This is a genomic window from Paenarthrobacter aromaticivorans, from assembly GCF_019038615.1.
GTDB lineage: Bacteria > Actinomycetota > Actinomycetes > Actinomycetales > Micrococcaceae > Arthrobacter > Arthrobacter aromaticivorans.
Genome location: NZ_JAHOPC010000004.1, coordinates 109,900 through 167,570, shown reverse-complemented (window position 1 = coordinate 167,570; position 57,671 = coordinate 109,900). Strand labels below are relative to the sequence as shown.

The following is a 57,671-nucleotide window of genomic DNA, read 5'->3' as shown; positions in this document are numbered from 1 at the left end:
CATTCGGACGTCCATGAGCACCACATCCGGCTGCAGCTCCCCAACCTGCCGGACAGCCTCGTTCCCGTCTGATGCCTCGCCCACCACATGGAAGTCCTCTTCACCTTCAAGGATGAGTCGAAAGCCCATCCGCAGCAGTGGCTGGTCATCCACCAGCAGGATCTTGATGACGCCGTGATCTACCACTATTCCCCCTTGTCGCCGTTCCAGTGCAGCTCGGCGTGGACCGCCCAGCCTCCCCTTTTGCCCGGACCGGCACTAACGATTCCAGCATAGATTCCCGCCCGTTCACGCATTCCCGCAATGCCTTGCCGTGTTCCCAGGCTGTCCATTGAGTCGCCACCCTCCCGGGTTCCCCGGCCGTCGTCGAGCACGTCAATGGTGACCAGGTCGCCGTCGCGGGCTACTTGCACGTCGACGCGGCTAAGAGAGCGCCCATAGCGGAGTACATTGGTCAACGATTCCTGCACAATCCGGTAAACGGTGAGCTCGAAAGCAGGATCGGCCGGAAGCGCGGGCCCTGTGTGCGCATAGTGCAGCGGCAGGCCCGCCGTACGGAATCCATCCAGCAGCTTGGCCAGGTTAAGCCCCGACTCGAGCGGCGTCAGTGGCGCAGGGCGGCCGGAATCGTCGCGCAGGACTCCAAGCACACGGCGCATATCCGCAAGCGCCGCCCTGCCCGTTCGGGACAGCTCACCCAGGACGTCGCCGGCGCGGTCGGGGTCCTTCTTGACCACGACTGCCGCACCGTCCGACAAACTGATCATTACCGTCAGGGAGTGAGCCACGACGTCGTGCATTTCCCGCGCAATCCTGTTGCGCTCAGTGACCTTGCCCAACTGCGTTGTCCGCGCTGCCCATGCGGCGATCTCGGCCTCATGCTCCCGCCGCTGGCGGACCGAGATACCAATGCCCGTAGCCAGGAGGTTGGACAACATGATGGTCACAGCAGTGGCGATGTTGTTGATGAGGTGGAAGTTCTCGGGGACGTCCTGCAGGGTGTTCATACTGCTGGGACTTGTCCACATGAAAAGGTACAGCAGGCTAAGCGGCAGGCTGGCAGCGCCAAACACCACCAGTGAAATTGCCCGCTTCCGGGTAGTCGCTACCGCGTAGAGGGCGAACCACAGACCCGCGGAAACGTTTGAGCCCCACGGGTTCAGCACCGTGGCCAAGACTTCCAGAACCGCGACGGCGGCAACCACCTGAAGCGGGTACCGCCGCCGGAATATCAGAACCGTCGCGATCAGCAGCAAGAGCCCGACCACGAGCCACTTGCCCTCGATGATCGAGGCGATGATGGTGGGCAAGGCCAAAAGGACGTAGCAAAGGACGACCACCGCATCCATCGCACGGGGACGCTCGAAAAAATATCGACGGATACGGCCCCTGCGGCGGTGGGCGATTTCAGCGAAGGACGCGTCAGCTGTTACAGCCGGCGCGTCCTTCGTTTGTGGAGGTTCAGTCATGGATTGAGCCTAGGGGGCCTAGACATCCCGCTTCTTCAACAGGACCATTGCCAAGGCAACGGGTACCACAACCCAAGCGCCGAGAACCAGGGCGGCCTGCCAGACTTCCAGGGTGTCCGGAACATGCTCGACGGCGGTCATCGGGTTGATGGTGTTGCCCGGAAGGTACTTGCGGGCTTCCACGAAGAAATCGCCGGGAATGAGCTGGAACGCAATCGGGGCCACAAAGAACAGACCCACGAGGCTCATGATGCCTCCTGCCGAGTTGCGGACTATAGTCCCCAGTGCCATGCCAATCGCTGCTACGGCTGCCACGTAGATGCTGTTGACAAGCAAAAGCTTGACCGACTGCGAGCTACTGAGATCCAGCTTGAGATCGTAGTTGTCCACGATCGGGAGTGATACGAGGCCAGCTATGAAAGTGGACACCGCCGTCAACAGGAAGGCACTGACCATCACGACTATCAGCTTGGCCAGGAACGGCGAGAGCCTCTTCGGGACCGCGGCGAAAGTGGAGCGCGCCATTCCCGTGGTGAATTCGGAGCTCATGAGCAGGACGCCCAACGAACCGAGGATCAGCTGGGCGAATGCGATGCCGGAGGTGGGGATGGTAACTGCGATGTCGCCGCCCTGTGCGGCAATGGCTGCGGCGGCTTCGGGATCCCTCGCAGCTTGTTCGGCGAACTGCCCTGTACCCCAAGCCGAAAGTGCTGCGAAGCCAACCATGACCAACGCTGTGGAAGCCAGGAGAATCAGCGTGGACAACAACGTGCGGAACTTGATGAACTCGGAGTTCAGCACGCGATGGAAGGCCGGTCCTGGACCGACTGAGTTACGCATGGACTTGCGGTCCAAAGTGGTGGTGCTCATGTCTATTTCCCTCCGGCCTGAACGGGAACAGAGGCCCCGGTGGTGATGTGCGAGTGGTATTCCACCTCGTCCTTGGTCAACTCCATGTACGCCTCTTCGAGACTTGCCTGGAGCGGGGTCAGCTCGTAGACCATGACCTGGTTGTCCAGGGCAGTCCGGGCGATTCCGCGCGGATCCAAGCCTGAAACTTCCAGCAGTTCACGTTCCTGGACCTTCACGGAGACACCCGTGCCGGCGAGTAGTTGCATGAGCCGCTCGGGCTGGTCCGTGCGGACGCGGGTGCGGGCCTGGCCCTTACCGGTGATGATCTCTGCGATGGGTGCATCCGCAATGATCTTGCCGCGGCCGATCACGATCAGATGGTCTGCCGTCAATGCCATCTCGCTCATAAGGTGGCTGGACAGGAACACGGTGCGGCCCTCGGAAGCGAGGTACTTGACGAGGTTGCGGACCCAGACCACGCCCTCCGGATCCAGGCCGTTGACGGGCTCGTCCAGGATGATGGTCTGCGGATCGCCCAGCAACGCTGCGGCAATACCGAGGCGCTGGCCCATTCCAAGGGAGAAACCCTTCACCTTTTTCTTGGCGACTTCTCCCAGCCCGGTCATCTCAATGACCTCCCGCACCCGGCTCTTGGGGATGCTGTGTGTTGCGGCCATGGCCAGCAGGTGGTTGTAGGCCGTGCGACTCGTATGGACGGCCTTGGCGTCCAACAGCGCGCCGATTTCACGCAGTGGCGCAACATGCTTGGCGAACGGCTCCCCGTTCACGGTCACCGAACCCGCAGTGGGAGCGTCAAGGCCCATGATCATGCGCATCGTAGTGGACTTGCCGGCGCCGTTCGGGCCCAGGAAGCCCGTCACCCGTCCGGCCTGGACGGTGAAACTGACACCGCCGACGGCGGTTTTCTCGCCGTAGACCTTCGTCAGGCCTTTTGCTTCGATCATGGAAGCGTTCCCTCCTCGGAGCACGTGTACGTGCAGATGAGTTGTTGACTGTACTGACAACGCTAGTCACAGAGGGTGCAGAAATCGCCTGTCCCAGGGATGATTCAGGGTCCAGTCAGGGTAGTCCTCCCGGATGACGCTATGAACCCGGGTCGTCCGGCAAGGCACAGTACACGCGTAGCTCGCGCCTCTTGACGGTGAACACGGCACTGCGCACACCGGGCTTAGGCTCACCATCCACGGCAAGGACCAACGGTTCTCCGATCGCTTCAATGGTGACGGTTGTCGCCTCGGTCAGATGCGTGACTTTGGAAGCAGCAACGGTGCCCGTAATGACGGCCCAAAGCAGTCGGGCACGGGCAAATGGTTCATCCGCGGTGATCATGCGGAGATCGAAGACACCGTCGTCCAACACAGGGCGTCGAAGTGGGGCATGGTCGCTGGGGTAGTACCGCCCGCGTCCCAGGTACAGAATCCACAGCTTGTGCTTCACGCCGTTGACGGTGAGCGTCGTGGGCGAGTTCACGCCGAAAGTCCGCAGCGATGCCACCAGACTGGCCAGGGGTTTGCCCATGGCAGGCTGCAGCCGCTCCCGGCGGCGTACTAGGTTCGGATAAACACCCACGCTGGCCGTATTCAGCATGGCGATCTCACTGGTCTCAGGGCTCTCAGGCAAACCACGATGGACGGCAACATGCCCGAAGTCCACATAAGCGGCGTGCCCGTTTGTCACTGCGTCGAGTGCGTCGTCAATCGAACTGGTCCCAAGGTCACGGGCAAAGTGGTTGAGGGTGCCACCCGGTAATACCAGCAGAGGCAGGGAATGCGCGACGGCGATAGCTGCCGCGGTGCCAACCGTGCCGTCACCGCCCCAAACGCCAAGCGCTACGGTGCCTGACCGGGATGCTGCTGCTTCAATCTCAGCGGCCACATCCTCGCCCTCCGCGATTTCATGAATATGCGCTTTGGGGAATACATCCTTCAGTAGTTCGCCGGTTTCGGGGGAGTAGGAACCACCCAGGACGTTGACCGCAATACTGAGCCCTTCGCCGTCGGGAATCGCTGGAGCGTCAGCTGCGGTCCTGCGCGGCTTGGGCTCGGGAGGCTTGGCTGGCCACCACGTGCGCGTCAGCAGGGCAGCACCCGCACCAAGTGCAGAACCAAACACCACATCCGACGGCCAGTGGGCCCCTGTGTGCACGCGGGAATAGGCAACGCCTGCGGCGATAGGCGCGAGTACGGCACCCAGGACGGGAGAGACCATCCCCGCACCCACGGCAAAAGCTACGGCGGAAGCTGAGTGACCCGACGGCATTGAGGAACTAACTGGCTGCGGATGCACGAACCTGAAGACCGGCAAATGCTCGGGCAGGGGTCGTGTCCTGGGGAGTGCCGTCTTGAAGATGACGTTGGTGACCCCAGAGGCCACGCCCAGGGCAAGGAGTCCATGCAATGCTGCTCTGCGCGGCTTTCCTGGAACCGAGGCCATGATTCCCGCGATGCCGAACCAGAGCTTCCCTTTGGTGGCGGCTGCTGAAAGCCGTCGGAAGAGATCATCATGCTCTCCGTGAGGCTGGCGCGAAACTGCCCTGACAAGGAAATGATCGAACCTTGCCACGTGCTTGGGGCCTTTGCCCAGGAAACCTCGCATTCCACCACAGTAGCGCGAGTCCTTCGGCTGGACGGCGGTATTCCGGGTCTTACACAGACCGCCGGTGACTACGATGAGTGCATGATTCGCGTCCTGCGTCCGCGCCAACGGCCCAGCTGGCAGATTGTCGCGCCTGCCTTGCTATTGCTCTGCGCGTTCGCGGTACCGGGAGGGCTGATTATGGCCGGCCAAGGGGAGCCCGCCTTCAACAGAATTGATACAACATGGCAGGCCTATTCCTTCACCCTGCACGCCCCGTTCTGGGACGCAGTAAACGTGGTGCTCAACTGGGCTGGGTATACAGGCGCCTTGGTGTCGCACCTGGTGCTGGCAGCCGCGCTACTCATTTGGCAGCGTCCCCGCGCGGCCGCCTTCTCTGCACTCGCCGGTCTGTCCGCACTGGGCCTCACTCAACTGGCCAAAGCGCTGGTTGGGCGTGATCGGCCCCAAGGCGCCAAGGTCCTCTCGGATACAGGCTCATACCCTTCGGGGCATGTTTCTGCGACTACCGCTTTCCTCGTCGTCATGGCGTTGCTGATCGGTCAGCAGTGGGCGAAAGTGGTGGCCGTTCTTGGCATACTCGCGATGATGGTCAGCAGAACCTACCTGTCCGCTCACTGGTTAAGTGATGTCCTCGGCGGTGCTTGCCTTGCCGCCGGCGTGGTCCTGCTGTTGTGGTGGCCGTTCTGCGACATATGCATCCAGGAGAATGAAATCGCTGGTCGGACGACTATTTGGCGCGCAAGGGCTTTGCAACGCCAGCAAGAAGCAGGGCAACAAGAATAGGCAATCCGATGGCCAGCAGTGCCATGTGAATCCCGGTTTGGTCCCCAAGGTAGCCCAGAAGCGGCGGGCCAGCCAGGAACGCGACGTAGCCAATCGTGGAGACCACGGAAACCCGGGCCGCTGCGTGCTTGGGATCGTCGGCCGCTGCGGACATGCCCATCGGGAAGGCCAACGCCGCACCAACGCCCCAAAGTGCAGCACCAAGGCCAGCCAGCACCACGTTGCCGGCAAAGACGAACAACGCAAGGCCTAGCGCGGCCGCTGCCATGCTGGCGCGGAGAACAGCGACGCGGCCGAACCTGTCGATGACCTTGCCGCCGAGGAACCGCATCCCGGTCATTGCAGCAACGAAGAGCGCAAACAGCAGGGCCCCCGTCGCTTCGGAGGTACCGAGTCCATCAACGGCTGCCTTGGCAATCCAGTCGTTGCCGGCCCCCTCGGTGAGGGTCGCACCCAAAACCACCACACCGATGAGCAGGGTCCGGCCGTCCCGCCAAGCCGTGGGTCCCTTGGGAGCCGGCGCGCCGTCGTCGAGCGTTTCAACCCCTGACGCTTCGTGTGGCAGGAAGTACCGCGGCACGGTCAGCGCTAGGAGGACAGCAAGTCCGGCGATCACGAGCAGGTGCTCAGGGAGGCCAACACCGAGTTGAGAGAGCCCTGCGCCGATCAAAGCGCCTACAAACGCCCCGCCGCTGAACGCTGCGTGAAACTGCGGCATGATGGTCCGCTTGAGCCGATGTTCGACGTCGGCCCCTTCGATGTTTTGGGCCACGTCCCACAGGCCAATGCCGATGCCGAAGAAGAAGAGCGCGATGGCTGTGCCCGGGACCGATGCAGCCATGAGGGAGAAAGCGATCGCAGCACCTGCGGCACCCGCCACGATGCCGGCGAGGCGAACCGTGCCAGCTGTACCGATTCGGCCCACCACCCAACCTGCGGACGGCAAAGCCATCAAGGAGCCGACGGCGGTGCAAAGCAGCAGGGTGCCCATTTGGCCGGAGGTCAGGCTAAGAGCCTCGGTGACAGCGGGGATGCGTGCCGCCCAGCTGGCAAACACCAAGCCGTTCATGGCGAAGATCAGGAACGTCGCCACCGCCGCCGCGTTGACGTTGGTGTCGCTTCTTGTGCTGGTGGTCATGCAATCACAACTTCCACAGAGAGTTTGTCGAGCCGGGCAAGATCTTCGGAAGAAGGCTTCAGGTCCGTCACGATGACGTCCACAGTCTCCATAGCGGCAACCAGGGCTACCGCGCTGGCATTCCACTTACTGCCGGAGGAAGCAACGATGACCCGCGACGCCGATTCCAGGCCGGCGCGCTTCACCGCGGCGTCGTCAAGGTCATGGGCCAGCAGTCCGTCCTTGAGGTTGAGGGCGCAGGGTGTGACCACAGCGGTGTCGAACCGCAACGAGCGAATGTTCGCCTCGGTCATGGGTCCGCGGAAAGACCGTTCGCCGGGAATGAGGCTTCCTCCGGGGAGTATGAGCTGCGGCCGGCGGCCCTCCTTGGCGTGGGTCAGCGCCTCAACGCCGTGCAAAGACATCGGCATCACTGTGAGGTCACGCTGACTCAGCCGCCGCGCGATCTCCGTGGCGGTGGATCCGCTGTCCAACCACACGTGCTCGCGGTCCTTCAGGAGCGTGTCAACGGCTGCTGCGATTTTGAGCTTCGCTTCGTGGTCTTCCAGCTCGCGCTGCCCGTAGCCGGGATTGTCGCCACGCGCCAGCAGGCTGCGGGCCCCGCCGTGGACCCGCTTCAGTACTCCATTGGCAGCGAGGATCTCTAGGTCGCGGCGGACAGTGGCGCCCGAGGCTCCGGTGGCGGCCACAAGCTCGTCCACCGACACTTCTTCGCGTTTGCGCAGCAGCTCGCCAATGAGCCGATGGCGGTCAGGAGTTCCCATAGTTCAACGGTATCAGGCTGACGCTCACTTAATCATGCAGTGTGATCATTTGATCACCCGATGCTCTCTCACATCCCACCCCTTAAACCCGCGATGCTCTCTCATCAACTGAGAGAGCATCGCGCGAAAAGGGCAACGATGTGAGAGAACGTGTGGATTAGCGGGCGCGCTCCACGCGTTTCTCATCCCACACGGGTTCCTCCGACTCGTAGACCTTTCCATCGGAGCCAAAAATCAGGAAGCGGTCAAAGGACTTGGCGAACCAGCGGTCATGGGTGACAGCCAGGACCGTTCCCTCGAAAGCATCGATAGCGCGCTCCAGGGCCTCGCCGGAGTGCAAGTCCAGGTTGTCGGTGGGCTCGTCCAGGAGCAAGAGGGTGGCTCCGGACAGCTGCAGCAGGAGGATCTGGAACCGCGCCTGCTGGCCACCGGACAGGGACTCATACTTTTGCTCCGACTGTCCGGCCAAACCGTAGGAGTCCAGAGCACCCGCGGCAGCTTCCCGGGGCAGGCCCGAGCGGTGTTCATCGCCGCGGTGCAGGATCTCCAACAAGGTCCGGCCCAGCAGATCCGGGCGAACGTGCGTCTGCGCGAAGAATCCGGGGCGGATACGCGCGCCCAACTTCACAGTTCCTTCATGCGGCACTTCAGCAATGACAACATCCGACACCGGCAAGTGCTCCCGCTCGGGGTCGGTGCCTCCGGTGGCGAGCAGGCGCAGGAAGTGGCTCTTTCCGGAGCCGTTGGAACCGAGTACGCCCACACGGTCGCCGAACCAGATTTCGGTGGAGAACGGCTTCATGAGCCCAGTCAGTTCAAGCTTCTCCGCCACGACGGCGCGTTTGGCTGTTCGCCCACCCTTGAGGCGCATCTTCACGTTCTGCTCAATGGGCAGGGCCTCGGGCGGCCCCGCCTCCAGGAACTTGGCAAGACGGGTCTGTGCTGCCTGGTACCTGTTGGCCATGTCGGACCGGAACGCAGCCTTGTTCTTGTACATGTTGACGAGTTCCTTGAGCTTCACATGCTCCTCGTCCCAGCGCTTGCGGAGTTCCTCGAACCGGGCGTTCCTGTCGGCACGCGCCTCCACGTAGGAGCCGAAACCGCCTCCGTGGATCCAGGCTCCGGCTCCGTTGATGCCTGGTTCAAGCGTCACTATTCGTCCGGCGGCGTTGTTGAGCAGCTCGCGGTCGTGGCTAATGAACAGCACGGTCTTCTTGGATTCGTTGAGCTTTGACTCCAGCCAGCGCTTACCGGGGACGTCAAGGTAGTTATCCGGTTCGTCCAGGAGCAGAAGTTCATCCGGACCCGCAAACAGGGCTTCCAACACGAGTCGCTTCTGCTCGCCACCGGACAGCGTGGAGGCACGTCGGAACTGTGCTTTGTCGAAGGAAATTCCCAAAGCCGCCATGCAGACTTCGTCCCAGACCGTCTCGACGTCGTAACCGCCGGCGTCTCCCCAATCCACGATCGCCTGGGCGTACTTCATCTGGGTGGGTTCATCGTCGTGTTCCATCATGGCGAGCTCGGCGTCTTCTACCGCCTTGGCAGCTGCCGCCAGCCCGGCTTGGGCCGTGGAAACCAGCAGGTCCCGGACAGTTGATTCGTCCCGGACTTGCCCCACGAACTGGCGCATGATGCCCATGTTCCCGGATTTGCCTACGACGCCTTCGTCGGGTGTGAGGTCGCCGGAAATGATCTTGAACAGCGTCGTTTTGCCGGTTCCGTTGGGTCCAATCAGCGCGGTCTTGGTGCCGTCCGGCACCTTGAAGGTCACGCCGTTGAGCAGCTGGGTGCCGTCGGAGAGGAAGTAGTCGATGCCGGAAACGTCAATATGGGCCACCGCCCAATCTTCCCACGGCCAGGTATTAAGGCTCGACGGCGGAACTTGGCCTCGGTGCCCAAGCGGGCTAAGCGTCAGGCTTTCGCCGGGCGAACTGCGGCGCACGCTCGGGTCGCGGGCCGAAGGCAATCATCCGTGCAGGCACCTTCCGGACGCCGGGAAAGTTCCGGAGCACGAAGAGCAACAGCTTGGGCGGCTTCGGCTGCTTGCCTGCCATGACCTGCGCGAAGATCACGCGATGTAAGACGCGCTGAAACGTCTGCACAATCACGGTTGGTGGCCAGCGCCGCTTCTGGACGGCGGCGAGGTGACCGTCGTCGAGCGTGTTGCTCAGCAACGGGGATGCAATGATCCGGGCCGCCGCGACGGCGTCCTGCACCGCCAGGTTGATCCCCACGCCACCGGCGGGGGACATCGCGTGGGCAGCATCACCAATAAGCAGGAGGCCCGGCTTGTGCCACTCGGACAAACGGTTGAGCTTCACGTCCAACAGGTGAAGATCATCCACGGAGCGAATGTTGTCAACACGGTCTGAAAGGTCTGGCCGCAACCTGGCGATGCGTGCACGAAACGCCTCCACGCCTTCAGCCCGCAACTTCGGGTCCAGTCCCTTCGCCGCGAGGTAGGCGATCTGATAAAAGTCCTTGCGGGTCAAACTCAGCAGAACGTCCGAAGTCCCGAAACTGGGCGCAATCGACGCCACGGGATCCCTCTCATCGGAGTACCTCGGAAGCCGGAACCACCACGTATCGAACGGCACCGGAAATTCGCGTGGCACCAAACCCGCCCGTGCACGAAGCACCGAACCACGGCCGTCACAGGCCACGGTCAATGCAGCGCTCAGTTCGCCCGTCCCTACGGTTTCGCCGGTTAGGGGGTCCCGGGTTCTGTACGCCACACCCGATACTGCACCGGCCCCGTCGCGGAGCAGCTCTGTGACCTCAGTGTTCATCCGCAACGTGAAGGTAGGTTCCTGCTTGGCTGCCTCCACCAGAAAGTTCAGCAAGTCCCACTGGGGCACCATGGCCACATAGTTATACGGCTCCTTGAGGAGCCCGAAATCAGCGAGGATCACAGAATCCCCGGTCCCTGCAGGGAGCTGGAAATTACCAAGCTTGCTCTGCGGCAGCTGCCGGAACCCTTCACCCAACCCCAACTCGTCGAGGAGGCGGACGGTGGAGGCGTGCACGGTATCGCCACGGAAGTCCCGCAGGAAGTCGGCGTGCTTCTCCAACACAGTGACTTCAACTCCGGCCCGGGCAAGGAGCAGGCCCAGCACGATCCCAGCCGGACCTCCGCCAACCACAACGCACTGCGTGCTGCTTTCCATAGCTTCTCCCGAGTTAGCCGGCGGCGGTGAGGAACGACTTCAACAACGGCCCGCTGGTGGTCGCACCCAGCCCGCCGTCTTCCACGAACACGGCAACCGCCAAGTCTCCGTGGACCGCAACGATCCACGCGTGAGTCTTGGGCGGGTCGTCATTGCCAAACTCGGCAGTACCCGTTTTTGCCCCAACGGGCGCTCCCGGCACCTGGGCGAGGAATCCTGCGTGCCCGGAGGTCACCACCGCCCGCATCATGTCTGATAGCGCTGCGGCTTCTTCTTTCGTGATCGGCTTGGTTGAGGGCGGCGAAGCGGGCGGCGCGCTAGCGGAAGGGGACGGCGCACCAGACGAAGAGGACGACGGCGCGCTGCCGCTTTCCGTGGGCGTCGCTGTCGGACTGGAGTTCTGGGCTTCTGGGTTCAGCACCAATTGAGGCGACACCGGAGCGCCGTTGCCAACAGAGGCTGCCATGATCGCAGCAGACAGTGGGGAGAAGAGCACCTTACCTTGGCCGATCATGGATGCCGCGTGCTCGGTTCCCTCTGCGGCGCCAGGGACTGAACCGAGGAAGGCGTCAGCTCCCAGCTTGGGCGCTTCCACGGCCACGCCCAATGCCATGGCGGCGGACTCGAGCTGGTCCTGGCTGACGGTGTCACGGGCATTGATGAAGGCGGTGTTGCAGGAGTGGGCAAACGCGTCCCGCAGCGTAACGGAGCCCAAGGAGCTCTCCGGATAGCCCTCGGAGTTCTTGAAGGTCCTGCCGTCAACTGTCAGGGTCGGGGTGCATTCGACCTTTGAATCAGGTGTGGCGCCGTCACGGAAGAGCGCCAGGGAATCGACGATCTTGAACGTGGAGCCCGGCGCGTACTGGCCAAGCATCGCCGTGTTGTAGCCGTTGCTGCCTGGACCGGATGCGGCCGCGAGCACAGCTCCGGTAGAAGGCTTCAGAGCCACAATGGCGGACGCTGGCCCTACTCCGGCAAGGGTTTCTTCGGCCAGTTGCTGGAGCTTCAGGTCAAGCGTGGTCTTGAGGGTTGTTCCAGGCACAGGAAGGGACGAGAAGAATACTTTGGTTGCGGGGGTCTCGCCTTCCGACTTCGCTGCCTGCTTGGCGACCACTTCCACGCCGTCCTTCCCGCGGAGCAGCGAATCGTATTTCTGTTGAAGGCCGCCGGTTCCTGTGGTGTCCCCGGCCCGCAGGGCACCATTGGACTTTTCGATCTGCTCTGCACTGGCCTGCCCCACACTTCCCAGGAGCGCCCGGGCGAAAGTGCGTGTTGGTGCCAACGCCATGGAGTCCAGGATGCTCGCACCACCCGGAATCGCAGTGATCTTTGCTTCGGTAATTTCGGGGGTATAGGCGCGGAGGACGATGCCCTCCACGAAAGCCTGCGGACCCGAGGCTGCCACCTGCTTGGCGTAGTCTTCCACGTCAAGGCCGAGCAAAGCAGCCATTGCCCGTGCGGAGGCATCCGCCTGATCTGCGGCAAGCTTGGTCTTGTCGATACCAACGCGGAAAACAGGCCTGTCTTCCACAATGGGGGCATCCCCTGCGCCGAGGATCTGTCCGCGCTGGGCAGGAACGGTCTTAACGGAGAGCGTCTGGCCATCCGAAAGTTCCGGGGCAAGGAGCTGGGGGTTCCATTGAACAGCCCACTTGTCACCGGACTTTTTCAACGTAGCCTCGGAGCTGTACTCCCATTTTGCTGAGCCGATGTTCCAGCTGTAGCTCAAAGGGAAGGTGGCGGTCTCGCCGTCGAGCTTCACGTCACCTGACTGAACCGATGGCTTGGCGCCGAGTCCCTCAAACACCGCGTTGAGTTCATCGTTGGCCGCGGAAGCGTCCTTGCCCGCCACGGCGAGTGAACCGACGTCGAGCGCGGCAAGTGAGGAGGCCAGCTGCTTCGCTACACCCTCGGCACCGGCGCGGCCGTCATCGCAGGCGGTCAGCGAGCCAGCCATCACCAGCGATACCAAGCCAAGGACAAGATTCCGTGTTTTCATTTTCCCCATTTGCGACATTATGCCCCGTTCCCCTGACAGTTTCTCGTCGCGACCACAACGCGGACCCGCCCCACGCCAGGTCCTCCGGAACGACTTGCTGGCGTGCCAATCGAAAATGACTTACCGCTGCCGAATGATCCTGCGCTGCGCGGCCACTGCTATCGCCGCCGTTCGGTTGTCCACGCCCAGCTTGGAATAGATATGAACAAGGTGCGTCTTCACTGTTGCCTCGGAAATGAACAACTGCTTCGCCATGGCGCGGTTGCCCATTCCGGTGGCCAGAAGTTCCAGTAACTGGACTTCCCTGGGGCTCAATGCAGGCGACGGATTCCGGATCCTGCCCATGAGTCGGGCCGCCACCTCCGGTGCCAGCGCGGTTTGGCCAGCGGCAGCGGATAAGACAGCTTGCTGGATCTGCTCAGGCGGGGCGTCCTTCAGCATGTAGCCGCTGGCACCAGCCTCAACAGCGGCGAGGATGTCAGCGTCCGTGTCGTAGGTGGTGAGGATAAGGACAGGCGGCGGGGGAGTCCCACCCTGGCCAGCTTTGATCCTGCCTGTGGCCGTCACTCCGTCCATACCGTTACCCATTTGAAGGTCCATCAGCACCAGGTCCACGGGCTCACCCAGAGTGTTCAACCTGCCCAGTTCGGCCAGCGCCGCTTCACCGTCCGCAGCCTCGGCCACAACACTGACACCAGGAAAATCAGCGAGCATCGCCCGGAGGCCAGCCCGGACAACAGGGTGGTCGTCCACCAGGAGGATGCGGATGTCACTCATGCCCCACCATCCCGGGCTGGCAGCGGCACCCGAAGGGCAACCACTGTTCCCTCGCCGGGCGCCGATTCGATATCCAGGCTGCCTTCGAGTGCTGCAAGCCGCTCGCGCAGGCTCTGGAGTCCCACGCCGGTGCCGTCCCCGCGGGCATTGACGGCCGCCGTCGACGGTTCAAAACCCACGCCGTCGTCAAAAACATCCAAGGTTACCTCCGAGCCGAGGAAGGACAAAGTCACGACGACGGCACTTGCGCGGGCGTGCGCCCACACGTTCGCAAGGGAAGCCTGGGCGGCCCGAAGCAGGGTGGTCTGGTAAGTAGTGGGCAAGTCCAAGGGGGTGCCCACAAGCTCGAAGCGGCAGCGCAGTGCGGTTCCCCGGGCGGCTGCTTCGGTCTCAGTCTTCTCGCAAAGCCTCCGCAAGGTGTCCACCAGATCGGACTCCTCCAAAGCGGGTGGCCGGAGATCACGGACAAAACTCCGAGCCTCTGCAAGGTTGGCTGACGCGGTCTCCTGTACGATCCTCAACCGTTCATTCGCGGCCTCCACGTCTCCCTCCTCCAAGGCTTTCCCCGCAGACCTGCCCATCAGGACAATGCTGGAGAATCCCTGTGCCAAGGTGTCGTGAATTTCCCGGGCCAGCCGTTCGCGCTCTGTCAGGACCCCGGCGTCGTGCTGGGTTTTGGCCAATTCTGCCCGTGTTCGTCGGAGGTCGTCGGCAACAATGCGTTGATTCTCGGCCTCCAGGAACAAGGCACGGTATGCCAGTCCGGTGACCACAGCAAAACCAGCCCCGAACATGGGTCCCATGACCATCGCGAGCTGCAGACCGCCGTCGGCCGAAGCCCTGCTGTGGAACCAGAGGGCACCGATGAGCAAAGCGGTGCTCACCACGATTGCCGGCAACGCGAGGCGCCGGGGGAGTACGTGCAATTGGAGGAAGAAGAGTGGGAAGGCAACCCATGCGAAATCGCCGCTGACCAGGAGAAGCAACAGCCACAAGGCCATCACGGCACCAAGCCACCAGCCTGAGTAAGGTGTGGGATCGAACCGGGAGGCATTGCCCGCGTGGCGTTTTTCGAGGATGGTTCCCACGAGGTACACAAGGGCCAAGGCGGCTGACAATGCCAGTCCAGCAATAACAGCCACCGGCGACGGACTGCCCGCAGTGCCTGCCACCAGCCGCACCACTGCCACGAGCAGCAGCACCGCGAAGCCGACATGGAGACTTATCCGCAGCACACGGAGGATGGTGGCTGTGCCGGTAGGAGTCTCCTGCATGCGTCCCAGCCTATCCCCGCCCGACGCGCCACTCCCTCGGAATTCCGCGTCCCGAAGCAGGAATCAACCAATCGGATGATGGCGGTTTCAACCCCTTGATGTGCGCCAATCCATCGGGCTCCCGATGTGCCCGGATCCATTGGGCGGAAGAGTGGATTCAGTCGGGACCAAGCCCGCATCCAAGCAAAGGATTCTGATGTTTCTAGCCATCCGCGACATCCGCTTCGCCAGGGGCCGGTTCGCGCTCATGGGAAGTGTTGTGGCCCTTATTACCCTGCTTCTGGTCATGCTTTCGGGGCTTACTGCCGGCCTCGGAAACCAGTCGACATCGGCCATTGAATCAATGCCTGCACAGCAGATCGTCTTCGGTGCACCGGCGGGCGGGGAGCCGAAGGCCTCCTACACCGAGTCTGAGGTTTCCAATGCGCAGCTCGAAGCCTGGCGGGAACAACCCGGCGTTTCATCGGCACACGCGGTGGGCATCAGCCAAACCCGCCTCCAATCCTTGGCTGAAGGTGGCACTCCGAACGGCACTGCAAATGTGGCAGTTTTTGGCGGTTCTTTGGGTTCTACCCCTGTTGAGGACGGGACCGTCGTGGTCGGCAAAACCGTGGCCAAGGATTTGGGGCTCCAAGCCGCCAGTCGAGTCCGGGTCGGAGGAACGGAGCTGACTGTTTCAGAAGTTGTGGAGGACAAGTGGTACTCGCACACTGGCGTGGTCTGGACGACGCTAGACACCTGGCGAAAGATCGCCCACGCGCCCCAGGGCACCGCCACGGTCCTGGCCATAAAGTACGACGCCGGTACCTCCGTCAGCGTTGATGCCGCCAACGCTGCGGCTGGCACGGTGAGCATGGATCCCATCGGCTCGTTCCAGGCCCTCGCCTCGTACAAGAGTGAGAACGGTTCTCTCATGCTCATGCAGGCATTTCTTTATGGAATCTCGGCCTTGGTGATCGTTGCCTTCCTTACTGTGTGGACAGTGCAGCGGACGCGTGACATCGCGGTCCTCAAAGCACTCGGCGGTTCTGCGGGATACGTCCTGCGTGACGCCTTGGGTCAGGCGGCGATAGTGCTGCTGGCCGGAGCCGCAGGTGGCGGTTTGCTGGGCCTCGCGGGCGGACTTCTCGCGGCCAGCGCAGCGCCCTTCCTCATCACGCCTTTGACTACGTTGGTGCCGGTTGTCGGCGTCGTCGTCCTGGGCCTCGGCGGCGCTGTCCTCGCGGTCCGCAATGTCACCAAAGTAGATCCGCTGTTTGCCCTCGGTGGCAACTAAGTTTTTGAACATTCCCAGAGAGGCATACATTGTGACCCATGCACTGAATCTCATCGACATCTCCCTTGAGTATCCCGATGGCGAGTCAAGCCTCAAAGCTTTGGACGCCGTCGACCTTGTAGTCGGACGCGGAGAGTTCCTCTCCTTGGTGGGTCCGTCCGGTTCCGGCAAATCCTCGCTCTTGGCTGTTGCGGCCACGCTCGTGAAGCCCACCTCGGGACTCGTCGTCATCGACGGCCAGGACGTTTCAGCGCTCAAGGACGCCGAGCGCACTGCCTTGCGGCGGGACAAGGTGGGCATCATCTTCCAGCAGCCCAACCTTCTTCCGTCGCTGACCGCCGTCGAGCAGCTGCTGATCCGGGACCACCTGCGCGGCAAGGCTGTCCATGAGGCCCTTGGCAAAGCACATGAACTCTTGAAGATCGTGGGCTTGGCCGCATCAGCAAACAAGAGGCCGCACCAGCTATCGGGTGGGCAGCGGCAGAGGGTGAACGTCGCCCGGGCGCTCATGGGCAGCCCCACCGTATTGCTGGTGGACGAACCTACCGCAGCCCTGGACCACGAACGCAGCGAATCGATCGTCAGGTTGTTGCGTCGGATTACGGACGAGTTCTCCACTGCCACCGTGATGGTCACGCATGATACGGAGTTCCTTCCCCTGACGGACTCCGTCACAACCATGCGGGACGGACGAATCAGCCCTGCCGCACTCCCGTCCGCCCTGCCCAACTAGGTCGCAGTAGAGCGCGTTTTGAGCGTCCAGAACGCGCTTAACTGCTACTTAGTTGGATGAGCCGAGCAACAGGTCATCCTGGGCTTCGTCGTAGGTGTCGCGGGCTTCGAGAATCGTGGGGACGTGGCTCTCCGCCCACTGACGTAAAAGGGTGAGGGGTTGCAGGAGGGATTCACCCATCGGTGTGAGTTCGTAATCCACTCGCGGCGGCACCTGGGCGTGGACGGTCCGCGTAATGAGCCCATCACGTTCCAGGGCACGCAGCGTCTGCGTCAGGACCTTCGGCGTGACAACGTGGACCATCTTGCGCAGCTCCGAGAACCGCACGGGCCCGTCACCGAGGACTTGGATCACCAGAGATGCCCACTTGTCCCCGATTCTTTGGAAGATCACGCGGGATGGGCAATTGGGATCCAGGATGTTCCCTGGCAGGCCATTAGTATCCATGAGGTAACTCAGTTTCTTTGAAGCTATCAGTATCAAATAGATACCTTCGTGTTATCGCAAGGATAGCAACCCAAAGGAGAGTCATGAAAATCGCAGTCTACGGCGCAACGGGCATGGTCGGCAGTGAAATCGTCAATGAATCCCTCACCCGCGGCCATGAAGTCACGGCTATCTCCCGCAAGGGCACCGAGGTCGCCGGCGCAACTGCCCAGGTAGCCGATTTGGCCGACGCGGAGGTCTTTGCCTCCATTGCAAAGGACCACGACGTCGTTGTGCTGGCTACCGGTCCCAGCCGCACCGGCGGGGACCATGGAGAGTGGCTCGATGCCATGGCCGCTGCTTACAGCAACGCCGAAGGAACCCGCCTCATGATCGTTGGCGGTGCCGGCACCCTCGAGGTAGACGGCGTCCGACTCCTCGATTCCCCGGACTTCCCCGAGGCATACAAGGCCGAAGCCACCACCGCCGCGAAGGCGCTGGAAGCCGTCAAGCAGACCCCGGAGGACGTCGACTGGACGGTTCTTGCCCCAGCCCCGGTTATCCAACCCGGCGAGCGTACCGGTGAATACAACGTGGCCAAGGATACCCCGGCCGGTAACAGCATCTCCTCGCAGGACTACGCCGTGGCCATGCTGGACGAAATCGAAAGCCCTGCTCACCGCCGCGCACGATTCACGGCTGCAAACTAAATAGCAGCCTGGCCTAAGTCGGGGCTAGCCGACAGTCAGGCCGAGCCCGGGTACCGGCATCTGGAATATGTCCTTGAGGGCATGCTTCGCCGCATGGTACCCGGGCATCCCTGTAACACCAGGCCCGGGCGGGGTGGATGAAGAACACAAGTAGACGCCCGGCACGGGTGTACGCCACGGAACGTTGGAGACTACCGGCCTTTGTACCAAGCCCCGCATATCCAGCAGACCTGCACTGAAGTCGCCACCCACGTAGTTTTCGTTGTAAGCGGCCAGTTCAGCCGCCGTCGTGGTCTTCGAGGCAACCACCACGTCCCGGAAGCCTGGCGCATACCGTTCAATCCGTGCAGTGACAGCCTCCGCCATGTCCACATCAGAGCCAGCCGGCACATGACAGTAGGTCCACAGGATGTGTCGCCCCACCGGTGCCCGCGACGAGTCCACCAGGGACGGTTGGGATACCAGCACGTAGGGCTCCGCTGGGTGTTTGCCCATGTCCACGAGGTTCTCGGATTCGGCCATGGCCATTCGCGAACCACCCACATGAACCGTCCCCGCCTGCCTCAGGCCAGGGGCAAGCCAAGGAACAGGTTCCGAGAGAATGTAGTCCACTTTGCACGCTGCATTCCCGAAGCGGAATGCATCCAATGCCCGACGATAATTGTCGGGTATCTCAGCGCCACCCAGACGTGCAAGCGTCGGAGGCGCAACATCCAACAGGATGGCCTTTGCTGGCCTGACCTGATCGAAAGAATCCACGCGCACACCGGTTTGGATGGTCCCGCCGTGGGCAATGAGGTCCTCCGCCATGGCACCTGCGATAGCTGCGGATCCGCCCACGGGCACCACCCATCCGCCTGCGTGGGCCAGGACGGCGAGCAAGAGCCCGGCACCCGTGGAACTAAGCGATGGCTGGGAGCCCAAAGCGTGGGACATCACGCCGGTCAACAAAGCGGGAGCAGCCTCTTCACGGAAGCGCCGTCCCCAGAACGGTGTTCCTTGGTCAAGGGTCGCGAGGCCAAACAGCACAGCAGCAAGGGGATCCTTGGGCACGCGGAGCAACTGGTTCGACGTAAAGTCCACTACGCCGTTGACGCGCGCAAGGAGGGGCGCAATCAGGTGGCGGTACGCTGGGCCGTCCGCCCCCAGTTCCATGGCGGTCCGTTCCAAGGACTGGTAAGCGAGGGCGGCTCCGCCCACGTCCAACGGCGTGCCGTGCTGGACTTCAGGCAAGCGCAGCTCAATGCGCTGCGCAAGGTTGAATTCCTTGAAGAAAGGAGACGCCAGTGCCATTGGATGCACCGCGGAGCATACATCGTAAAGGTATCCCGGCTCGATCAGCTCGCTTGTCCGGGTCCCGCCCCCGATGGCATCGGCGGCCTCGTACAGATGTACCTCCAGCCCTGCGCGGGCCATGGTCACTGCTGCGGCTAGACCGTTGGGACCAGAACCGACGACGGCGACATCAGCCATCGCTACCAACCTCCAACTGCCGGGGAGCCTTAGGCTCGGCGGGCTCAATCCCAGAACGCCAGGGGAGAGCTGACATGGACGGATGGAGAAGGTCGATCCTGAGCCAATCCTTGGTGCCTTCGAAAGGCCCACCATGGGGATCGTCTTCGCCCAATGCGCGTAGGGGATCCTGCGATGGATCCAAGATATCCATCACCACCCTCGCCATCAGGTACGCCGTTGCAAGCATGTGCAAGGCCACAGCCAGGACGTAGTAGGACATATCTATGTTGTGCTGCACGGGCCCACCGCTGGTGGCCATGCCCAAGTACATCCATATTGCAGCCCAGTGCAGGCCTTCAGCGGCCTGCCAAACGAGGAAGTCCCGCCAGCGTGGCCTCGCAAGGGCAAGGAGCGGAATGAGCCAGATGACGAACTGGGGAGAGTACACCTTGTTTGTGAGGATGAACGCGGCCACAATCAGGAAGGCCAGCTGGGCAAGGCGGGGGCGCCTGGGCGCCGTCAAAGCCAGGGCACCGATCAACACGCAAGCAATGACAAAGAGGTTCAGCGCAAGCGAGTTGATAGTGGCAGCGTTAAGTTGGGTCCATTGAAGCCGATCAGCCACGAGGTTGAACGCGAACCAGGGCGAGCTGTATCCGGCGGGTCGTTCCTGGGTGAATTCAAAGAAGTAGCGCCAGCCCGAAGGGTTCATTGCAGCGATGGGCAAATTTACGGCCAGCCATGCCGCGGCAGCCGCAGCGGCGGTCACCAAGAAGGTCCGCAGACGACCACTGCGCAGCGCCAACACCAAAATGGCACCCAGGATGAGGACGGGGTACAGCTTGGTGGCCGTTCCCAACCCGATGCAGATTCCCGCCAGGATCAACTTGTCGCGGGAGAAGAAGTACATGGCCAACGCGAGCAGGGCCACCGCCCACATGTCCCAGTTGATGAACCCCGCAAGGACGACTCCCGGGGCCAGGGCCACCATGGCGGCATCCCAAGGGCGACGCTTGTTCATTCGAGCTGTCAGGAGGACGGTAATTATCCACACGGCAACAATCAGCGTTGCGTTGACGTCGAAGTAACCCAGAATGCGTTCGGGGCCCACCCCTTGTCCTGGTACGAGCAGCGCCGTCAAGCCTGCGATGATCCCCATGATGACCGGGTACTCAAACAAGCTGCCTTGTGTAAAGAAGGGGAACACTCCATCGCCCAAGCCGCGGTTGCGGAAGAGCTCCGGGAAGTCGGAGTAGCACGTGGCGTAAAACTGCGTGGGCGTTTCCCAGCCATTGACGCGGCAATAGTCCTTCGCCAGCACGGCCAGCAGGGCAGCGATCACGGTGAGGATAACGAGGACGCGTTCAACCGTAAACGGCGCAGGGGAGATCTGTCCTGGGGCTGAGTGGCGGCCCAAGGGCCCACCGACAACCTCCGTGAAGTTACGAAGCAGGGAGTCGCTGCGGCTTGGAACCACAAAGCGGGCAAGTTTTCGCTGCCGGTGCGGCTTCGTCTCCTGCATAAATCGAGCTTACAGTCAGGCAGCTTGGGTAACGCCACCGGAGCAGCTCTGACCGACCAGTTAAAAGGGGGGAAGCCCACGCGTAGCCGCGTGGGCTTCCTGCGGTTCAGCATGCATCTGCGGCACCGGAAACTCCTTCGGAAGAGATGAAGGGCATCAACGGATGAGTCCCATCTGGTGCAGGACGACGAAGACGTCTTCACGACCCTGCCTGAGCAACTGGTCGTTGAACAGCGTGCGTTCCTTGGGAGCATCGCTGCTCTTGTAGAAGCGTAGGTCCTTAGTGCGTTTTGGCATGTGGTTCACCTCCTTTCATGCAGGAAATTGCCGGAATTGGGCACAACAAATAAAGCCAATTGAATTCAGGAGAAATCAAGGCATAAAAGAGCGCACAAATAGCCCGACGATAATAGGGGGAGTGGGCAGACCTGTGCGCGAGCGGCGAATGATCGTGCACAATTACGTGTGCTTCCTGCAGTCGTCCCCAACAAGAAGCTGGTTCCGAACTTTGGGGAAACTGCGCACCCACGGCTTGTTGCGTGGGTCTGCGCCTACAACTGACTGCTCAGAATGCCACCCTTAACGGTTGGCCATGAAGACCGCCGGCGTTGGAGCCGGTCCGGTGGTTCAGGGAGTGGTCAGTGCTTCGAAAAATACTTCGAAAAAGGGCGTCGATCAGCGCAAGAGGCCGGGGTAGCAGTGACGGTCACATTCCATCCGCTAGTCAAAGTAATCATTTTTCCCAACCTCCTTTTCCGCTGTGGCATTACGTCCGGCTGATTAACCAGGGCAATGCGCGCCTTGTTCCCGGCGGGTCGCTCTGGGAACAAGATATAAGCTACCCCATGAATAGGAGTCTTGACCAGCACAATTCGCTATTTAGCCAAAAGTTTTTCTAAATTCGCGTTTTAGAGGCCCCAACGGACAATCGCCGGCGTCCGCTTATCCCAACCAAGCGTGCATACTTTGGCTGTTCCAAGAATGAAGTGGCGGCCTTCCTTGGCATCCATTTCCAGCCACCGGGCCGTGAGAATACGGGAGAAATGGCCATGTGCAACTACCAGCACATTGTCCATGCCCGATTCCAGGACGCGTCCAATGATCTTGTCAGCGCGGGCGGCCACTTCGTCCAGCGTTTCGCCGTTGGGCACCCCGTCCGTCCAAATGAGGTAGTCCGGATTGTCCTTGCGGATGAGGTCGGAGCTGACGCCCTCATAGTCCCCGTAGTTCCATTCCACCGCCAGCGGCTCGTGGACAGCATCGGGAAAGCCTGCAAGTTCAGCCGTGCGGCGGGCGCGACGCAGGGGGGAGGTCAGAACGAGATCGAAGTCGATGCCCTCAAGGACTTTGCGCGCTTCGACAGCCTGCTGCTCACCCTCGACGGTCAAGGGAAGGTCGGTCAAGCCTGTGTACTGGCCGCTCTTGGACCATTCCGTCTCGCCGTGGCGAAGGATCCAAAGTTGCGGACGCGGGGAGATCGCGGCGTTCATGAGGACTCCTTGGTTTCTGCGGCGGTTTCGGTTGAAGGGTCGACGACGGCGGACTCGGGTTGCGCTTCCCACCACGCCAAGAGCTTCTTCTCGGCTTCCTCCGGGGACAGCGGACCGTGTTCCATCCGTTCTTCGAGGAGGAACTTGTAGGCCTTGCCGACGACAGGACCTGGCTTTAGCCCCAGAAGCGCCATGATCTGCGCTCCATCGAGGTCGGGCCGAACAGCCGCCAACGATTCCTGCTCCAAGAGCGCAGAGATTCGATGCTCAAGGTCATCGTAGGCGAAGGACAGGCGGTCGGCCTTTCGCTGGTTACGCGTAGTGACGTCGGATCGCGTAAGCCGATGTAGGCGTTCCAGCAGCGGACCGGCATCGGTCACGTAACGGCGCACGGCGGAATCCGTCCAGCCAGCGTCTCCGTACCCATAGAACCGCATGTGCAATTCGACCAGTCGGGACACGGCTTTGATCGACTCGTTGTCGAAGCGCAACGCCTTCATTCGCTTGGCCGTCAGCTTGGCACCCACAACGTCGTGATGCCTGAAGCTCACCGCGCCGCCCGGTTCGAACCGGCGCGTAGCCGGCTTGCCGACGTCGTGCATCAACGCAGCGAACCGAAGCACAAAGTCCGGGCCCGGTACGGGACCGTCCGCACCGGTTTCCAACGCCGCGGCCTGTTCAAGGACCTGCAGGGAATGCTGATAAACGTCCTTGTGGCGGTGGTGTTCATCGGCTTCCAGGCGAAGCGCGGATACTTCGGGAAGGACAAACTCAGCCAGCCCCGTGTCCACCAGGAGGTCGATGCCGACGCGGGGGTGCGCGCCGTTAATCAGCTTGACCAGTTCATCGCGGACCCGCTCGGCGGAGATGATCTTGATGCGGTCCGCCATCTGGGACATGGCGAGACGGACGTCGTCGTGAACCGAGACGCCTAGCTGGGACGCGAAACGAGCCGCACGCATCATGCGCAGCGGGTCATCCGAGAAGGACGCCTCAGGGGCGCCGGGAGTGGCGAGTTCGGAGGCGTGGAGGTCCCGGACGCCACCGAAAGGGTCCACCAGCTCCAGGCTCGGCAGCCGCAAGGCCATGGCATTGATGGTGAAGTCGCGGCGCAGCAAGTCCTCGGTCAAGGAGTTGCCAAAGGCGACTACGGGCTTACGCGAGTCAGGATCGTACGCTTCGGCGCGGTACGTGGTGACTTCGATCTGGAAGCCGTTCTTCTTCATCCCGATCGTGCCGAAAGCGCGTCCGATTTCCCAAAAGTTGTCCGCCCACTTCTTGATGACGGAAATCGTCTGGTCGGGCGTCGCGTCTGTGGTGAAGTCCAGGTCCGGGGACGTCCTCCCCAGGAAGAGGTCGCGCACAGGTCCACCAACCAAGGACAGCTCGAAGCCGGCGTCGACAAAGCGCTGCCCGAGATCGAGCACCACCGGATCGATGGTGAAGTTAACTGAAGAACTGTCCAATACGTGCGCCATAGTTCCTTAAGCTTGGCAGATTTTTCCGCAGCATTGGGCCAGAGTTACATCCGAAAACCAGCGGACCCGTAACGCGTGTCTCCTGCAGTCCATCTTGCGGCCATGTCCCGGTCATCACTCGAGGGCAAGAGTCGTTAGAGTGGACTTCATGGCCAATCCGATCCCGAGCGCTCCTGGCAGGAGGACGAACGCACCGTTGCCGTCGGCAATCGGCGCGCACGTCGCGCCTGCCCCGCAGCACCCGGTCCAGGCCTCCCTTCCCACTGTGGAGGAAGTGTCTGCGGGCGGTGTCGTAGTAGACACGTCCGACGGCGAACTCCGGGTCGCGATTATCGCCCGCCTTAATAGGGGTGGCCGGCTTGAATGGTGCCTGCCCAAGGGCCATCCGGAAGGCCGGGAGAACAACGAGGAAGCTGCCGTCCGCGAGATCGCCGAGGAAACCGGCATCGAGGGCAACATCCTGGCGCCCCTGGGCAGCATTGACTACTGGTTCACCGTGAGCGGCCACCGGGTCCACAAAACCGTTCACCATTTCCTGCTCCGGGCCACTGGCGGCGAGCTCACCATCGAGAACGACCCGGACCAGGAGGCAGTGGACGCCGCATGGGTCCCCATCCAGGAATTGGCGCGCAAATTGTCCTTCCCAAATGAACGCCGCATCGCCGACTTGGCACGGGAAGTGCTCCCCGAACACCTCTGACCCGGCTACATGGGACGATAAAGGCGATGTCTGAAGCCAAAACTACCCAGTCCGTTCAATCCGGAGAAGCACGTTCCAGCGCCATCATGGCTGCGGGAACGTTGGTTTCCCGGTTCCTTGGCTTCGCCAAAACGTGGATGCTCGGCGCTGCACTCGGCCTGGGTTCAACGGTCAATGACACGTTCATCAACGCGAACAACCTTCCCAACCTGATCTTCCTGTTGGTGGCTGGCGGAGTGTTCAACGCCGTCCTGGTCCCGCAGATCATCAAGGCCAGCAAGGGTGCGGACAGCGGCGCTGATTACATCAGCCGACTCCTGACCCTCGCTGTTCTGGTGCTGCTGGCGCTGACGGCCCTCGTGACCCTGGCCGCGCCCATCGTTATCGACCTAACGACCCAGGGCTACTCGGAACAGCAGAAGGCCCTGGCGGTCACTTTCGCATTCTGGTGCCTTCCACAGATCTTCTTCTACGGCCTTTATGCCCTGCTGACACAGGTCCTGAACGCGCACGGCGCATTTGGCCCCGCTATGTGGGCTCCCATCCTGAACAACGTGGTGGCCATAGCCGGCCTGGGTATGTTCATCTGGATCCTGGGTGCCAACTACACTAATCCGCACACACTCGATAATTGGGGACCAACCCAGACATTCCTGATTGCCGGGTTCTCCACCTTCGGAGTCATCGCCCAAACCGCCATCCTTCTTATTCCCGTCATGAGGCTGAAGCTGGGTCTGCGGCCCCGTTTCGGATGGCGCGGCGTCGGACTGGGCCAGGCAGCCAAGCTGAGCGTGTGGACGCTGCTGACTGCCGCCGTCGGGCAGTTGGCGTTCCTGTACGTCATGAAAATTGCCACAATTCCCGGCGCCGAGCGGCTCCGGCTGGACAATTCAGGCCAGACCACAGCGGCCTCCACTCTCCCAGGTAACGCCGTCCTTGAAGTTGCGAGCCAGCTCTACCTGTTGCCGCACTCGATCATTGCCCTGTCGCTGGCCACTGTCCTCTTTAACCGAATGACGCGGGCGTCACAGGATGGCAACAAGGCAGAACTGCGTGACGCGCTCTCGCATGGGCTGCGAACCATGGCTGTGGCAACAGTTTTTGGAGCACTGGCGCTGTTCGCGCTTGCTGGCCCGCTGGGCATGTTCTTCTCCGGCGGGAAGCCCCAGGACGGCGTCATGCTTGCCCAGACGCTCACCATCCTGGCGTTGAGCACGCCGTTCATGAGCGCAAACTTCATGATGTCGCGCGTGTTTTACGCCAACGAGGACGCGCGCACGCCCCTCTATGTGCAGCTGTTGCTTGCCGTTGTTTATGTTGTTGGCGCGTTTATCATCCAGTTCCTGCCAGTGGGCCAGATCATCTATGCGATCGCCGTCCTCTACACCTTGGGGAACATTCTTTCCGTGGTGATCAGCGTGTGGTTCCTGCGTCGCATGCTGGGCCATCTCGATGGTCCCCGGATCGCTAACTCCTACATCCGCATGGGCTACGCGGGCCTGGGCTCTGCGATTGCGGGTGCTCTGGCGCTGTGGCTTCTGGGCAGCTACCGTGCAGATGGTTTCGCGTGGAGCAGCCGGCCAGCGGCCCTGGTGACCGTGGTCGTCGTCGGGCCCGTCATGCTGGTGGCTTATCTGCTCCTGCTTCGCGTTTTCCATGTCACCGAGCTGCGCGATCTGATGCGCCCGCTGATGGGCCGCTTTGGCCGCGGCGCACCTGCCGTTGCGGGGGCCGCTGCTGAACCCACGACGGCGGCACGCGCCACGGTCTCGGACGATACCGGTTTGATTCCGCGCATCTCGGGCGAGTTCGACGCTGCCTCCTTCAGGGCCGGCCCGGCACTCGAACCGGAGCCCGCCGTCGAGGCTCCAGCCAAAACTCCAGACTTTGCTGACACATCCCGCTCTGAAGAACCCCACGCGAAGTATCTGCCGGATGAGGACGTACCGGGCACGGCCAGAGGAGGAAGGTTCCACCCGCAGGTCCCGTTGCCAGGCAGGCGAACCTACCAAGGCGAACCTGGCCAAAATCCCTACTTTCCCGCCGACGGGGACGTTGGACAGCACGCCAGGCAGAAGCGGAAGAAGTGAACCGGTGCCGCCAACATGGGCGGCGGGCGCCAATCGGCTAGGCTAGAAATGAATACAGGTAGTTGCAAAAGCGGTACAACCGGCTCGCCGGGCGGACCGCGTGCAGGGCCCCGCAGCTCCCGGACAGCCTAGGAGGAACACGTGTCCCACCCGATCGACGTCGGATCAGTGCTTGGCGGCCGCTATAAGGTCACGGCCACCGTATTGACCTCGCATGACCAAGATCTGGTGCTCGACGGCGTGGACCAGGTCCTCAACCGCCCCGTCAGCATCCTCGTTGCCGGTCCCGGAAATGCCGAGCAGGTAGCTCAGAGCGCCCGCGAAGTCGCCACGGGGGAGCGCCCTGGCCATGTCCAGATCCTGGACCTCGGAGTCAGCGACAACACCACGTACCTGATTACCAACCACAGCACTGCGCCGGACCTCCTGGACCTGGTGGTCGCAACCCACCCGCCGTACGTGGAACCGTTCTTCACGGAAACCCTCGGCAGCGAGATCTTTGGCCAGGCCCGCACGTACGAGCCCGAAACCTATGACGGCCTCTACGAAGACGATGAGCACGAAGCCGAGTACATTCAGTACGACGAAAATGGCTACCCGGTCCAATCGGAATCGGATGCTGACCACGAAGCGCCGGCCACGCAGGCCAGCAACCTTCCGCCTATGCCTTCTTCCAGCCCGTCATCGGCCAGGGGCGGTCTCGCGGGGAAGCTCGCTGCTGCTGCAGCTGGCGCCGGGGCAGCAGGAGTTGCCGCCGCTGCCGCGCTGAAGAACGCCGGATCCAAGAACCACGACGCCGGGGCTGCCGCTAATGGGGCTGCCGGTGCTGGGGCTTCTGGTGCCGCTGCTACTACGGGAACCCAGCCTGCGACGCAGGCAGTACAGTCGCCGTCGTCCGGAGCTTCGCCTGCTACCACGCCCGTTGCACCGGTTCAGCCGCCTACCCAAGCCGTCACTTCGCAGCCTGTCGCTTCACAACCTGTGAACCCGCAGCCCGCACCGACTCGCGAGCCTGCCGGGGAGCCAAAGGTTTCCCTCTGGTCTGAAGAGGACTACGGCCTCGCTGCCGGTGGCGCGGCTCAAGCCGCTGGAGGAAGCTCGGACCCTGGTTACGATCGGGCTCCTACCAGCTTCCCAGCGTCGGCTGCTGCCACTGAAGATTACGAAGATGAAGAGGTCTACGAGGACGAAACCCCGGAACGCGAGCCGCGGTCCATGCGTTGGCTCGTAGGCGGTCTGCTTGCTGCCGTATTGATCGTGGGCCTTGTCCTGGCGGTCACCAATCTGGGCAGCCTCCTGCCGAGCGGCGCTCCTGCGGCCTCAGACAAAACAACAGCGTCATCGCCATCAGCGGGCACCGAATCGGAACAACCGACGCCCAGCGAGACCGCTGCTCCCGCAACGCCTCCGGCCATCGATGGCATTACCCGCCTCGGCGATTTCCCGTTCGCTGCATCGTTCGACAAAGACCTTCCCAAAGCATTTGATGGGAACCCGGCCAGTTACTGGTCCGACATGGAGTTCGCTTCCGCTAACTGGGGTGGACTCTCAGGTGAGATGCCCTTGGTGGTGAAGCTCAAGGAGCCCACAGAGGTCAAGTCAGTGGTGCTGAACCAGTTGGGCGGATCAGGTGGAAGCATCAGCGTTTACACCAACGATCGTCCCGCAATGGACGGCGCCAAGCTCGTGGGCACCAACAGCTTCACGTCCCCGGAACTGACGATGCCGCTGGCCGCGCCCACGCAGACCCAGTACGTCATAGTGGTCATCAAGACGCTGCCTAAACTTGCTGCCCCCAAGACACAGTTCGGATTTGGTCTGCGGTTGGCCGAGGTCAGGGTCCAGTAGTTCCGTTTTCGCTCCGCTTACCCAACTAGGTCGCAGTTGAGCGCGTTTTGAGCCTTCAGAACGGCATGTGCTGTTACCTACTTCTTGCATGTCCGCGAGGCCTTGTGACCGATGTGGCCACCAGTCATCCGGCGTCCCCGCTTCGATTCGCCACCACTCCAGACGGTACCCTGAATGATGGTGGCTTTGAGGGTCCCCAATTCCAACGGAATATTTGGAACGCAACAGGGGTTGAGTCAGATGGCTGCCCCGAAAGCCGCAGCATCGACTAAGGAAGAGGTTCACGCCAAGTGAGCATTGCAGAAAACAACGCATCCCAGGTGCGTGACGTCATCATCGTAGGTTCAGGCCCTGCCGGCTACACAGCCGCTGTTTACACCGCCCGCGCCAACATGAAGCCTCTGCTCATTGCCGGCTCCGTCACTGCTGGTGGCGAATTGATGAACACCACGGACGTTGAAAACTACCCAGGCTTCCCCGAAGGCATCATGGGTCCAGATCTCATGGAAAACTTCGAAAAGCAGGCGGCCCGCTTCGGTACCGAGATTCTCTTCGAGGACGTCACCGAATTGGACCTCGACGGCGACATCAAGTCGGTCACCATTGGCACGGGGGAGACCTTCCAGGCGAAGGCCATCATCCTGTCCACCGGTTCCGCCTACCGCGAGCTTGGGCTTCAGAACGAGAAGCGCTTGTCCGGTCACGGCGTTAGCTGGTGCGCAACTTGCGACGGTTTCTTCTTCAAGGATCAGGACATCGCAGTCATCGGTGGTGGCGACTCCGCCATGGAAGAAGCGCTCTTCCTTACCAAGTTCGCCAAGTCCGTTACTGTGGTCCACCGACGGGACACCCTCAAGGCTTCCAAGATTATGGGCGACCGCGCCCAGGCGCACGAGAAGATCAACTTCATTTGGAACACGGCTGTAGAGGATGTCCTCGGCGGTGACAAGGTCACAGGCCTCAAGCTCAAGAACCTGGTGGACGGCACCGAGTCTGAACTCGACGTTACCGGCGTCTTCGTCGCCATTGGCAACGATCCCCGCACGGAACTTGTGAAGGGCAAAGTTGATCTGACCCCCGAAGGAACCATCGCCGTAGAGGGCCGGACTTCCCGTACCAACATCAAGGGTGTGTTCGCCGCAGGCGACGTCATCGACCCCACGTACCGCCAGGCCATCACGGCCTCGGGCTCCGGTTGTGTGGCTGCGCTCGATGTCGAGCACTACCTCGCAGACCTGCAATCCTGAGCTTCACCAGACCAGCAACCATACGAAGGGAAAAGTTATGAGCAACGCTAAAGACGTAACTGACGCAAGCTTCAGCACGGACGTCCTGGCTTCCGAGAAGCCGGTTATCGTGGACTTCTGGGCAGAGTGGTGCGGACCCTGCCGCAAACTCGGCCCGATCCTCGACGAGATCTCCGTTGAGTACGGCGAGAAGGTTGACGTCGTGAAACTCAACGTCGACGACAACCCGGCCATCGCCGCCGAGTACGGCATCACGTCCATCCCGGCTGTCTACCTCTTCAGCGGGGGAGAAGTGAAGAGCACGGTCATCGGCGCCAAGCCGAAGCAGTTCTTCGAAAAGGAATTTGCGGACGTTTTGTCCTAGGTTCCCTTAGTTAGTCAGTGAAAAGCCGGCGGCTGTCGCTCCTGAAGGAGTGGGAGCCGCCGGCTTTTTGCATTTAGTCAATTTGAACCCGGTACAGTTTGTTTTTGAGTGTCGGATTGCACCAAACGCCTTGTGCGTCTTCAGAACTCCTCAATGCATGTTGCCCTTACCTGGGGTAGGCAAACTCGGATCTTCTCTCACATCCCCACCCCACCCAGCCGATCCTCTCTCACATCCCCACCCCCTCCCAGCCGATCCTCACTCACATCCCCACCCCCTCCCAGCCGATCCTCTCTCACATCCCCACGGGCCATGAAGAATGTCGTCGGTGTCCAGTGATGATCCCCGGCTGGACGTTCTGTCGGAGTCATGTTCAATCGGACAGAGCTAACTCCAACTCGGGCGGCAAGCCTCAGCTCGCACCTAGATCGACGGGGAAACTACCACTGATGCAATCCATCAGTCGTGCCTGGACGACTTCCCATGGTGCTTCAATGCCTGTGGACTTCGGATTTTGCGTCACGACCGACGGTCTTTCGGATAGCAACATGTCAAGGACACCCTGACAAGACCTTCCGTTGATCAGCTGCGTTCGTTTGAATCTGCGATTCCGCAACGGTCCTCATTGTGACAACATCGAACCTCGCCTCTGGACTCAACGCCCTCGCGGGAACGTACGGTCATGTCAAACAACACCCACGAGTCTCAAGTGCCCTAATGGGGGTCCTTCAGTTCCCTCCGCGGCTCCTGTTTGCATCGCTAAGCCCCCATACAAGAGAATTTCGAAATCAACAGCAGTGAATTCATGCTGCTCGCGCTTTGAGAAGCATCCCGGACGCGAGTTGGCGTCTCTCTATAGTCGATGCCTCTGTTGTCACCGGGGAGGCGTCGGTGTAGATGTTTCACGTGAAACGGCCGAGGTTCGGTATTGCCTGGGGTTCCATACCTTCCTCACCTAGGATAGATGCTGCGTTAGGCGCGGTGGGTTCATCGTAGAGGCAGGCGGTCTCCACTATGTTTCACGTGAAACGCATCGATGCACCCTGAACGGAATTGCGAATTCTAGGGATCCAACTCAGGATAGGAGTGGCTTTGAAGGGGCCCGTCCTAGTAAAAATAGGCCCTGATACTTCGCAGCACGACAAGTTGTCCGAACGCAACGGCGGGCGACTCAGGGATCTAGGTAGCCTTGGTTCGCACCCCGCTCTTGTCTGACCGTCTCAGACGAACGCTCACCTACTTGATGGGCTATCGAAGTGCGAAAACTGACACCCGAACGAAACGCCGTCCCCGACGGTCTCAGAAATAATGCCCACCGAATGTAGTACAAACATCCGGGAAGCATCGTATCTACTGTTCTCTCTGCGAATAGGCCTCCCCGGGGGGAGTAGCCGACTGCCCTCCACCCAGCCAGAGACAGCCCGAAGGTTATGGACATACGCCTGAGAGCGGCCGCCACGCTTCAAATCCGCTCCGTCCCACAGTCAAACAGCCACGTCGTTCACTCCAGTCGGCCAATCCGAGCCTTATGTGAACCACTCCGGAGGCAGTGACTCTCGAGCCTTACACGTTCTTGCAGCCTCAGCGAGCAACAATTGTCCCTCCTCTACTTGGGGACTAGACCCTGGATGTGCGTGGATATTTGAGGCCCTAGTGAGGCAATACTTAAGCTTTCATGTCCCATCGTTGGAGGGTCGTCGAACTTCAATCCGTCATGGGCGTTCGATCTCAGACCGTCGATGGTGACTTACGGACTCTTCGCACTGTCCCGCGCCTAATGCCACTCCGCTGACAAGGCCAACTGCATAATCTGTCCATGTGGATCAGCACTGCTTCGTCCTAGTTCGTTCGGAACAATGGATCACCTGACACGGACATCCGTTTCACGTGAAACATAAGGACCGGTGCCCGGCAGCTTCTGGTTTTGCACCTACGCCTCGTTCGTTGTCACCCTTGCCTCCCAGTACCTTCGGCGCTTCCAAGACCTAATATCGCCCCACAAGAACGGAGGCACGACAGGTGGGAGTAGAGGCCTGCACTACAACGGGGCCGCTCACAGGGCCATGGGGGCTCTTCGAGGGTCGAACAGACGCCTTGGAAAGGTACCCCGATGTCTTATCGGTCCCTCCAGGCGGGATCATCGATGTTTTCGATGTTTTCTCACCTATCGATAGGCGGACTCCCTATTTGCATGTCACCTCTTGTGGAGCCTAGGGGCTGGCCAGCCTACTGTTGGGTGATTCAGCCACGGCTCCCGCTCAGCTTAGACGAAACCCAGGAAGGGATAAGGCTCGATACCTTCAAATAGAGACATGAGTCTGAACTGCGTAGTGCATTGTCTCAACCAGAGAGCTACCTGCGCCGTTCAGTACGCCACGACCCTGCGGACTCACTCTCGGGAACCAGGCCTTTCACTTCATCTCACGGCCGCGACGGGCACCTAGAGGCGGTGCTGTTTCACGTGAAACACGAACGGAGTCGGGGTCATAGTCAGGAACCTGACTGTCTTGCTAGATACTGTCAGCGGGACTAACATCCGACAGCCTTTGGCCGTGCATGGGCCGAGGGTGGCCTGGTCCAATAGCACGCCAATCTAGAGGACGACTGCATCCAACCACGCCCATAACAAGCGCCGTGTGGGTTCCTGCGCTGCCCGAACGAACATCACGAACTCGCATAGTCGTCGAGACTGTACTCCTTGCCTGAACTATTGGCGAGCCGCCATACAGCGACTCCTGGGCAGGACCCAGTGTTCTCTGGATCAGTGCCAGCCCCTGGGGCGGCTGTCCAGCTCAGCGCAGTCTGCTTAACCCGTCAGTCATGTCCTGCCCGGAGACATCGGATCAAAGATGCCCCTACTGACTGTCGACACCCGAATCTGGCACCTCTGTAAACCAGGCCCTCATGGAGCGTGACTCTCTAGGAAAGCTGATGGACCGATGTAAAGGGTGACGGAGGGGCCCTGGGTGGTGATCGGGCTGGACCGCCTCCACGGCAGTCGCTTCGGAGATGGAGTCTAGCTTCCGTCTAATTGTGAGGAGGCCCTAAACACTCATGTCGCGTGAAGGCAGCAGCGAGAGAAAGGCTGGAAGAACGGGTGGCGTTATTCACAATGTTATCCACAGGCTTTTCCACTGCCCACAAGAGCATTCAGGCATCTTTTGGAAAGCTCGGCGCTCGGCTCATTCTGGTCGCTAAATTTCGCCTTCGTGGTGCGTTCTCGAAAGCAGCGGCATACTGAGTCTCGCCGCTGCTAGGAAGTGCGCCAAATTCCCCGCAAATCAAAGTTTTTTGGGGTCATGTGACATGAACTACATCCCTTGCGGCGGTGGAGCGTTTCACGTGGAACATACGGCCGTCTACTCAGGGTCGAGCGTGGTCAAGGTGTTCCTCGCTCGCAACGAAACTGCTCTCGCCAAGGGGCGTGTACCCACGAACCATCCACAGTCTTATCCCCACAGTTATCCACAGGCTTATCCACCGCCCAAACATGTGCTTGATCCGTGCCTCACACGCCGCTCCGTCGTGGAGTAGAGGATGGGATCGTGTTTCACGTGAAACAAATACTCTTCGGCGACGAAGCTCAGCGTCGACTCAGTATTGTCCCTTAAGGATGTTCTCAAAGACGGGGTGATGCTCGACTTGCACAACTCGAACTATAGCTGAGACCAGAAGCAGTACACGGCCCTTTCAGAGAGACGTACAACATCAGATCTATCCACAGCCCTGCCGTCCCAATCAACTAGCGCTAGGCCTGATGTTGCGGCATCACTCCTCAAATCACTCAGTGTCCATAGCCGTGGGACCGTAGTCTACGTGGGCCGCATGAAGGACCCCCAGCGTTAGACGGCGTCTCCGGGTCAGGTCTAGCTGTGTGGCAGCCCAGGTCAAACCGTGGAGCAAGCCATCTACCTGGAATAGCCAGAGAGATCAACATTGGAATTGCTACTTTGAACGAAGGGCTTAGATGAACCAAGGGCACGGCTTCGACCGCCAGTACCTCTAGGCCGTGCCGCCCAGAAGTCACGGAGGAATGACTGTCGCCCCTGTGGGAGACGCAACAGGGGAGACGTCTCCTGGACGGAGCGCCGAGCCTCTCCTTGCCTCAATCGTTCGTCTGGTCTCAGGACATGGGGAGGGGCACCTTCGTCCTCTCTGACTCTGCCGACTCGACGGTCCACCTGCATAGTACGCTCGAGGCCTTTGGTCGCCGCCGGCAACAGGGCCTGCCAGGACATACAACCCCTCAGTCGGCAGCACAGGACGACAGTTCAGGAGCCGCCCGTGCCGTGAGCAGAACATCCTAGATCGACATGGACTGAAGTACCGGCTTGAAAACCGCCACTGCCTTCGGCGAGGAAGTGTGGTTGCGGTGCTGCAGCCCGCCGGCTACCTACAGGAAAATCCAAGGCCGACTAGCTTACTAAACCGCCAGTCGGCCGTTGTGCTTCCGCCCCCTACGCCTCTGAACTACATGAACACGCAGGCGCAGTTGGATCACGAGAGCACGAACCATTTCAGAAATGGCAGGCACTGAAAGCATGAACCGTCTCAACAGGGAGTCGTCTCTCAGTAAGCATCTAACGAGCGGAGACATTCCCTTACCCTACGTAGAACTGTCCGGCCATGGAGGGTCCTGGAATTGGCAGTCATGGTTGACGCCTACCGCGATACGGTGTTTCGGCCCTCCCAACGAACACGAATAGCAGGCTTGTAGTTCGATCCTTCGTTCTGTCCCGAAGCTCCTGGGTTTCCACCCGCCGTCTACTTCAGCCCGGCTAAAGATCTGTGTGTTTCACGTGAAACACTCCAGTGCCTCCCTACGAAGACCCACACTATAAGACGGCGCGGATCGTAGTCAGCATTTCTAATCTGCCGCTGTCGGATTCACTCTGTTCCCTGCCTAGACGAGGATAGTCCGTCCGCTGAGTTCACAGGGGGAGGTTCCGTTTCACGTGAAACAAGCCACGAGGGGCAAGACCTCATGACGTCCGCGATAGAGCAAAGCACGAGCACGGGCGCAAGCTCCGAAGCCCTAAAGTGGTTCCGCTCCGGGACACGCAAGCTCACATCAAGATCAGAGTTCGGAGCACTCCGGTTCAAAGGAGGGTCTTACCCCCGCGGACGTCAGATCAGCGGCTTGTAGAGCCTGTGTCGGGGCTACGGATGGGATCGTGCAGGCAATGCCTCACCGCATCACCGCATCATCGGGATAGGACAAATGGTTCATTTGCGATTGTCAGGCAGCTAATGGATTGAAGCTCTCTCCGGCGACGTCAGATGCAGAAATCTACGCCTGCAAGTCCCAAACTCAGTGCCGAGCGCGGGAGAAAGGAAGCGGACAGATTGGCATCCTCACCGGCGGCGCGTTTCACGTGAAACGACTGCCGTTCATGAGCCGTTCCGGTCCCTGCGGAGCCAGGATCATCCCAATAGAGAAGCGCTAGAGCAATAGACCAGAATCCTCCAGTGCCATTAGCAGCACCTGCACCAGATGGATCCTTCCCCAAGAAAGCAAGCTCAAAGACCGACCAGGCCGGCGCGGGCACGAATGCGTGGACATAGGCTGCGCCAGCGAAATGAACGAATCGGCTTTTGAGTTGTCATCCCGAAAGGACCACGCGAAGCACCGGACGCGCTTTCCGGGACGAAGCATCGAGCGACATGTATCCACAACGCAGACGCCGGCTAGACCCGAAACAGGTATCCTCAGTGGTTTCGACGGCAACTCCGGCAGGTTTCACGTGAAACCATAGACACCACTTAGCTGCTCGACTCCCGAAAGCCCAACATTCCGCGCTGTGAACAAAAAGTCACTCCGGAACAAAAAATGGGGTCTGCCCACAAAGCAAACCCCATTCCGTTGGACCCGAAAACTAGTCGTCAGAGCCCGGTCCCAAAACATCCATGATTCGGTTGAGATCCTCTACGCTGGCAAATTCGATGCTGACGCGGCCCTTGCGGGCACCGAGGGTAATCTTCACGTTGGTGTCTAGACGATCGGAAAGGGATGACGCCAAATAGTCCAGTCGCTCGTGCCTGGCATTGGGCTTGGGAATAGCACTCTTTGCTGGCGTCGTCGGGTCCTGATACAAAGCCACGGCTTCCTCAGTGGCTCGTACAGACATCCCCTCAGCGACAATCTTCTGTGCCAGTCGCTCCATGGCGGCCGCATCAGGGAGCGCCAGGAGAGCACGCGCGTGGCCCGCTGACAAAACGCTGGCTGCGACGCGGCGCTGCACCAGGGGAGGAAGCTTCAACAAACGCAACGTATTGGACACTTGAGGGCGAGAGCGACCAATGCGATCGGCCAGCTGCTCATGCGTAGTTCCGAAGTCCTCCAGGAGCTGCTGGTAGGCGGCTGCCTCTTCCAAAGGGTTCAACTGGCTACGATGCAGGTTCTCCAGCAACGCGTCGCGCAGAAGGTCGTCGTCAGTGGTGTCACGGACGATCGCCGGGATCGTTTCCAGGCCTGCGGCTTGGACTGCACGCCAGCGGCGCTCACCCATTACCAACTCGTACGGTTCTCCACCCTTTTCGGTTGAAGTACGTACAACAATTGGCTGGAGGACTCCGATTTCCTTGACGGAGTGCACTAACTCGGCCATGTCGTCTTCATCGAAGACGGAGCGAGGCTGTTTGCGGTTGGGGTGAATGTCCGTGACCGGTATTTCAGCGAATCTCGCTCCCGGAACTTCGACCAACTCCACCTCGGGTGAAGTAGCTTCAGCAGGAGCGGAAGACGCTGTGGAACTCGTCTCTGCATCTGCGGTCTTCGCTGAGGGAGATGAAGAGCGCTTAGTGGATGGCTTGGACGCGGGGGCCTTCGCCGCGCTGGACCTGCTTGCGGCAGGTGCCTTGGAAACCGACTGGGATGTTTCCTTCGCAGCGTCGGAACGCGAACCGTTAGCTCCACTCGAAGTCCCGGAGTCGGCCGTAGTGGCAGGCGCCGTCGCATCGGCCGCTTCCACCGGTTCCGCTGTCTTTCGGGCTTCCGGAAAAAACAGATCCACTGGGCGGGAGGGCGCAGCGCCGTTCCCCTGGGCCGCCGCGGGCGAGCTAGGAATGAGAGCCCCAAGACCCCTGCCGAGGCCCCTTCGCTTTTCGCTCATTGATTCATCCCTCCGATGGAATAGCCGAGCGCGGACCGGCCCAGGCTGTTGCAGTGTTTCAAGAATTCTAGCGTTCAGCGATCTCGGCGGCGGCTTCCATGTAGGACAACGCGCCGCTCGAAGAAGGATCATAGGTCATGACAGTCTGCTGATAGCTCGGCGCTTCAGAGATGCGTACCGAGCGGGGAACCACAGCGCTCAGAACCTGCTCGGGGAAATGCTGCCGAACCTCCGAGGCTACCTGTGCGGCCAGGTTGGTTCGGCCGTCATACATCGTCAGGAGAATCGTCGAAACCACCAGGTCAGCATTGAGGTGCTTCTGGATCATCTCGATATTCTTCAGCAGCTGGCTCAAGCCTTCCAGGGCGTAGTACTCGCATTGGATGGGAATCAGGACCTCGCTGGCGGCGCAGAACGCATTGACAGTCAATAGACCCAGGCTGGGCGGGCAGTCGATAAAGATGAAGTCCAAACGTCCCTCACCGTTCTTCTCCCGCTCTTTGGAGTAGACGTCAATGGCGCGACGAAGCCTCTGTTCCCGGGCCACCAATGAAACCAACTCGATTTCCGCGCCGGCCAAGTGGATTGTCGCAGGAGCGCAGATGAGGTTGGGAATGTCAGGGCAAGGAGCCACTACGTCTTTCAACGGAAGATCGTTGATCAGGACGTCGTAGATGCTGTCCACGTCTGCGTGATGCTCAATGCCCAAGGCCGTAGAGGCATTTCCCTGGGGATCGATGTCAATGACCAGGACATTGAGACCGGCAGACGCCAGGGCCGCCGCAATGTTGACGGTGGTGGTCGTCTTGCCAACGCCACCCTTCTGATTGGAGACCGTGAAAATCCGGGTCCGATCAGGTTTCGGGAGTTCACGTCCGATCAGCCGCTCGCGTCGGCGCGTCTCGTTGGCCAGTTGGCGAGCGATGGGGCTCGAATCATCGATGGAGTCCATCACGTTGTGAACCTCATCCGTCAGCGTTTCACGTGAAACGGCAGCATTTTCAACTGAATTCGTTCGCACAATGGCGGATTGCAGTGACGCCGAGGGTGTGGCCATGGCCCGCGCGGACCCCAAGGACATAAAGGGGGGGATCCGTTGCGTGGAGGTTTCGCTACTGCCCACTGGTCACACTCTCACTCTCATTCGGCGCTTGCTGCCGTTCTCTAGCCTAACTGCTCAGCCGCCGACACGCGGGAAACCGAGCGGAGACTAGCCCGTCTTTCCGGGCTTGTTGACGATGATCCTCACCACGGTGGTGGGTTCCTCCAAAAGCTCCTGTCCACAAACCACAACGGACGTTTCCACGCCGCCAAGTTTACGGATGACCTTCTTGGCCTTCTCAATTTCTTCGGCAGCGCTGCGACCCTTGATCGCCACAACCTCCCCCTTGCCATTCAGCAGGGGGATGGTCAGGCCAGCCAGGTTGGAAAGAGCCGAAACTGCGCGTGCCGTAACGACGTCTGCGTCCACCAATCCCACAGCCAGTTCAGCACGGGTTCGCATGATGGTCACATTGTCCAGGCCAAGGTCGTCCACGACTTCCTGAAGCCAGATGACTCGACGCTCAAGAGGTTCAATCAAAGTCAACTCAAGGTCTGGACGGGCAATTGCAAGGCACAGGCCAGGAAGTCCGGCACCGGACCCAACGTCTGCCACATGGCTGTCCATGGCAATGGCTGACTCGATGACTGCACAGTTCAGAACGTGGCGGCTCCACAAGCGGGGGATCTCACGAGGACCGATCAGCCCGCGCTCGGTCCCGGACGTAGCCAGATGTTCTACATAGCGCTTGGCGAGATCCAGGCGCTCCCCAAAGATCTTCTCTGCCGCCTGCAGTTCAGTTGCGGTAATTTCAACCATGAGCCGCTAGTCAGCCGAGACCACGATGTGGCGGCCAGCGCCCTCGCCCTCGGATTCGGAGACGAATCCGAGATCAGCGACGGCGTCGTGAACGATCTTGCGCTCATAGGCGCTCATCGGCTCCAGTGCAACGGTCCCACCGGATTCCTTGACCTTGGCAACGGCGTCCTCTGCGATCTGCTGAAGGACGCCGGCACGTTCCTTGCGGTATCCGTTGATGTCCAACACCAAACGGGACCGGCTTTCAGTTGCGGAAAGGACCGACAGTCGGGTCAGCTCCTGCAAGGCTTCGAGGACTTCGCCGTCGCGACCTACGAGGCTATCCAAGGCAGCGGATTCCTCATCAGTTCCGATGGAGATGTAGGTACGACCGTTACGGACCTCAATGTCAATGTCGCCATCAATGTCAGCGATATCAAGGAGTTCCTCGAGGTAGTCGGCAGCAATGTCGCCTTCCTCTTCGAGGCGGCTGGCCGTCTTGGACAGCGACTCTTCCTGCGTGTCGTCCTGTTCCTCAGTCGCGGCGGCAGTTACATCTTCAGTGCTCTCAGCAGACATTACTTCTTCTTCCTGTTCTTACGTTGTGGCTGGACGCGCTGGGCCCTGATCTCGGCCGCAGCAGCGGCGGCGGCAGCCTCGGCGTCGTCGTCGTCCTTCTTCTTGCCACCCAACAGCGGCGGCAGGCCCTTCGCGGCGCGGCGCTCTTCCAGTGCCCTCGCGGCAGGCGAGCCCGGAGTGGGCATGCGGCGAATAACGAAGAATTGCTGTCCCATGGTCCAGAGGTTGGTGGTGGTCCAGTAGATCAGGACACCGATGGGGAAGTTGATACCACCGATACCGAACACGAGCGGCAGGATGTAGAGCATCATCTTCTGCTGGCGCATGAACGGGCTGGCCAATGCTTCTTCGGACATGTTCTTGGCCATGATCTGCTTCTGCGTAATGAACTGCGACGCAGTCATGGCAAGAATCATGATGATGGACAGGGTCCAGACGGCAACTTCACTGCCGGGCGCACCGCCATGAAGCAAGGATGCGGAGAGTGGCGCACCAAAGATGCTCGACTGATCGAACTCGATGACCTGTTCGTGGCTCAGCGCACCAATGCCTTCGCCGGCGTTCTTGGCGGTCGAGATACCAGACAGCACCTGGAACAGCGCGAAGAAGAACGGCATCTGGATCAGCATGGGCAAACACGCGGAGAACGGGTTGGTGCCGTGCTTCTTGTACAGGGCCATCTGCTCCTGCGCCATGGCCTGGCGGGAGAGCTGATCAGTCTTGCCCTTGTACTTGGTCTGCAGCTTCTTCAAGTCGGGCTGCAGCAGCTGCATGCCCCTCTGGGCCTTGATCTGCTTGACGAACACAGGAATCAGGGCGGCACGGATCACCAACACCAGGCCGATAATGGAGAGGGTCCACGTCCAGCCGTTGGCGGCTGGCATGCCCATGAAGCTCAGCCCGTCATGGAAGCCAACCATGATGACTGACACCAGCCACTTGAACGGGAACATGATTGTCCCAAAGAAGTCACCCATAAGATATCCCTATTTTCCTCAGGCCGCAGTGCGGCCTTCTTCATCAGCCTGAGCAGCCAGGAACTGGTCCGGATTGTTCAGTACAACAATTGTGGGCGTCTGGCCTTCAGGCCAATGACGATGGCCGGCGGGGACATGGTCCACTCCGCCAGCATTCCAAGGATGGCATTTGGCGAGCCTCTTGGCTGCGAGCCAGCTACCCTTCATGGCGCCGTGCACCGTGACTGCTTCCAGGGCATACGCCGAGCAGGACGGAAAGAACCGGCAAACCTGGCCGTACAGGGGTGAAACGACCTTGCGGTACGTCTTCAGCAGGAGAATGAGAATATTCCGAGGCAGGTCCCAGATGAACTTGCCTACCGCCGCCCACAGGTTCCCGTGGGGAACCTTGCCGATGGGTTTGCTCAAACCAGAGGGGTCACCTGAGGAAGGAACGACGGCGGTGCTTATGTCATGCACGCGGTGTCCCTTCCCTTGTGGTGCCGTTGTGTTCTGGCGAAGCGCTGCGTGGAGCTGATCCACCCAGTCGCTTCGTCGTCACTGCCAATGCGGCGTTGTAATCCGAGAGCAGTTGCTCCCAGCTGGCAGATGCAGCTGCGGGCAGCGCCCGGACCACGACCGCCAGGCCCGTACCATGCGTGTGCAAGGACAGTGCGCCTGCTTCTCTCAGTCTCCTCTTAACGAGGTTCCTGGTCACGGCGTTCCCGACGGCTTTGGAGACAATGAAGCCGATTCGACTCGGCTCCGCGGCCCCAATAGGGGCCGTATATAACACTAAGTTCCGGCGTCCATTGCGGACGCCGGAACGTACAGTTGTTGAAAAGTCGGTAGACGTCCGCAGACGGTTTGGGGTGGCTAGCACCGTCGAACCCGCAAAAAGACCCTGACCGACAAGTCAGTTATTTACGCCGACAGTTCGACGCGGCCCTTGCCGCGACGTGCAGCCAGGATGGCGCGGCCGGCACGGGTGCGCATACGAAGGCGGAAGCCGTGCTTCTTGGCCCGACGGCGGTTATTCGGCTGAAAAGTCCGCTTGCTCACGTTAGTTACTCCAGTGGATCAAAGGTGCGCCCACCCGATCAAAAGGGGAAGAACTGGCCGACGCTAAGTTTTGTATGTGCCTGCCGCCGTTGCCTGCCGCACGATAATCGTACGTCGATGCAACTGATCACAAAAGCGGACACAAAGGACTTCACAACGTTAGGGCAAAAAGGCAGTCTCAGTCAAACCGGAAGCCATTCCCACAGCTATCCACAGTTGTGTCAACGGACGCTGCACAGCCTGTGGATGAAGTGGCTCACAAGGCCCAAACCAGAACCACAACAGTGTAATTATCCACAAGCAACTTCCCAGCTATCTTCTAGCGATTCCATCCCCTAGAGTGGCTCAGTAGCCCATTGTCCACCCGCTGTGCATAACTCTGTGGATTAACCCCGGAAACATCGCCAGTCGGAGACACTTCGGCTGCCAGCAACGCCGGCAAGCAAGTATTTAGGAACTGATTGATGACAGTAGACGAAGCCAACCACGCCAATACTGTCGGAAGTTCCTGGCGCAGGGTGCTGAGCCTTCTCGAACAAGACGACCGGGTCACACCCCGCCAGCGCGGTTTCGTCATCCTCGCCCAGGCCCAAGGCCTCATCGGCTCCACGCTATTGGTCGCCGTTCCCAACGAGCTCACCCGCGAAGTCCTGCAGACCCAGGTCAAGGACGCACTTGACGATGCCCTGCGCGGCGTTTTTTCCGATGACATCCGTTGCGCGATCGACGTTGACACCGATCTTGTGCCCATCCACGAAGAGCCGGAACCCGCCGTCGAGCTTTCCGCGATGCCGGACCTGGCCGCAGAGCCGAAGCCTCAGCCGACACCGCCCAGCACCTCACATGAATTCGGCCGGCTGAACCCGAAGTACATCTTCGACACCTTCGTGATCGGTTCCTCCAACCGCTTCGCCCACGCGGCCGCCGTTGCAGTAGCCGAAGCACCTGCCAAGGCCTACAACCCGTTGTTCATCTACGGCGACTCCGGACTCGGCAAGACGCACCTTCTTCACGCGATCGGACACTACGCCCGACGCCTGTACAGCGGAATTCGCGTACGCTACGTCAACTCCGAAGAGTTCACCAATGACTTCATCAACTCGATCCGCGATGACGAAGGCACCAGCTTCAAGACCACGTATCGAAACGTGGATGTGCTGCTGATCGACGACATCCAGTTCCTGGCTGGCAAAGACCGGACCCAGGAGGAGTTCTTCCACACGTTCAACGCCCTGCACAACGCCAACAAGCAGGTGGTCATTACCTCCGACCAGCCTCCCAAGATGTTGGCGGGCTTCGAGGACCGGATGACCTCCCGTTTCGAGTGGGGCCTGCTGACGGACATCCAGCCGCCGGAACTGGAAACACGCATTGCCATCCTCCGCAAGAAGGGCCTCAGCGAAGGATTGTCTGCACCGGACGACGCCCTGGAGTACATCGCTTCCAAGATCTCCAGCAACATCCGGGAACTTGAAGGTGCCTTGATCCGCGTCACCGCCTTTGCCAGCCTGAACCGTCAGCCTGTGGACGTGGCTCTGGCCGAGATGGTCCTCAAGGACCTCATCACTGACGACGGCGCCCAGGAGATCACCGCAAAGCAGATCCTGGACCAGACCGCTGACTACTTCAAGCTCAGCATGGAAGAGCTTTGCAGCAAGTCCCGTACGCGCACGCTCGTCACGGCGCGACAGATCGCCATGTACCTCTGCCGCGAGCTCACGGACATGTCCTTGCCGAAGATCGGGCAGGAACTTGGCGGACGCGACCACACCACTGTGATCCACGCCGACCGCAAGATCCGTGAGCTGATGGCCGAGCGTCGTGTGATTTACAACCAGGTCACTGAACTCACAAACCGCATCAAACAGCAGCAGCGCGACTCCTGAATCCACATTCCTCCGCGCACTACATACCTTATTAACAGGTGCGTGTGGATAACCCTGTGGATACTTAAGGGGACAAGCGCGGTTAATGGGCTTAAAACCCTTAAGGCATCTGTGGATCGTTAAAAACCGGCTTGGGAGTTGTCCCCATCCACACCCTGTTTAAAACCCAGTTAACGCACAGTCCATGAACAGGGCTTAACCCCGAAACTGCGCGGCCAGATCCGGTTATCCACAGTTTCCACAGCAGTTATTAACACTACGAATCCCAAAAAATTGAAATCCCTCAAATAACAATCTCGTTCTGCCCCACGCCAACCCCTGCCGTTGGCAGACGAACAGCCAGGCCAAGGCCAGCTTGCGGCTGTCCACATACGAGAGGTGAGTGCTGCCGGGGATGGGTTAATCGCGGATCTTCCGGCTAAGCTGTCAGCAGCGCTCCCATCCTTGGGTCTGTTTGTAGTTCGCTTGAGTGCGGACCATGCAGGTTCCGGTATCGGACAGCAAAGGTTTGGCGGGTTCCAAGCAGGAATCCGCAGCTACTACTTGGCAGCAGCAATGAAAGGCGGCACCCTTCCGTGAAGTTCAGAGTCGACCGCGACGTCCTGGCAGAAGCCGTTACGTGGACCGCGCGGTCGTTGTCTCCGCGGCCGCCCGTACCTGTGCTTTCCGGTCTCCTCCTCAAAGCCGAGGCTGGAACGGTAAGCCTCTCGAGCTTTGACTACGAGACTTCCGCCCGCCTCGAGATCCCTGCGGATATCGCTACGGAAGGCACCATTCTGGTGTCCGGGCGTCTCTTGGCAGACATTTGCCGCAGCCTGCCTTCGGCTCCGGTGGAAGTTGAGACCGACGGAAGCAAAGTCACTCTCACCTGCCGCCGAAGCAGTTTCCACCTGGCTACGATGCCTGAAACTGAGTACCCGGCTCTTCCGGCATTGCCAGCCATCAGTGGCACTTTGCCAGGTGACGCGTTCGCGCAGGCTGTTTCCCAGGTGATCATCGCCGCCAGCAAGGACGACACCCTGCCGATCCTCACCGGCGTGCGCATGGAAATCGAGGATGACATGATCACCCTCCTGGCCACCGACCGCTACCGCCTCGCAATGCGCGAAGTCCCGTGGAAGCCTGTCACTCCGGGCATTTCCACCAGCGCGCTGGTCAAGTCGAAGACCCTGAACGAGGTGGCAAAGACCCTCGGTGGCAGTGGCGACATCAACCTTGCCCTCGCTGACGACGACAGCCGCCTGATCGGCTTCGAAAGCGGAGGCCGTACCACCACATCCCTGCTGGTGGATGGCGACTACCCAAAAATCCGCTCCCTCTTCCCGGATTCCACCCCCATCCACGCAACGGTCCAAACACAGGAACTCGTTGAAGCAGTGCGTCGTGTCTCGCTTGTGGCTGAGCGCAACACACCGGTCCGCCTGGCCTTCAGCCAGGGTCTGTTAAACCTTGACGCCGGTACCGGTGAAGATGCTCAGGCGTCTGAGGAACTGGAAGCCCAGCTTTCCGGCGAAGACATCACCGTCGCATTCAATCCGCACTACCTCGTTGAAGGCCTGAGCGTCATCGAGACCAAATACGTTCGGTTCTCCTTCACCACTGCTCCCAAACCGGCCATGATCACGGCCCAGGCTGAAGCTGATGGCGATGACCAGGACGATTACCGCTACCTCGTGATGCCGGTTCGCCTGCCAAACTAGCGATCCGCCACATATCCACTAGCGCAGAAAAGAGTTCATCCCGTGCACATCGGACTGATCGGCCTCGGAAAAATGGGTTTCAACATGCGGGAGCGCATGCGGAATGGCGGCATTGAGGTAACTGGATTTGACCGGAATCCCGACGTTACGGACGTCGCTTCCGTCGACGAACTCATCGCTGCCCTACCCTCTCCGAGGCTCGTATGGGTCATGGTTCCATCGGGCGAGATCACAGATGCTGTCATCACCGAACTCAGCGAAAAGCTCAGCCCCGGTGATTTAGTGATCGATGGCGGGAACTCACGTTTCACCGAGGACCAGAAGCACGCTGCAGCACTTGCAGAGAAGGGCATCCGCTTCGCCGACTGCGGTGTATCCGGTGGCGTATGGGGATTGCAGAACGGCTACGGACTGATGGCCGGGGGCGCTGACGAAGACATCGAACTGGCATTGCCCGTTTTCGATGCCCTGCGTCCCGAGGGAGAACGAGCAGACAGCTTCGTCCATGTCGGCGGAGTGGGTGCAGGCCATTACGCCAAAATGGTGCACAACGGTATCGAGTATGGACTGATGCAGGCATATGCCGAAGGTTATGAATTGCTGGCAGCCAAGGACATCGTGAAGGACCTTCCAGGAACCTTCCGAGCCTGGCAAAAAGGAACCGTCGTTCGTTCCTGGCTCCTGGATCTCATGGTCAAAGCACTCGACGGAGATCCGGGACTGGCCTCGATCGACGACTACGTTGAGGACTCCGGCGAGGGCCGTTGGACGGTGGAGGAAGCGATCGCCAATGCTGTGCCGGCACCTGCCATCACCGCAGCACTCTTTGCCAGGTTCGCTTCCCGCGAAGACAACTCGCCGGCTATGAGGATGGTTTCGGCGCTGCGCCACCAGTTCGGCGGACACGCCACCCGTCCTTCCAACTAGGCTGCAGGAGTCCAGCAAACGGCGTGTACCTCGAACATCTTTCGCTAACCGATTTCCGGAGCTACGCCCAAGTTGACTTGAAGCTTGGTCCCGGGGTTACTGTCCTGGTGGGTTCCAATGGGATCGGTAAAACCAACCTCATGGAAGCCATCGGATATTTGGCAACCCTGAGCTCGCACCGAGTCAGCACCGATGCTCCACTTCTTCGCTTCGGCGCGGAACGGGCAATGATCAGGGCCAAGTTGGTCCGTGGCGAGCAGTCCACTGTGATCGAGTTGGAAATCAACGCCGGGCGGGCAAACCGTGGCCGGATTAACCGTGGAAATCCAGTTCGTGCCAGGGACATTTTGGGCATCTGCCAGACGGTCCTCTTCGCGCCTGAGGATTTGGCACTGGTCAAGGGCGATCCTTCCAACCGCAGACGCTTCCTTGACGAGCTCCTGGTAAGCCTGATTCCGCGCCATGCTGCCACCCGCAGCGACTACGACAGAGTGTTGAAGCAACGAAACGCCCTGCTGAAATCTGCGCGGACGGGCAAATTTACCGCAGGCCATGAGGCAACGCTGGATGTTTGGGACCAGCATATGGCCCGCGCCGGTGCTGAACTCCTGCATGCACGGCTCGAACTTGTGGAACGGCTCCGCCCTCATCTAAACAGTGCCTACGCGCAGCTTACTGACGGTTCAAAAGATGCCGGCGCGGTGTACCGCTCAACCATCCAGGGCGTACTGGACGACGACGGCGGGCCGGCCGATCGCCCAACGGAACCTTCGGCGTCGGGCGAGGACCTCAGGCTGTTGTCGGTGGATCAACTCACCGACCGCTACGTCCAGGCTTTCGCCGCATCCCGCAAGAAGGAACTGGAGCGGGGCATCTCCCTGGTGGGCCCGCACCGGGACGAATTGGAGCTCGTGCTCGGTCAAGCACCGGCCAAGGGCTACGCTTCGCACGGTGAAACGTGGTCCATGTGCTTGTCACTGCGCCTCGCTTCCTACTACGTCATGCTGGATGATGCCCGCACCGGCGGTACCGCGCCGATCCTCATACTTGACGATGTCTTTGCAGAACTCGATGTCCAGCGCCGGCGTAAACTGGCAGCAATAGTGGCCGGCGCCGAACAGGTACTGGTCACGGCCGCCGTCATCGCCGATATTCCCGAGGAGCTGGCCGGGCGGCGCATAACCGTTGTTCCGGGAGGCATCGATGGTGAAGGATAGCCACGACGGACTTCAACCAGGCCGCGATCCGGACGAAATCGATGCTGCCCAAGCCGCGCTGAATCGGATGCGGGAGGCCGCAGCGGCTCGAGGCGAAGTCCGGCAGCGGGCGCCCCGGCCCGGATCCGCGCCAAAACGCAAGGGCCTTCGCGACACCAGGGGTTTTACCCAGTTTCATGGGACCGGACGTGACCCGCTGGGCTTGGGGAAAGTCGTTGGCCGGTTGGTGGCAGAACGTGGTTGGACGTCTCCCGTGGCCGTTGGCTCGGTCATGGCCGAGTGGGAAACGTTGGTAGGCGCGGACATTTCTGCACACTGCACGCCTGAGAGCTTTACTGACACCACACTTCATGTCCGTTGCGACTCCACGGCATGGGCAACCCAACTGCGGTTACTGAGTACAAGCCTGCTGGAGATGTTCCGGAATGAACTGGGGGAAGGCGTGGTGACCAGCATCCACGTGCTGGGTCCGTCTGCGCCAAGTTGGCGAAAAGGTGGGCGCAGCGTCAACGGTCGGGGACCCCGGGACACGTACGGCTGAACGGCGTGCAGGGCGATTCAACGCCCCCGAGTCGTATAGGCCCCCATCAGGACCACCGTAGGGCCATTTCAGATAGGGCCAGTGGCCTCCCATAGGCATATTCAGCTCTCGGCTGCCCCCGTATTTGCAAGGATTCCCGCATTTCCACGATAGAATTGGCGTAGATCACTGAGCGCCGGTGAAACGTCGTCGGGGTCCTGGAAGCACTTTCATGGCTTCCAGGACCCTCTTCGTCGGAGTAAACGGCGCAATCAGTCACGTGTTCGTTGAAGGACTCGGTTTGCCGCGGCCTTCAACGGGAACGGCCGTCATCGAATACAGAGGAGTCGAAAGCGCCTGTGGCTAACGACAATGCAGAGACCTTGGCAGTAGAGCCCGAAGAGGACACTGTTCCTAAGCCTGACACGCCCGCGGAAACCCCCAGGGAGTACGGTGCCAGCGATATCACCGTTCTTGAAGGCCTCGAAGCAGTACGCAAGCGCCCCGGCATGTACATCGGTTCTACCGGTCCCCGCGGCTTGCACCACTTGGTTTATGAAGTGGTGGACAACTCTGTAGATGAAGCTCTGGCCGGCTTCTGCAGCCACATTGAAGTCACGCTCCGCGCAGACGGAGGTGTCCAGGTTGTTGACGACGGCCGTGGCATCCCTGTTGACATCCACCCCACCGAGGGCAAGCCCACCGTCGAAGTTGTTATGACCATCTTGCACGCCGGCGGTAAGTTTGGCGGCGGCGGTTACGCGGTTTCCGGTGGTCTGCACGGCGTGGGTATCTCCGTGGTGAACGCACTGTCCCGCCGGGTGAACACGGAAGTCCGGCGCCAGGGCCACGTATGGCGTATGTCATTCGCCGACGGCGGCAAGCCCCAAGGCGGACTCGTCAAGGGAGAAGAGACAGACCAAACAGGGACGTCACAGACGTTCTACCCTGATGGCACCATCTTCGAGAGCACCGAATTCGACTTCGAGACGCTTCGTGCGCGCTTCCAGCAGATGGCCTTCCTCAACAAGGGCTTGCGGATCACCCTGACTGACGAACGTCCCGCCGCCCGGGAAGGCGAGGACGATCTGGATCTCGACGCCGTCGCTACCGAAGGCGAAGTCGCTGCCGAGCACCGCACGGTGGTCTACGAGTACCCGGACGGCTTGTTGGACTACGTCAAGCACCTGAACTCGAGCAAGAAGGTGGAGATCGTCCACGAGGACGTCATCGCGTTCGAAACTGAAGACACGGAGCGGCACATCGCCGTCGAGGTCGCCATGCAGTGGACAACCGCGTACTCCGAAAGCGTCCACACATACGCGAACACCATCAACACCCACGAGGGTGGAACCCACGAAGAAGGTTTCCGTGCCGCGATGACCTCGCTGATCAACCGCTACGCACGGGAGAAAAGCATCATCAAGGAAAAAGAAGACAACCTGACCGGTGATGACATCCGTGAAGGTCTGACGGCCGTCATCTCGGTCAAGCTGTCCGAGCCCCAGTTTGAAGGCCAGACCAAGACCAAACTGGGCAACTCAGAGGTCAAGGGCTTCGTCCAGCGCGTTGTCACGGACCAATTGGGCGACTGGTTGGAGCGCAACCCGGGTCCCGCCCGGGACGTCATCCGAAAGGCCATTTCCGCTGCGCAGGCACGTATGGCTGCCCGCAAAGCGCGCGATAATGCCCGACGCAAGAGTCCGCTGGAATCCTTCGGCATGCCCGGCAAGTTGTCCGACTGCTCTTCCAAGGATCCTTCGCGTTGCGAGGTCTACCTGGTGGAGGGTGACTCCGCAGGTGGCTCAGCCAAGCGGGGACGCAACCCGGAAACTCAAGCCATCCTGCCGCTGCGAGGCAAGATCCTTAACGTGGAGCGTGCACGCCTGGACAAGGCACTCGGTAATACCGAAGTCCAGTCCATGATTACGGCCTTCGGCACCGGCATTGGCGAAGATTTCGATATCGCCAAGCTGCGCTATCACAAGATCGTCTTGATGGCGGATGCAGATGTCGACGGCCAGCACATCACCACGCTGTTGATGACGCTGCTGTTCCGCTACATGCGCCCGCTGATCGAGAACGGGTACGTCTACCTTGCGCAGCCGCCGCTGTACCGCATCAAGTGGTCAAATGCCGCCCACGATTATGTCTTTAGCGATCGCGAACGGGACGACACCATCCGTAAGGGTGCGGCCATGAACAAGCGCCTTCCCAAGGACAACGGCATCCAGCGCTACAAAGGTCTCGGAGAAATGGACTACACCGAGTTGTGGGACACCACCATGGATCCGGACCGCCGCACTCTTTTGCAGGTCACCATGGACGATGCCCTGGCTGCCGATCAGACCTTCTCGGTACTGATGGGCGAAGACGTGGAATCGCGCCGTAACTTCATCCAGCAGAACGCCAAGGACGTCAGGTTCCTGGATATCTAGTGCCTTACAAGGCGATAGATATTCCAGAGCTGACATATACCTGAAACGGAAAACTTAGATTATGAGTGACGAAACTCCCGAAGTCCCGGCGGAACCCACTGTCGATGACGTCATCCTTGAAGGCGATGTGCTGACTGACCGCGTGGAGCAGGTGGACCTGCAGACTGAAATGCAGCGCTCCTACCTGGACTACGCCATGGCCGTTATCGTAGGACGCGCCCTCCCGGACGTCCGCGACGGCCTCAAGCCGGTGCACCGCCGCGTTTTGTACGCGATGTTCGACGGCGGCTACCGTCCTGACCGCTCTTTCAACAAGTGCGCCCGTGTTGTGGGTGACGTCATGGGTACCTATCACCCACACGGTGACATGGCGATCTACGACGCCCTGGTCCGCCTGATCCAGGACTGGACCATGCGTTACCCGCTGGCCCTGGGCCAAGGCAACTTCGGTTCCCCCGGCAACGATGGCGCTGCTGCTCCCCGTTATACCGAAACCAAGATGGCCCAACTGGCCATGGAAATGGTCCGCGACATCGACGAAGAAACCGTCGACTTCCAGGACAACTACGACGGCAAGAACCAGGAACCCACCATCCTGCCGGCGCGTTTTCCGAACCTGCTGGTGAATGGTTCCTCTGGTATCGCGGTGGGCATGGCTACCAACATTCCGCCGCACAACCTGCGCGAGGTTGCCGAGGGCGTGCAGTGGGCCCTCGACAACCCCACCGCCTCACGTGAGGAACTCCTTGAGGCGCTTCTCCAGCGGATCAAGGGACCGGACTTCCCCACGGGTGCAACCATCCTCGGCCACAAGGGCATCGAGGACGCCTACCGCACCGGTCGTGGCTCCATCACCATGCGCGCCGTGGTCAACGTGGAAGAACTCCAGGGCCGCACCTGCCTGGTGGTCACCGAACTGCCTTACCAGGCCAACCCGGACAACCTGGCCATCAAGATCGCCGAACTGGTCAAGGACGGCAAGATCCAAGGCATCGCGGACCTCCGCGATGAAACTTCGGGCCGTACCGGCCAGCGACTCGTGATCGTGCTGAAGCGCGATGCTGTGGCCAAGGTTGTCCTGAACAACCTGTACAAGCACACCCAGCTTCAGGACAACTTCTCAGCGAACATGCTGGCAATCGTCGACGGCGTTCCCCGCACCTTGAGCCTGGACGCCTTTATCCGGCACTGGGTGACCCACCAGATGGACGTCATCGCCCGCCGGACGCGTTACCGCTTGCGCAAGGCTGAGGAAGAAGCGCACATCCTGCGTGCACTCCTCAAGGCGCTGGACATGCTGGATGAGGTCATCGCCCTCATCCGCGCATCGAACACCACCGAGGCAGCCCGCGAGGGACTCATGGAGCTCTTGGAGATCGATGAACTCCAGGCCCGAGCCATCCTGGACATGCAGCTTCGCCGTTTGGCCGCCCTGGAACGCCAAAAGATCCAGGACCGCCACGCCGAACTCGAAGCCATGATCGCGGAGTACAACGCGATTCTGGCCTCGGAAGAGCGCCAGCGCCAGATCATCAGCGAGGAACTCGCAGAGATTGTGGCCAAGCATGGCGATGACCGCCGTACGCACATCCTCATGGGCTTCGACGGCGACATGTCCATGGAGGACCTGATCCCCGAAGAGGAAATGGTTGTCACCATTACCCGTGGTGGTTACGTCAAGCGCACCCGAAGTGACAACTACCGCTCCCAGCAACGCGGCGGGAAGGGTATCAAGGGTGCCCAATTGCGCGGCGACGACGTCGTTGAGCACTTCTTTGTGACTACCACGCACCACTGGCTGTTGTTCTTCACCAACCTCGGCCGTGTGTACCGTGCCAAGGCATACGAACTGGCAGAAGCGGGACGTGACGCCAAGGGACAGCACGTTGCAAATCTGTTGGCATTCCAGCCCGACGAGCACATCGCACAGGTCCTGGATCTCCGCGATTACCAGCAAGCCCCCTACTTGGTTCTCGCAACAAAGAACGGTTTGGTCAAGAAGACCAGGCTTGAGGACTATGACACCAACCGCACGGCTGGTGTTATCGCCATCAACCTGCGCGACGGTGACGAGCTGGTCTCTGCACAATTGGTCAGTGAGACCGATGACCTCCTGCTGGTGTCACGCAAGGGACAGTCGATCCGTTTCACCGCCACGGATGACGCACTTCGTCCGATGGGCCGGGCAACGTCCGGTGTGACGGGTATGAAGTTCCGTGAAGATGACGAACTGCTGGCCGCAGATGTGGTCCAGGACGGCTCCTTCGTCTTCATCGTGACTGAGGGTGGCTACGCCAAGCGGACAGCCGTGGATGAGTACCGCCTGCAGGGCCGTGGCGGCCTTGGCATCAAGGTGGCGAAGCTCGCGGAGGATCGCGGTGACCTTGTAGGCGCCTTGATTGTGCAGGAAGAAGACGAAGTCCTCGTGGTCATGGAGGGCGGCAAGGTGGTCCGCTCTGCCGTGAGTGGCGTCCCCGCAAAGGGCCGTGACACCATGGGCGTCATCTTTGCCAAGCCGGACAAGAATGACCGCATTATTGAGGTCGCCCGCAACAGCGAACGCGGTTTGGAAGGCGAAGAGTCCGAGGACGGACAGGACGATGACGTAACGTTGGCTGCAGAAGACGGAGCCACTGAGGCGACCGTCACGTCAGAAACGGAAAACGACGCGGACCCGGATACAGAATCGGGCGCGGAGCTGAACGAAGACAACACCGGAGGTAACGAGTGAGTAATTCCGACTCATATCCCAAGCCGAGCACAGGTGTCCCCGGCGGACTCCGGCAGCCCTCGGGCAGCCCGCAGGCAGGAGCGCCTGCAAGGCCCCAGCAACGCCCTGGAGCCGGTTCCGCCGGCGCCGGAGCTACCGGGGCCCGGCCGGCAACGACCACCAATTCGGCCCAGCGGCCAGCAGGAGCTCCTGGACAACGCCCGGCCTCTGCCGGGCAACGCCCCGCCGGAGCGCCTGGCCAGCGGCCCGCACAACCCGGGCAGCGTCCAACTGGTGCGCCCGGTCAACGCCCCACCCAGGGAAGCCCGGGACTTGTAAAGCCGGCCCCCAAGGCGAAGGTGCGCCGTGCGCGCCTCCTGGTAAGCAAGGTTGACCCCTGGTCAGTACTGAAGATGGCGTTCCTGCTGTCTGTGGCGCTGGGCATCGTCACCGTTGTCGCCGCCATCGTGCTGTGGACCGTGTTGGATCTCACAGGTATCTTCAACCAGGTGGACAGCCTGCTGGGGACTTTGGCAGGTTCTGAAGGCAGTGGTTTCGAGTTGAAGAAGATTGCTTCGCTCGGTCAGGTGGCTTCCTTCGCGACGATTATTGCCGTGGTGAACGTAGTTCTGCTGACCGCCCTGTCGATGCTCTCTGCCGTGCTTTATAACATTTCGGCAACGTTGGTTGGCGGCATTGGCGTCACACTGACGGACGACTAGCAAAAAACCGCGGATTCACGCCGAAAACGGTGAGATTCAGCGGTCAGAATGCCTCGATTTGAGATCGGGTCGGGATGTGCTGTACAGTCATATCTCGGCCCGATGAGGCATCGGGGCGTATAGCTCAGGCGGTTAGAGCGCTTCGCTGATAACGAAGAGGTCCCAGGTTCAAGTCCTGGTACGCCCACGGAACCTAACAGGTTCAGGTAACACTGAATCGGAATGAGGTGCTTGTGAAGAAGTTGCTGGTAGTAGTCGCAGCGGCGGTCGCAGGCGTCCTGGTCTATAAAAAGGCGCAGGAATCCGAAGCCCGGAAAGATCTCTGGAGCAAGTCAACCGACAAGGTCGACTAGCCCGGAGCCAGGTCCGGGACTGGTAAAAGCCGGTCCTGACATGGGGTATGATTGACGGGTTGCTTCTTATGGGGGCATGGCGCAATTGGTAGCGCACCTGCTTTGCAAGCAGGGGGTTCGGGGTTCGAGTCCCCGTGCCTCCACCATAAGAAAAGTCCCGGTCAGAAATGACCGGGACTTTTGCTTTTAACTCAGCTGGCCTCAACTGAGTTTTGATTGAGCCACGGTGTTCAGCGCCCGCTCCAGAAATGTCTTCAGTTCACTATCCCCCAGCACAGGAGTCACCACCCCGAGCTCCAGCGTCGGTTGCGTCTTGGCGTCGGCGGCCGCCAACGCTGCCTGGAGATTCCGGCGGGCTTCGGCCACGGCCGGGGAATTCCCGCGCTTGGCAGCGTCGAGCATGATCAGGGCTTCTTCCACGCCTCGTCCGTAATTGGCTGCCGCAGTTGCCCAATGGGTGGCGTCCGCTGCGAACCCCGGCACTGCCATCTTGGGTAACAGTTCCGGCAGCCTCTGCAGCAGCTCAGCTCGGGCCTTCAAGCCGCCTGAAGGGGACCTTCCGGCGTCGTAATCGGACCAGAACTGCTCTATATCCCGCCGGAGCTCAGGAGCGGACGGAGTGAGCTCATCGTCCTGCCAGTCTTGGTTGAGGTCCACGAAGGCCTTCACGGCCGCGAGGACCTCCGGATCTGGCCCCGAAACCTGTTTCAGGGCTGCATCCATGGACTTGCCGGGATCGTACGCCGGTCCATTCCATGAGAGATCGGCGTAGTTGAAGATGGCGGGGAAGGACAGGTAGGGCTCGATCATCGGATTGGTGACTAGTCCACGGACAGATTTGTACAGCTCCGAGTCGCGTCCGATCACCGGTGCCATGAACAGGTGGTCCTGCGAAAAGTCGTTCACGGGGTAGTTGTCCCAAATGACCAAGTCGCGTGGAGAACCCGGACTCCCGTATGTCCGCCGGGCGGTCTCGGCTGAGTCGGCGCTGATCCTGTGGGAGACCACGTCTTCACCGGTCCACTGGACCACGATCCCGGGGTTCAGGGCCCGGCCAAGCTCCTTCTTGTACGCATTGCTGGCGGAACCGTTGTAGAACGTAGGAACCGTCTGGAGGGGTTGGATGTCCGCCTTCGCAGAGATGAACCGGTCATTGACGTCATTCAGGAACGAAGCCTGCGCCTTGGCTAGATTGGCTTGGCCTGCGCCAAATTCCTTGAGGTCTTCGGCGCATTGGACCTTCGTGGCAATGTCATCGAGGGGAATCACGAACGAACGGACACCGATCGAATACAGGGATTCGAGCTTGGCCACTGCAAAGTTAAGGTCTGCCTCGCTGGAGTAGCAACTATCGATGCCCGGGGACAGCGCGTAAGTAAAGCGGATGTGGTTGGCCGTGGCGGTATCCACCAGCTCCTGTAGTTCTTTCAGGTCCTCGTTCGAGTACAGTGCCCGCCACTTCTCCCGCAACTGTGGATCATCCTTTGGGGAATAGATGTAGGTATTCATTTTTTGGCGTCCTGCGAATTTGAGGACATCCAAACGGGCCTGATGGGACCAAGGCGTCCCGTAAAAACCTTCGATGACGCCACGGGTCTCCATCAACGGCCAGTCACTGACGCGTGCGGCCGCCATTGCCCCATCCTTGAGCAATTGGCGTGCGGTCTGCACGGCATGGAAAACGCCGTCGGCATCCGTTCCGGCGAGTACCGCCGTCGGAATCCCTGAAGTTTTTCCTGTGGCTATGGCGTATCCTTCGGCTCGGCTGACTGCGTTCTGGTTGTCCGCCGCACTTTCCTTCCCCAGCTCTTTGAGTACCGGGCTTACTGTGGGATCCGATGCGGTGCCAAGGAAGACGGCCGAACTGCCGGCCGCTGCGCTGTTCATGGCTGTCACCGCTTCTGCAGTACCCCCCGCTCCTGTCACCAGGTCTTGGAGGGCGGTGATGGACGCCTGGTCTGTGCCAGGGGAAGCCACGATGTAAACGTGGCCGTTCAGAGGGACGGGATCCCCCACTCCGGCCTGGAGATGTTGTGGGATCGGAAAGATGCTTGGGATTTCGATCTTGCCCGTCCCGTGGCCCCCGGACCGTTCCCGGGAAACCACCAACCAGCCCGTAACAACCAGAGCGACAGCCAGAGCCGCAACTGCGATCAGCAGCAGCACTGATCGCCTCGGTCTAGCTCCGCGGACGGGCGTTGTGTTCAATCAGATGTCCCCTTGGGAAAGCCGTCGCCGACTGTCTGGAATGTTGACTCAAGACAACCACACTGTCCGCGCCGCACATAGAGGGCGGGACGTGCGCCTCACCAAACTAGGGTTGATCCGTGAACCTTCTCATTTCCGCGCTGGGAGTCCTGGGCGTGGCTTCCTCAGGACCACTGATCGCCGGCACCTTGGGTGCCACGTCCGTGACGGCGTTGGCGATCGCCTTCTGGCGGAACGCGATTGGCGCAGTCGTGATGGCCGCACCGGTGGCCATCCGGGAGCCCAAACAGTTTGGGAAGATCAACCGGCGCGAGTTTGGCTGGTCCACGGTTGCCGCCGTCGCTCTGGCCTTTCACTTCGCTTGCTTCATCACGGCGCTGCAGCTGACCTCGGTAGCTGCAGCCACTGCCTTGGTCTGCCTTCAGTCGGCATGGATCGCGGTCTTCCAGTTGTTCAGGGGCGCCCGCCATCGCTGGCCGGTTCTGTTGGGCCTGGGGATAGCCTTTGGCGGAGTCGTAGCCATTACAGGATTCGATATGGGCTCCTCACCGCAAGCCCTGCTGGGCGACGTCCTCGCGCTGGCGGGCGGAGCCCTGGCCGGCTTGTACACCTTGGCTGGCGGCAAGGCCCGCCAGTCCATGGGAACGGGCACGTACACCACGCTCTGCTATGGAATGTGTGCTGCGATTGTTGCCGTGTTGGCTTTGCTCAGTGGCCAACCGTTGGCAGGGTTCGACGCCGGAGGCTGGCTTGGGATTCTCGCCATCACCGTGTGTGCACAGTTGGTAGGGCACACCGCCTTCAACCACCTGCTGGCCACAATGAGCCCCTTGCTCGTTTCCATGATCATCCTGCTGGAAATTCCGGGGGCAGCGATCCTGGCGGCCATTTTCCTCAACGAGACACTCCCCGCTGGGACATACGCCGGCCTTGCGCTCATTCTCATTGGACTCGCGGTGGTGGTCTCCGGGCAACGGCGTGGCAAGGGCGAAGCAGACCAGCGGGAGGCCGAGCTGGGAACTGACTGAGCTTCCGCCGTCGGGCTTCTACTGCCGGGGGCTTACAGGCTGCTGCGTCGAATGCCCTGCGCCGCGTTGGCCGTATGAATGGCCCGCAGGAGCTTGGCAGGGAAATAGACCGAGAAGAACACCACCATGGGCGCTTTCAGGGCCATCTTCTTAACGTTGTGCGCCTTGTACGTCCGGTCGAAGCGCGTGACGTAATAGCGGTAGTCCCGCGGAGAGTCCTCAAGGCGTC

At 60.6% G+C, this 57,671-nt stretch carries 46 protein-coding genes, 2 tRNA genes and 1 pseudogene (2 of these 49 only partly in view); 21 read left to right on the top strand and 28 right to left on the bottom strand.

What is annotated here, in order from left to right; genetic code table 11:
- From KSW38_RS09240 to KSW38_RS09220, 5 genes are all read right to left on the bottom strand, one after another.
- Positions 1-129: the 5' end (the start) of a response regulator gene (locus KSW38_RS09240; RefSeq protein WP_254186306.1), read on the bottom strand. 510 nt of this gene lie to the left of the window's left edge; 129 of the gene's 639 nt are visible here — the first part of the coding sequence; the start codon lies at positions 127-129; its stop codon lies beyond the left edge, outside the window.
- A 56-nt stretch (positions 130-185) separates the two neighbouring features.
- The gene (locus KSW38_RS09235; protein ID WP_216924454.1) at positions 186-1,469 is read right to left on the bottom strand and encodes a sensor histidine kinase; all 1,284 of its coding nucleotides are present in this window, start codon (positions 1,467-1,469) and stop codon (positions 186-188) included.
- A gap of 18 nt (positions 1,470-1,487) precedes the next feature.
- Positions 1,488-2,339 carry an ABC transporter permease gene (locus KSW38_RS09230; RefSeq protein ID WP_216924452.1) on the bottom strand — a complete coding sequence of 284 codons (852 nt, stop codon included), beginning with the start codon at positions 2,337-2,339 and terminating at the stop codon, positions 1,488-1,490.
- Between the two features lie 2 nt (positions 2,340-2,341).
- Positions 2,342-3,286, bottom strand: a complete 945-nt coding sequence (locus KSW38_RS09225; protein WP_216924451.1) for an ABC transporter ATP-binding protein — start codon at positions 3,284-3,286, stop codon at positions 2,342-2,344.
- Positions 3,287-3,425: 139 nt separating this feature from the next.
- Entirely contained in the window at positions 3,426-4,937 is a 1,512-nt protein-coding gene (locus KSW38_RS09220; protein WP_216924449.1) for a bifunctional phosphatase PAP2/diacylglycerol kinase family protein, read from the bottom strand.
- Between KSW38_RS09220 and KSW38_RS09215 the strand changes: the two genes are divergently transcribed.
- Positions 4,887-5,723 carry a phosphatase PAP2 family protein gene (locus KSW38_RS09215; RefSeq protein ID WP_254186272.1) on the top strand — a complete coding sequence of 279 codons (837 nt, stop codon included), beginning with the start codon at positions 4,887-4,889 and terminating at the stop codon, positions 5,721-5,723. The two genes, KSW38_RS09220 and KSW38_RS09215, sit on opposite strands and share 51 nt — an antisense overlap.
- On the opposite strand, the gene KSW38_RS09210 is transcribed toward KSW38_RS09215, so the two are convergent.
- The 7 genes from KSW38_RS09210 to KSW38_RS09180 all read right to left on the bottom strand — a co-directional run bounded on the left by KSW38_RS09210 (position 5,668) and on the right by KSW38_RS09180 (position 14,845).
- Positions 5,668-6,861 (bottom strand): MFS transporter, encoded by a 1,194-nt coding sequence (locus tag KSW38_RS09210; RefSeq protein ID WP_216924445.1) that lies wholly within the window; start codon positions 6,859-6,861, stop codon positions 5,668-5,670. The two genes, KSW38_RS09215 and KSW38_RS09210, sit on opposite strands and share 56 nt — an antisense overlap.
- A complete protein-coding gene (locus KSW38_RS09205; protein WP_216924443.1) occupies positions 6,858-7,625 on the bottom strand; it encodes a DeoR/GlpR family DNA-binding transcription regulator in 768 nt (255 codons plus the stop codon). The genes KSW38_RS09210 and KSW38_RS09205 overlap by 4 nt, the downstream gene beginning before the upstream one ends.
- 157 nt (positions 7,626-7,782) lie before the next feature.
- Entirely contained in the window at positions 7,783-9,465 is a 1,683-nt protein-coding gene (locus tag KSW38_RS09200) for an ABC-F family ATP-binding cassette domain-containing protein (RefSeq protein WP_216924442.1), read from the bottom strand.
- A gap of 67 nt (positions 9,466-9,532) precedes the next feature.
- Positions 9,533-10,795 (bottom strand): FAD-dependent oxidoreductase, encoded by a 1,263-nt coding sequence (locus tag KSW38_RS09195; RefSeq protein ID WP_216924440.1) that lies wholly within the window; start codon positions 10,793-10,795, stop codon positions 9,533-9,535.
- A 13-nt stretch (positions 10,796-10,808) separates the two neighbouring features.
- On the bottom strand, positions 10,809-12,803 hold the full coding sequence (locus KSW38_RS09190) for a penicillin-binding transpeptidase domain-containing protein (protein WP_216924438.1): 1,995 nt from the start codon (positions 12,801-12,803) through the stop codon (positions 10,809-10,811).
- Between the two features lie 111 nt (positions 12,804-12,914).
- The gene (locus KSW38_RS09185; protein ID WP_216924436.1) at positions 12,915-13,571 is read right to left on the bottom strand and encodes a response regulator; all 657 of its coding nucleotides are present in this window, start codon (positions 13,569-13,571) and stop codon (positions 12,915-12,917) included.
- Positions 13,568-14,845 (bottom strand): sensor histidine kinase, encoded by a 1,278-nt coding sequence (locus tag KSW38_RS09180; RefSeq protein WP_216924434.1) that lies wholly within the window; start codon positions 14,843-14,845, stop codon positions 13,568-13,570. The genes KSW38_RS09185 and KSW38_RS09180 overlap by 4 nt, the downstream gene beginning before the upstream one ends.
- Before the next feature lie 196 nt (positions 14,846-15,041).
- On the opposite strand from KSW38_RS09180, the gene KSW38_RS09175 reads away from it, so the two are divergent.
- Together KSW38_RS09175 and KSW38_RS09170 are read left to right on the top strand one after the other, a co-directional pair.
- The gene (locus tag KSW38_RS09175; RefSeq protein ID WP_216924432.1) at positions 15,042-16,121 is read left to right on the top strand and encodes an ABC transporter permease; all 1,080 of its coding nucleotides are present in this window, start codon (positions 15,042-15,044) and stop codon (positions 16,119-16,121) included.
- 31 nt (positions 16,122-16,152) lie between these two features.
- On the top strand, positions 16,153-16,854 hold the full coding sequence (locus KSW38_RS09170; protein WP_428982376.1) for an ABC transporter ATP-binding protein: 702 nt from the start codon (positions 16,153-16,155) through the stop codon (positions 16,852-16,854).
- 48 nt (positions 16,855-16,902) lie between these two features.
- Here the strand turns inward: KSW38_RS09170 and KSW38_RS09165 are convergent, their stop codons facing one another.
- Positions 16,903-17,301: a winged helix-turn-helix transcriptional regulator gene (locus tag KSW38_RS09165; RefSeq protein WP_216924429.1), complete on the bottom strand. Its 399-nt coding sequence runs from the start codon at positions 17,299-17,301 to the stop codon at positions 16,903-16,905.
- Positions 17,302-17,384: 83 nt separating this feature from the next.
- Between KSW38_RS09165 and KSW38_RS09160 the strand changes: the two genes are divergently transcribed.
- Positions 17,385-17,990: an NAD(P)-dependent oxidoreductase gene (locus KSW38_RS09160; protein ID WP_216924427.1), complete on the top strand. Its 606-nt coding sequence runs from the start codon at positions 17,385-17,387 to the stop codon at positions 17,988-17,990.
- Positions 17,991-18,014: 24 nt separating this feature from the next.
- On the opposite strand, the gene KSW38_RS09155 is transcribed toward KSW38_RS09160, so the two are convergent.
- From KSW38_RS09155 to KSW38_RS09135, 5 genes are all read right to left on the bottom strand, one after another.
- Positions 18,015-19,463: a phytoene desaturase family protein gene (locus KSW38_RS09155; protein WP_216924425.1), complete on the bottom strand. Its 1,449-nt coding sequence runs from the start codon at positions 19,461-19,463 to the stop codon at positions 18,015-18,017.
- Positions 19,456-20,967, bottom strand: a complete 1,512-nt coding sequence (locus KSW38_RS09150; protein WP_216924423.1) for a glycosyltransferase family 87 protein — start codon at positions 20,965-20,967, stop codon at positions 19,456-19,458. Before KSW38_RS09150 ends, KSW38_RS09155 begins: the two co-directional genes overlap by 8 nt.
- Before the next feature lie 156 nt (positions 20,968-21,123).
- Complete coding sequence (locus tag KSW38_RS09145) at positions 21,124-21,264, bottom strand: hypothetical protein (RefSeq protein WP_216924421.1); 141 nt, start codon at positions 21,262-21,264, stop codon at positions 21,124-21,126.
- Positions 21,265-21,875: 611 nt separating this feature from the next.
- Entirely contained in the window at positions 21,876-22,457 is a 582-nt protein-coding gene (locus tag KSW38_RS09140) for a histidine phosphatase family protein (RefSeq protein WP_216924419.1), read from the bottom strand.
- Positions 22,454-23,935 (bottom strand): CCA tRNA nucleotidyltransferase, encoded by a 1,482-nt coding sequence (locus KSW38_RS09135; protein ID WP_216924418.1) that lies wholly within the window; start codon positions 23,933-23,935, stop codon positions 22,454-22,456. The genes KSW38_RS09140 and KSW38_RS09135 overlap by 4 nt, the downstream gene beginning before the upstream one ends.
- Positions 23,936-24,131: 196 nt before the next feature.
- Between KSW38_RS09135 and KSW38_RS09130 the strand changes: the two genes are divergently transcribed.
- From KSW38_RS09130 to trxA, 5 genes are all read left to right on the top strand, one after another.
- Complete coding sequence (locus KSW38_RS09130) at positions 24,132-24,635, top strand: NUDIX hydrolase (protein WP_216924651.1); 504 nt, start codon at positions 24,132-24,134, stop codon at positions 24,633-24,635.
- A 26-nt stretch (positions 24,636-24,661) separates the two neighbouring features.
- Positions 24,662-26,725 carry a murein biosynthesis integral membrane protein MurJ gene (gene murJ / locus KSW38_RS09125; protein WP_216924416.1) on the top strand — a complete coding sequence of 688 codons (2,064 nt, stop codon included), beginning with the start codon at positions 24,662-24,664 and terminating at the stop codon, positions 26,723-26,725.
- A gap of 141 nt (positions 26,726-26,866) precedes the next feature.
- On the top strand, positions 26,867-28,573 hold the full coding sequence (locus KSW38_RS09120) for a discoidin domain-containing protein (RefSeq protein ID WP_216924414.1): 1,707 nt from the start codon (positions 26,867-26,869) through the stop codon (positions 28,571-28,573).
- 290 nt (positions 28,574-28,863) lie between these two features.
- Positions 28,864-29,820: a thioredoxin-disulfide reductase gene (gene trxB, locus KSW38_RS09115; RefSeq protein ID WP_216924412.1), complete on the top strand. Its 957-nt coding sequence runs from the start codon at positions 28,864-28,866 to the stop codon at positions 29,818-29,820.
- A gap of 37 nt (positions 29,821-29,857) precedes the next feature.
- Positions 29,858-30,184, top strand: coding sequence for a thioredoxin (gene trxA, locus KSW38_RS09110; protein WP_216924410.1), 327 nt, complete (start codon positions 29,858-29,860; stop codon positions 30,182-30,184).
- 5,876 nt (positions 30,185-36,060) lie between these two features.
- Here the strand turns inward: trxA and KSW38_RS09105 are convergent.
- From KSW38_RS09105 to rpmH, 8 genes are all read right to left on the bottom strand, one after another.
- Positions 36,061-37,296, bottom strand: a complete 1,236-nt coding sequence (locus KSW38_RS09105) for a ParB/RepB/Spo0J family partition protein (RefSeq protein ID WP_216924408.1) — start codon at positions 37,294-37,296, stop codon at positions 36,061-36,063.
- A gap of 67 nt (positions 37,297-37,363) precedes the next feature.
- Positions 37,364-38,377 (bottom strand): ParA family protein, encoded by a 1,014-nt coding sequence (locus KSW38_RS09100; protein ID WP_254186270.1) that lies wholly within the window; start codon positions 38,375-38,377, stop codon positions 37,364-37,366.
- Positions 38,378-38,506: 129 nt separating this feature from the next.
- Positions 38,507-39,157 (bottom strand): 16S rRNA (guanine(527)-N(7))-methyltransferase RsmG, encoded by a 651-nt coding sequence (gene rsmG / locus KSW38_RS09095; RefSeq protein ID WP_216924406.1) that lies wholly within the window; start codon positions 39,155-39,157, stop codon positions 38,507-38,509.
- Positions 39,158-39,163: 6 nt separating this feature from the next.
- Positions 39,164-39,715: a Jag family protein gene (locus tag KSW38_RS09090; protein ID WP_216924404.1), complete on the bottom strand. Its 552-nt coding sequence runs from the start codon at positions 39,713-39,715 to the stop codon at positions 39,164-39,166.
- A complete protein-coding gene (gene yidC / locus KSW38_RS09085; RefSeq protein WP_216924402.1) occupies positions 39,715-40,692 on the bottom strand; it encodes a membrane protein insertase YidC in 978 nt (325 codons plus the stop codon). The genes KSW38_RS09090 and yidC overlap by 1 nt, the downstream gene beginning before the upstream one ends.
- An 18-nt stretch (positions 40,693-40,710) precedes the next feature.
- Positions 40,711-41,100, bottom strand: a complete 390-nt coding sequence (yidD, locus tag KSW38_RS09080; RefSeq protein WP_416418305.1) for a membrane protein insertion efficiency factor YidD — start codon at positions 41,098-41,100, stop codon at positions 40,711-40,713.
- Between the two features lie 43 nt (positions 41,101-41,143).
- Positions 41,144-41,554: a ribonuclease P protein component gene (gene rnpA / locus KSW38_RS09075; protein ID WP_216924398.1), complete on the bottom strand. Its 411-nt coding sequence runs from the start codon at positions 41,552-41,554 to the stop codon at positions 41,144-41,146.
- 41 nt (positions 41,555-41,595) lie between these two features.
- The gene (gene rpmH, locus KSW38_RS09070) at positions 41,596-41,733 is read right to left on the bottom strand and encodes a 50S ribosomal protein L34 (protein WP_011776797.1); all 138 of its coding nucleotides are present in this window, start codon (positions 41,731-41,733) and stop codon (positions 41,596-41,598) included.
- A gap of 464 nt (positions 41,734-42,197) precedes the next feature.
- Between rpmH and dnaA the strand changes: the two genes are divergently transcribed.
- The 11 genes and pseudogenes from dnaA to KSW38_RS09015 all read left to right on the top strand — a co-directional run bounded on the left by dnaA (position 42,198) and on the right by KSW38_RS09015 (position 54,352).
- Positions 42,198-43,619, top strand: a complete 1,422-nt coding sequence (dnaA, locus tag KSW38_RS09065) for a chromosomal replication initiator protein DnaA (protein WP_216924396.1) — start codon at positions 42,198-42,200, stop codon at positions 43,617-43,619.
- Between the two features lie 575 nt (positions 43,620-44,194).
- Complete coding sequence (gene dnaN, locus KSW38_RS09060) at positions 44,195-45,319, top strand: DNA polymerase III subunit beta (protein WP_216924394.1); 1,125 nt, start codon at positions 44,195-44,197, stop codon at positions 45,317-45,319.
- 15 nt (positions 45,320-45,334) lie between these two features.
- A pseudogene (gnd, locus tag KSW38_RS09055) lies at positions 45,335-46,246 on the top strand (phosphogluconate dehydrogenase (NAD(+)-dependent, decarboxylating)); the annotation flags it as partial.
- Between the two features lie 23 nt (positions 46,247-46,269).
- Positions 46,270-47,463, top strand: a complete 1,194-nt coding sequence (gene recF / locus KSW38_RS09050) for a DNA replication/repair protein RecF (protein ID WP_216924391.1) — start codon at positions 46,270-46,272, stop codon at positions 47,461-47,463.
- On the top strand, positions 47,450-48,004 hold the full coding sequence (locus KSW38_RS09045) for a DciA family protein (RefSeq protein WP_216924390.1): 555 nt from the start codon (positions 47,450-47,452) through the stop codon (positions 48,002-48,004). Before recF ends, KSW38_RS09045 begins: the two co-directional genes overlap by 14 nt.
- A 338-nt stretch (positions 48,005-48,342) precedes the next feature.
- Positions 48,343-50,421 (top strand): DNA topoisomerase (ATP-hydrolyzing) subunit B, encoded by a 2,079-nt coding sequence (gyrB, locus tag KSW38_RS09040; protein ID WP_216924388.1) that lies wholly within the window; start codon positions 48,343-48,345, stop codon positions 50,419-50,421.
- Between the two features lie 61 nt (positions 50,422-50,482).
- On the top strand, positions 50,483-53,152 hold the full coding sequence (gene gyrA / locus KSW38_RS09035; protein WP_216924386.1) for a DNA gyrase subunit A: 2,670 nt from the start codon (positions 50,483-50,485) through the stop codon (positions 53,150-53,152).
- On the top strand, positions 53,149-53,853 hold the full coding sequence (locus KSW38_RS09030; RefSeq protein ID WP_216924384.1) for a DUF3566 domain-containing protein: 705 nt from the start codon (positions 53,149-53,151) through the stop codon (positions 53,851-53,853). Before gyrA ends, KSW38_RS09030 begins: the two co-directional genes overlap by 4 nt.
- 113 nt (positions 53,854-53,966) lie before the next feature.
- Positions 53,967-54,040, top strand: a tRNA-Ile gene (locus tag KSW38_RS09025).
- Between the two features lie 46 nt (positions 54,041-54,086).
- A complete protein-coding gene (locus KSW38_RS09020; protein ID WP_216924378.1) occupies positions 54,087-54,206 on the top strand; it encodes a DLW-39 family protein in 120 nt (39 codons plus the stop codon).
- A 70-nt stretch (positions 54,207-54,276) separates the two neighbouring features.
- A tRNA-Ala gene (locus tag KSW38_RS09015) sits at positions 54,277-54,352 on the top strand.
- Positions 54,353-54,407: 55 nt separating this feature from the next.
- Here KSW38_RS09015 and KSW38_RS09010 read toward each other — a convergent pair.
- Complete coding sequence (locus KSW38_RS09010; RefSeq protein ID WP_216924375.1) at positions 54,408-56,372, bottom strand: glycoside hydrolase family 84 protein; 1,965 nt, start codon at positions 56,370-56,372, stop codon at positions 54,408-54,410.
- A 161-nt stretch (positions 56,373-56,533) separates the two neighbouring features.
- Between KSW38_RS09010 and KSW38_RS09005 the strand changes: the two genes are divergently transcribed.
- The gene (locus tag KSW38_RS09005; RefSeq protein WP_216924374.1) at positions 56,534-57,442 is read left to right on the top strand and encodes a DMT family transporter; all 909 of its coding nucleotides are present in this window, start codon (positions 56,534-56,536) and stop codon (positions 57,440-57,442) included.
- Between the two features lie 32 nt (positions 57,443-57,474).
- Here KSW38_RS09005 and KSW38_RS09000 read toward each other — a convergent pair whose 3' ends face one another.
- On the bottom strand, positions 57,475-57,671 hold the final stretch of the coding sequence (locus KSW38_RS09000) for a glycosyltransferase family 2 protein (protein ID WP_216924373.1). Its footprint extends 679 nt past the window's final position; the window shows 197 of its 876 coding nt (coding positions 680-876); the start codon falls outside the window, past its right edge — the gene reads right to left on this strand; the stop codon is at positions 57,475-57,477.

Coding starts and splice junctions, on each gene's coding strand:
- KSW38_RS09235 (WP_216924454.1), bottom strand. CDS start 1,469: ATGACTGAACCTCCACAAACGAAGGACGCGCCGGCTGTAACAGCTGAC.
- KSW38_RS09230 (WP_216924452.1), bottom strand. CDS start 2,339: ATGAGCACCACCACTTTGGACCGCAAGTCCATGCGTAACTCAGTCGGT.
- KSW38_RS09225 (WP_216924451.1), bottom strand. CDS start 3,286: ATGATCGAAGCAAAAGGCCTGACGAAGGTCTACGGCGAGAAAACCGCC.
- KSW38_RS09215 (WP_254186272.1), top strand. CDS start 4,887: ATGATCGAACCTTGCCACGTGCTTGGGGCCTTTGCCCAGGAAACCTCG.
- KSW38_RS09220 (WP_216924449.1), bottom strand. CDS start 4,937: ATGCGAGGTTTCCTGGGCAAAGGCCCCAAGCACGTGGCAAGGTTCGAT.
- KSW38_RS09210 (WP_216924445.1), bottom strand. CDS start 6,861: ATGACCACCAGCACAAGAAGCGACACCAACGTCAACGCGGCGGCGGTG.
- KSW38_RS09205 (WP_216924443.1), bottom strand. CDS start 7,625: ATGGGAACTCCTGACCGCCATCGGCTCATTGGCGAGCTGCTGCGCAAA.
- KSW38_RS09195 (WP_216924440.1), bottom strand. CDS start 10,795: ATGGAAAGCAGCACGCAGTGCGTTGTGGTTGGCGGAGGTCCGGCTGGG.
- KSW38_RS09190 (WP_216924438.1), bottom strand. CDS start 12,803: ATGGGGAAAATGAAAACACGGAATCTTGTCCTTGGCTTGGTATCGCTG.
- KSW38_RS09185 (WP_216924436.1), bottom strand. CDS start 13,571: ATGAGTGACATCCGCATCCTCCTGGTGGACGACCACCCTGTTGTCCGG.
- KSW38_RS09180 (WP_216924434.1), bottom strand. CDS start 14,845: ATGCAGGAGACTCCTACCGGCACAGCCACCATCCTCCGTGTGCTGCGG.
- KSW38_RS09175 (WP_216924432.1), top strand. CDS start 15,042: ATGTTTCTAGCCATCCGCGACATCCGCTTCGCCAGGGGCCGGTTCGCG.
- KSW38_RS09165 (WP_216924429.1), bottom strand. CDS start 17,301: ATGGATACTAATGGCCTGCCAGGGAACATCCTGGATCCCAATTGCCCA.
- KSW38_RS09160 (WP_216924427.1), top strand. CDS start 17,385: ATGAAAATCGCAGTCTACGGCGCAACGGGCATGGTCGGCAGTGAAATC.
- KSW38_RS09155 (WP_216924425.1), bottom strand. CDS start 19,463: ATGGCTGATGTCGCCGTCGTCGGTTCTGGTCCCAACGGTCTAGCCGCA.
- KSW38_RS09150 (WP_216924423.1), bottom strand. CDS start 20,967: ATGCAGGAGACGAAGCCGCACCGGCAGCGAAAACTTGCCCGCTTTGTG.
- KSW38_RS09145 (WP_216924421.1), bottom strand. CDS start 21,264: ATGCCAAAACGCACTAAGGACCTACGCTTCTACAAGAGCAGCGATGCT.
- KSW38_RS09140 (WP_216924419.1), bottom strand. CDS start 22,457: ATGAACGCCGCGATCTCCCCGCGTCCGCAACTTTGGATCCTTCGCCAC.
- KSW38_RS09135 (WP_216924418.1), bottom strand. CDS start 23,935: ATGGCGCACGTATTGGACAGTTCTTCAGTTAACTTCACCATCGATCCG.
- murJ (WP_216924416.1), top strand. CDS start 24,662: ATGTCTGAAGCCAAAACTACCCAGTCCGTTCAATCCGGAGAAGCACGT.
- trxA (WP_216924410.1), top strand. CDS start 29,858: ATGAGCAACGCTAAAGACGTAACTGACGCAAGCTTCAGCACGGACGTC.
- KSW38_RS09105 (WP_216924408.1), bottom strand. CDS start 37,296: ATGAGCGAAAAGCGAAGGGGCCTCGGCAGGGGTCTTGGGGCTCTCATT.
- KSW38_RS09100 (WP_254186270.1), bottom strand. CDS start 38,377: ATGTCCTTGGGGTCCGCGCGGGCCATGGCCACACCCTCGGCGTCACTG.
- rsmG (WP_216924406.1), bottom strand. CDS start 39,157: ATGGTTGAAATTACCGCAACTGAACTGCAGGCGGCAGAGAAGATCTTT.
- KSW38_RS09090 (WP_216924404.1), bottom strand. CDS start 39,715: ATGTCTGCTGAGAGCACTGAAGATGTAACTGCCGCCGCGACTGAGGAA.
- yidC (WP_216924402.1), bottom strand. CDS start 40,692: ATGGGTGACTTCTTTGGGACAATCATGTTCCCGTTCAAGTGGCTGGTG.
- dnaA (WP_216924396.1), top strand. CDS start 42,198: ATGACAGTAGACGAAGCCAACCACGCCAATACTGTCGGAAGTTCCTGG.
- KSW38_RS09045 (WP_216924390.1), top strand. CDS start 47,450: ATGGTGAAGGATAGCCACGACGGACTTCAACCAGGCCGCGATCCGGAC.
- gyrA (WP_216924386.1), top strand. CDS start 50,483: ATGAGTGACGAAACTCCCGAAGTCCCGGCGGAACCCACTGTCGATGAC.